The 54385-nt window shown below is 68.3% G+C and carries 48 protein-coding genes and 1 pseudogene (1 of these 49 cut by a window edge); 24 read left to right on the forward strand and 25 right to left on the reverse strand.

Annotated features, from left to right (window positions below):
• From Q1B08_RS12585 to glgC, 6 genes are all read right to left on the reverse strand, one after another.
• Positions 1–313, reverse strand: partial view of a response regulator transcription factor gene (locus Q1B08_RS12585; RefSeq protein ID WP_299819163.1) — the 5' portion only. 419 nt of this gene lie to the left of the window's left edge; the window shows 313 of its 732 coding nt (coding positions 1–313); it begins with the start codon at positions 311–313; the stop codon falls past the left edge of the window.
• Between the two features lie 110 nt (positions 314–423).
• On the reverse strand, positions 424–1068 hold the full coding sequence (gfa, locus tag Q1B08_RS12590) for an S-(hydroxymethyl)glutathione synthase (protein WP_299819166.1): 645 nt from the start codon (positions 1066–1068) through the stop codon (positions 424–426).
• A gap of 113 nt (positions 1069–1181) precedes the next feature.
• Positions 1182–3152 carry a tripartite tricarboxylate transporter permease gene (locus Q1B08_RS12595; RefSeq protein ID WP_299819169.1) on the reverse strand — a complete coding sequence of 657 codons (1971 nt, stop codon included), beginning with the start codon at positions 3150–3152 and terminating at the stop codon, positions 1182–1184.
• A 53-nt stretch (positions 3153–3205) separates the two neighbouring features.
• On the reverse strand, positions 3206–4156 hold the full coding sequence (locus Q1B08_RS12600) for a tripartite tricarboxylate transporter substrate binding protein (protein WP_299819172.1): 951 nt from the start codon (positions 4154–4156) through the stop codon (positions 3206–3208).
• A gap of 99 nt (positions 4157–4255) precedes the next feature.
• Positions 4256–5662: a glycogen synthase GlgA gene (gene glgA / locus Q1B08_RS12605; RefSeq protein ID WP_299819174.1), complete on the reverse strand. Its 1407-nt coding sequence runs from the start codon at positions 5660–5662 to the stop codon at positions 4256–4258.
• A complete protein-coding gene (gene glgC, locus Q1B08_RS12610; protein WP_299819177.1) occupies positions 5659–6915 on the reverse strand; it encodes a glucose-1-phosphate adenylyltransferase in 1257 nt (418 codons plus the stop codon). The genes glgA and glgC overlap by 4 nt, the downstream gene beginning before the upstream one ends.
• A 204-nt stretch (positions 6916–7119) precedes the next feature.
• Here glgC and Q1B08_RS12615 point away from each other — a divergent pair, with 204 nt between their 5' ends.
• Positions 7120–8118, forward strand: coding sequence for an LLM class flavin-dependent oxidoreductase (locus Q1B08_RS12615; RefSeq protein WP_299819180.1), 999 nt, complete (start codon positions 7120–7122; stop codon positions 8116–8118).
• A 57-nt stretch (positions 8119–8175) separates the two neighbouring features.
• On the opposite strand, the gene Q1B08_RS12620 is transcribed toward Q1B08_RS12615, so the two are convergent.
• From Q1B08_RS12620 to Q1B08_RS12640, 5 genes are read right to left on the reverse strand one after another with little or no spacing between them, the layout of a single operon-like run.
• Entirely contained in the window at positions 8176–9120 is a 945-nt protein-coding gene (locus tag Q1B08_RS12620; protein WP_299819314.1) for an oligopeptide/dipeptide ABC transporter ATP-binding protein, read from the reverse strand.
• 47 nt (positions 9121–9167) lie between these two features.
• Positions 9168–10154: an oligopeptide/dipeptide ABC transporter ATP-binding protein gene (locus tag Q1B08_RS12625; protein ID WP_299819185.1), complete on the reverse strand. Its 987-nt coding sequence runs from the start codon at positions 10152–10154 to the stop codon at positions 9168–9170.
• Positions 10154–11068: an ABC transporter permease subunit gene (locus tag Q1B08_RS12630; RefSeq protein WP_299819190.1), complete on the reverse strand. Its 915-nt coding sequence runs from the start codon at positions 11066–11068 to the stop codon at positions 10154–10156. The genes Q1B08_RS12625 and Q1B08_RS12630 overlap by 1 nt, the downstream gene beginning before the upstream one ends.
• Positions 11068–11991, reverse strand: coding sequence for an oligopeptide ABC transporter permease OppB (gene oppB, locus Q1B08_RS12635; RefSeq protein WP_299819195.1), 924 nt, complete (start codon positions 11989–11991; stop codon positions 11068–11070). The genes Q1B08_RS12630 and oppB overlap by 1 nt, the downstream gene beginning before the upstream one ends.
• Before the next feature lie 43 nt (positions 11992–12034).
• Positions 12035–13657 carry a peptide ABC transporter substrate-binding protein gene (locus tag Q1B08_RS12640; RefSeq protein WP_299819197.1) on the reverse strand — a complete coding sequence of 541 codons (1623 nt, stop codon included), beginning with the start codon at positions 13655–13657 and terminating at the stop codon, positions 12035–12037.
• Between the two features lie 328 nt (positions 13658–13985).
• On the opposite strand from Q1B08_RS12640, the gene Q1B08_RS12645 reads away from it, so the two are divergent.
• From Q1B08_RS12645 to Q1B08_RS12655, 3 genes are all read left to right on the forward strand, one after another.
• Positions 13986–14966 carry a TRAP transporter substrate-binding protein gene (locus Q1B08_RS12645; RefSeq protein WP_299819199.1) on the forward strand — a complete coding sequence of 327 codons (981 nt, stop codon included), beginning with the start codon at positions 13986–13988 and terminating at the stop codon, positions 14964–14966.
• Positions 14967–15030: 64 nt separating this feature from the next.
• Positions 15031–15540: a TRAP transporter small permease gene (locus Q1B08_RS12650; RefSeq protein ID WP_299819201.1), complete on the forward strand. Its 510-nt coding sequence runs from the start codon at positions 15031–15033 to the stop codon at positions 15538–15540.
• Complete coding sequence (locus Q1B08_RS12655) at positions 15537–16844, forward strand: TRAP transporter large permease subunit (RefSeq protein WP_366140014.1); 1308 nt, start codon at positions 15537–15539, stop codon at positions 16842–16844. The genes Q1B08_RS12650 and Q1B08_RS12655 overlap by 4 nt, the downstream gene beginning before the upstream one ends.
• 9 nt (positions 16845–16853) lie before the next feature.
• Here the strand turns inward: Q1B08_RS12655 and Q1B08_RS12660 are convergent, their stop codons facing one another.
• The 8 genes from Q1B08_RS12660 to puuE form a co-directional block, all read right to left on the reverse strand.
• Entirely contained in the window at positions 16854–17591 is a 738-nt protein-coding gene (locus Q1B08_RS12660) for a sulfite exporter TauE/SafE family protein (protein WP_299819203.1), read from the reverse strand.
• A gap of 34 nt (positions 17592–17625) precedes the next feature.
• Positions 17626–19032 carry a trehalose-6-phosphate synthase gene (locus Q1B08_RS12665; protein WP_299819206.1) on the reverse strand — a complete coding sequence of 469 codons (1407 nt, stop codon included), beginning with the start codon at positions 19030–19032 and terminating at the stop codon, positions 17626–17628.
• Positions 19025–19741, reverse strand: a complete 717-nt coding sequence (otsB, locus tag Q1B08_RS12670) for a trehalose-phosphatase (RefSeq protein ID WP_299819209.1) — start codon at positions 19739–19741, stop codon at positions 19025–19027. Before otsB ends, Q1B08_RS12665 begins: the two co-directional genes overlap by 8 nt.
• A gap of 95 nt (positions 19742–19836) precedes the next feature.
• Positions 19837–20694, reverse strand: coding sequence for a UTP--glucose-1-phosphate uridylyltransferase (locus tag Q1B08_RS12675; protein WP_299819212.1), 858 nt, complete (start codon positions 20692–20694; stop codon positions 19837–19839).
• A 123-nt stretch (positions 20695–20817) separates the two neighbouring features.
• Positions 20818–22266: a UdgX family uracil-DNA binding protein gene (locus Q1B08_RS12680; RefSeq protein ID WP_299819215.1), complete on the reverse strand. Its 1449-nt coding sequence runs from the start codon at positions 22264–22266 to the stop codon at positions 20818–20820.
• A 1-nt stretch (position 22267) separates the two neighbouring features.
• Complete coding sequence (locus tag Q1B08_RS12685; RefSeq protein ID WP_299819218.1) at positions 22268–23497, reverse strand: putative DNA modification/repair radical SAM protein; 1230 nt, start codon at positions 23495–23497, stop codon at positions 22268–22270.
• Positions 23498–23625: 128 nt separating this feature from the next.
• Entirely contained in the window at positions 23626–24111 is a 486-nt protein-coding gene (locus Q1B08_RS12690) for an ureidoglycolate lyase (RefSeq protein ID WP_299819221.1), read from the reverse strand.
• A complete protein-coding gene (gene puuE, locus Q1B08_RS12695; protein WP_299819224.1) occupies positions 24108–25505 on the reverse strand; it encodes an allantoinase PuuE in 1398 nt (465 codons plus the stop codon). The genes Q1B08_RS12690 and puuE overlap by 4 nt, the downstream gene beginning before the upstream one ends.
• Before the next feature lie 103 nt (positions 25506–25608).
• Between puuE and uraH the strand changes: the two genes are divergently transcribed.
• Both uraH and Q1B08_RS12705 read left to right on the forward strand, forming a co-directional pair.
• Positions 25609–25959 carry a hydroxyisourate hydrolase gene (gene uraH, locus Q1B08_RS12700; RefSeq protein ID WP_299819227.1) on the forward strand — a complete coding sequence of 117 codons (351 nt, stop codon included), beginning with the start codon at positions 25609–25611 and terminating at the stop codon, positions 25957–25959.
• A gap of 66 nt (positions 25960–26025) precedes the next feature.
• Complete coding sequence (locus Q1B08_RS12705) at positions 26026–27270, forward strand: urate hydroxylase PuuD (RefSeq protein ID WP_299819230.1); 1245 nt, start codon at positions 26026–26028, stop codon at positions 27268–27270.
• Positions 27271–27384: 114 nt separating this feature from the next.
• On the opposite strand, the gene Q1B08_RS12710 is transcribed toward Q1B08_RS12705, so the two are convergent.
• From Q1B08_RS12710 to Q1B08_RS12725, 4 genes are all read right to left on the reverse strand, one after another.
• Positions 27385–29484 (reverse strand): TRAP transporter permease, encoded by a 2100-nt coding sequence (locus Q1B08_RS12710; RefSeq protein ID WP_299819233.1) that lies wholly within the window; start codon positions 29482–29484, stop codon positions 27385–27387.
• A 90-nt stretch (positions 29485–29574) separates the two neighbouring features.
• The gene (locus Q1B08_RS12715) at positions 29575–30591 is read right to left on the reverse strand and encodes a TAXI family TRAP transporter solute-binding subunit (RefSeq protein WP_299819235.1); all 1017 of its coding nucleotides are present in this window, start codon (positions 30589–30591) and stop codon (positions 29575–29577) included.
• Between the two features lie 71 nt (positions 30592–30662).
• Positions 30663–31697: an L-glyceraldehyde 3-phosphate reductase gene (gene mgrA, locus Q1B08_RS12720; protein ID WP_299819238.1), complete on the reverse strand. Its 1035-nt coding sequence runs from the start codon at positions 31695–31697 to the stop codon at positions 30663–30665.
• Positions 31698–32597, reverse strand: coding sequence for a sugar kinase (locus tag Q1B08_RS12725; protein WP_299819241.1), 900 nt, complete (start codon positions 32595–32597; stop codon positions 31698–31700). It lies immediately after the preceding gene.
• Positions 32598–32810: 213 nt separating this feature from the next.
• Between Q1B08_RS12725 and uxaC the strand changes: the two genes are divergently transcribed.
• The 9 genes from uxaC (at position 32811) to Q1B08_RS12770 (ending at position 41102) form a co-directional block, all read left to right on the forward strand.
• On the forward strand, positions 32811–34208 hold the full coding sequence (uxaC, locus tag Q1B08_RS12730) for a glucuronate isomerase (protein WP_299819244.1): 1398 nt from the start codon (positions 32811–32813) through the stop codon (positions 34206–34208).
• A 26-nt stretch (positions 34209–34234) separates the two neighbouring features.
• Positions 34235–35218: a TRAP transporter substrate-binding protein gene (locus Q1B08_RS12735; protein WP_299819247.1), complete on the forward strand. Its 984-nt coding sequence runs from the start codon at positions 34235–34237 to the stop codon at positions 35216–35218.
• Positions 35219–35279: 61 nt separating this feature from the next.
• Complete coding sequence (locus Q1B08_RS12740) at positions 35280–35804, forward strand: TRAP transporter small permease (protein ID WP_299819250.1); 525 nt, start codon at positions 35280–35282, stop codon at positions 35802–35804.
• Positions 35804–37084 carry a TRAP transporter large permease gene (locus tag Q1B08_RS12745; RefSeq protein WP_299819253.1) on the forward strand — a complete coding sequence of 427 codons (1281 nt, stop codon included), beginning with the start codon at positions 35804–35806 and terminating at the stop codon, positions 37082–37084. Before Q1B08_RS12740 ends, Q1B08_RS12745 begins: the two co-directional genes overlap by 1 nt.
• Before the next feature lie 11 nt (positions 37085–37095).
• Positions 37096–37401, forward strand: coding sequence for a cupin domain-containing protein (locus Q1B08_RS12750; protein ID WP_299819256.1), 306 nt, complete (start codon positions 37096–37098; stop codon positions 37399–37401).
• 11 nt (positions 37402–37412) lie between these two features.
• A complete protein-coding gene (gene kduI, locus Q1B08_RS12755; RefSeq protein WP_299819259.1) occupies positions 37413–38237 on the forward strand; it encodes a 5-dehydro-4-deoxy-D-glucuronate isomerase in 825 nt (274 codons plus the stop codon).
• Positions 38234–38959, forward strand: coding sequence for a 2-dehydro-3-deoxy-D-gluconate 5-dehydrogenase KduD (kduD, locus tag Q1B08_RS12760; RefSeq protein ID WP_299819262.1), 726 nt, complete (start codon positions 38234–38236; stop codon positions 38957–38959). Before kduI ends, kduD begins: the two co-directional genes overlap by 4 nt.
• Entirely contained in the window at positions 38949–40346 is a 1398-nt protein-coding gene (locus Q1B08_RS12765) for a mannitol dehydrogenase family protein (RefSeq protein WP_299819265.1), read from the forward strand. The genes kduD and Q1B08_RS12765 overlap by 11 nt, the downstream gene beginning before the upstream one ends.
• Positions 40347–40397: 51 nt before the next feature.
• Positions 40398–41102, forward strand: coding sequence for a GntR family transcriptional regulator (locus Q1B08_RS12770; protein WP_299819268.1), 705 nt, complete (start codon positions 40398–40400; stop codon positions 41100–41102).
• Here the strand turns inward: Q1B08_RS12770 and Q1B08_RS12775 are convergent.
• Positions 41087–41887 carry a sulfotransferase gene (locus Q1B08_RS12775; protein ID WP_299819271.1) on the reverse strand — a complete coding sequence of 267 codons (801 nt, stop codon included), beginning with the start codon at positions 41885–41887 and terminating at the stop codon, positions 41087–41089. The genes Q1B08_RS12770 and Q1B08_RS12775 overlap by 16 nt on opposite strands.
• A gap of 153 nt (positions 41888–42040) precedes the next feature.
• Between Q1B08_RS12775 and Q1B08_RS12780 the strand changes: the two genes are divergently transcribed.
• From Q1B08_RS12780 to Q1B08_RS12820, 9 genes are all read left to right on the forward strand, one after another.
• Positions 42041–44101, forward strand: a complete 2061-nt coding sequence (locus Q1B08_RS12780) for an HAD-IIB family hydrolase (protein WP_299819274.1) — start codon at positions 42041–42043, stop codon at positions 44099–44101.
• A complete protein-coding gene (locus tag Q1B08_RS12785; protein ID WP_299819277.1) occupies positions 44098–46266 on the forward strand; it encodes a galactosyltransferase-related protein in 2169 nt (722 codons plus the stop codon). The genes Q1B08_RS12780 and Q1B08_RS12785 overlap by 4 nt, the downstream gene beginning before the upstream one ends.
• On the forward strand, positions 46263–47597 hold the full coding sequence (locus Q1B08_RS12790; RefSeq protein WP_299819280.1) for a glycosyltransferase family 4 protein: 1335 nt from the start codon (positions 46263–46265) through the stop codon (positions 47595–47597). The genes Q1B08_RS12785 and Q1B08_RS12790 overlap by 4 nt, the downstream gene beginning before the upstream one ends.
• Positions 47598–47623: 26 nt before the next feature.
• Entirely contained in the window at positions 47624–48244 is a 621-nt protein-coding gene (locus tag Q1B08_RS12795; protein ID WP_299819283.1) for a Crp/Fnr family transcriptional regulator, read from the forward strand.
• Between the two features lie 75 nt (positions 48245–48319).
• Positions 48320–49150 (forward strand): bifunctional allantoicase/(S)-ureidoglycine aminohydrolase, encoded by an 831-nt coding sequence (locus Q1B08_RS12800; protein ID WP_299819286.1) that lies wholly within the window; start codon positions 48320–48322, stop codon positions 49148–49150.
• A gap of 43 nt (positions 49151–49193) precedes the next feature.
• Entirely contained in the window at positions 49194–50990 is a 1797-nt protein-coding gene (locus tag Q1B08_RS12805; RefSeq protein ID WP_299819320.1) for an adenine deaminase, read from the forward strand.
• A complete protein-coding gene (locus Q1B08_RS12810) occupies positions 50987–52468 on the forward strand; it encodes an AMP nucleosidase (RefSeq protein ID WP_299819289.1) in 1482 nt (493 codons plus the stop codon). Before Q1B08_RS12805 ends, Q1B08_RS12810 begins: the two co-directional genes overlap by 4 nt.
• Before the next feature lie 110 nt (positions 52469–52578).
• On the forward strand, positions 52579–52869 hold the full coding sequence (locus tag Q1B08_RS12815) for an HU family DNA-binding protein (protein WP_299819291.1): 291 nt from the start codon (positions 52579–52581) through the stop codon (positions 52867–52869).
• Between the two features lie 75 nt (positions 52870–52944).
• On the forward strand, positions 52945–53871 hold the full coding sequence (locus Q1B08_RS12820) for a DMT family transporter (protein WP_299819293.1): 927 nt from the start codon (positions 52945–52947) through the stop codon (positions 53869–53871).
• On the opposite strand, the pseudogene Q1B08_RS12825 reads toward Q1B08_RS12820, so the two are convergent.
• A pseudogene (locus Q1B08_RS12825) lies at positions 53834–54385 on the reverse strand (hypothetical protein); the annotation flags it as partial. The gene Q1B08_RS12820 and the pseudogene Q1B08_RS12825 sit on opposite strands and share 38 nt — an antisense overlap.

Genomic DNA, 54385 nt, shown 5'->3' on the forward strand with positions numbered 1-54385 from the left:
AGGCGACGATCTCGGGCGAGGTCATCGCCGAGTTTATCAGGATCGGCACCGGGTCGGACGCCGCCTTGAGGCGCAGGAACCCGCTGATCCCCGTCACGTCGGGCAACTTGAGGTCCAGAACGATCAGACCCGGCGCGAAGCCGGATCTCAATACGTCGAGGCCGGCTTCGAGCGTGGTCGCCGTCCGGATGGTGCTGTCCGCGAAGACCCGCGTCAGAGCCGAGACGAGCGCGTCGCAGTAGAGCGGATGATCGTCGATCACCAACGCGGTTCCGACCCGGCCCGCGCGGCTCCCTGCCGACTGAACGTTCATCGCCGGTCCTCCCTTGCGGAAGGTTAGCAACGAAATCGACGGCAAGACAACACCCCGCGACGATGCGTCGTCGCGGCCGGCCATGCGACCCGATCGCGCCCCCGAGCGGTTCAGGCCGGCTCGGGCCTCTTCGACTTGGCCACATGCGTCGCGATCGCGTCCATCAACGGCGGCGACAGACAATCGTAGGGCTCCAGTCCGAGATACCCGAGACGGCCGCGCACCTTGTCCATCCGCTCCGGCGGCACGCCCCCCGTCTCGATGATCGACGACACGAAGGCGGCGAATTCCGGCGGCGCCCAGCCCGAGTCCGACGACAATTCCACATGCACGAAGTCGAGGCCGTGGAACGGATGGTCCTCGCTCTCAATCCGTCCGTACATGTGCACGCCGCATTCCCGGCAGGCATGGCGCTGGATGGCCGCCGTCGGATCGACGACGTGCAGCTTATCCCCATGCGCCGTCACCTCCACCTTGTCGCGGGAGACGACCGCGACCTGCGAGAAGTCCGCGCCCTCGGGCTTCCAGCACTTGGAGCAGCCGCAGACATGGTTGTGCGCGACCTGACCGCCGATCGTCACCTCCACCTTGTCGGTCGCGCAGTGACATTCGAGCGTTCCGCCCGCGAAGCCCGGCCGCGCGGTGCCGAGCCCGTTGTCCACATCCGGGTGGATGCGGACGTCGCTATAGGACGGTTTCGCCGGAGACGCGGCAGCATTGCTTCCTCCGCCGAACAAGGATGACAGCAAACTCATTACAACTCCCCCCTGACACAGAACGCCGGAGGCCGAGCCTTGCCCGACGTCGCCGCCAGCGTGCCCCGCCAAAGGCGCCGCGGCAATCCGTCCGTTGGTCTAGGGTCGAGCCCTCAGGGGAGCCGCACGTTCAGCCCGGCGTCGAACAGGAAGACCACGCCCAGGATCACCGCTAGGACGCTGCCCACCAGCAAGCCCCGGCCCCGCGGGGAGAACGTCTCATGCTGTGCCGGAACGATCAGGAGGAGCCCGAGGAGCGCCGCCGCGGCCGCGAAGCCCGCGAACGGAATGAGCGCCACCGAGAGCAGCATCGCCGCCGGCACGGCGGCGCTGCGCGGGAGCGAACCGCGCACCGGCTCCCCGGTGACGTGCCGCGTCAGCAGGAGCTTCACGACCGACGCGGCGATGACGAGCGCCATCGCCGTGGCGATCGTGCGCGGGAACACGGCCGCCTCCGGGTTCAGGCCCGCGCTCTGGACCAGCACGACCGCCGCGACGGCGCCGAAGGCCGCCAAGCCCACGAGATCCCAAGTCACCATCCGCCCCCCGGCACGCGGCCGGTCGAAGATGCCGGCAGGGGTGGCGTCGTCGCTGCGCCCCGCGATCCGCCGGATCTGCGGCCAGAACGGATACAGGAAGCTCAGCAATGTCAGCGCGATGATGACGAGCGAGATCGGTCGGCCGAAGAACTGACCCCAAAGGTCGCCGATGGCGCTGCCAATGGTCCAGCTCTGCACGAAGCCCTGCTCCGCGATGCTGCCGAGGATCAGCCCGAGCACGATGGGCGACGCGCCGAAGCCCCGCTTCGCGGCCAGCCATCCGACGACGCCCAGGACAATCATGATGTAGATGTCGGAGACGCTGTTGCGGATGGCGAAGGTCCCGATCACCGTCATGAAGGCCACGACCGGGACGAGGGCGGCCTTGGGCGCCTTCAGGATCGCGCCATAGGCGAAGCGGCCGATCAGCAGGCCGACGGGCAGCATCAGGACCGTCGCGAGCAGCAGGCCGAAGATGAAGGTGTAGACGATGTCGGCGCTGCCCTGGAACAGGGTCGGGCCGGTGCGCACGCCCTGCACCAGAAGCGCGCCGAGGATCACCGCGTCGGGCGGCGTGCCGGGAATGCCAAGCACCAGCGTCGGGATGAACCCGCCGCCCACGGTCGCGTTGTTGGCGGATTCGGTGGCGACGATCCCGCCGGGGTTGCCCTCCCCGTACTTCTCCGCACCGCGTCCGTTCCGCCGCGCCTCGGAATAGGCCACCAGACCGGCGATGGAGCCGCCCGCGCCGGGCAGCGCGCCGACCATCGTTCCGATGACCGAGGAGCGCAGGACGTTCACGCCGTTGCGCATCAGGATCCGCGCCGCCTCCGGAAGGCGGAAGCCGCGCATGCCGCCGCCCGCCTCGTCGAGATGGCGGTCGGGCGTGGCGACGAGGTCGATCAGGACGGGGATGCAGTAGAGCCCGATCAGCGCCGAGACGGTCTCCACCCCGCCGAGCAGCACCCGCGAGCCGAAGGTGAACCGCACCTCCGCGCTGGTTTCCGACACGCCGATCGTGGCGATCAGGAGCCCGAAGCAGGCGCCGATCACGCCCTTGAGGAAGTCCCCCGTCGAGAGCGCGGCGATCAGCGACAGGCCGAATACCGCGAGCCAGAAATATTCGACCGGCCCGAAGGCCAGCGCGGCCCGCGCCAGCGGCGGAGCAAGGAACAGGAGCGCCAGCGCGCCGATCAGCCCGCCGATTACCGAGCTCAGGCACGCGATCGTGACGGCGAGGTCACCGTCGCCACGCTTGGCCATCGGGTAGCCGTCGAAGGTCGTGGCGATGGCCGAGGGCGTGCCGGGCGTGTTGAGCAGGATCGCCGCGTAGGCGCCGCCGTAGATCGCCCCGGTATAGATCGCGCCCATCAGGATGAGCGCGCTGTCGGGCGACATGGTGAAGGTCAGCGGCACGAGAACGGCGACCGCCATGGTCGCCGTCAAGCCGGGGATGGAGCCGATGATCGTCCCCGCGGCCACGCCGAGAAGCGCCAGCATCAGGTTGAACGGCGAGATGGCGTTCGCCATGAAGTCCAGCAACACAATTCCTCGCGTCGAGAGGGCGGGGCGTGCCGCGGCCCGCCCCGGGGGTCAGGTCACTCGATGATGCCGGCCGTGCGGGCGGCGGGGAGATACTCCTCCGCCTTCTCGGCCATGAAGGCATCCATCTCCGCGCCGTAGGGCACGTCGGCCATCGCGAAGCCGCCGTCGATCATCTTCTGCTGGAACTCGGGATCGGCGTTGATCGCGGCGATCGCGTCCGAGACCTGCTGCTTGATCTCCTCCGGCGCATCCTTCGGCACGGCGATGCCGCGATAGGCGCCGGAAACGAGGTCGTAGCCCAACTCTTTGAAGGTCGGGACGTCCGGAAAGGCGGGGTGCCGTTCCTCCATCGCGACGGCGAGCATCCGCACCTCGTCGCCCTGCGCGCTGCCGACGGTCGTGTAGCCCCATTCCGCGGTCACCTGTCCGCCGAGCAGAGCGGTCACGGCCGAGCCGGTGCCGTCGAAGGCGACGTAGGTCGTCTCGATCCCGGCCATCTCGTCGAACTGCAACTGCGCGAGGTGGTTCGCCGAGCCCTTGCCGGAGCCCGAGAAGATCACCTGTTTCGGATTGGCCTTCGCCTGCTCGATCAACTGGTCGAGGGTCTCGATTTCGCTGTCGGCCCGCACGAGGATCGCGTCGGGCGTGTAGTGGAACCAGTAGACCGCGGCGAGATCCTCGGTCTCGAAGCCGACATTGCCCTGCTTCGGCTTGACGATGATGTGGGGCAGGTTGACGCCCATGATGACCGAGCCGTCCTCCGCCATCGAATTGAGCTGCGCCCAGCCGACCGCGCCGCCGCCGCCGGGCTGGTAAGAGACGACCAGCTGCTCGCCGAAGTGGTCCTGGAAGTAGGGTTGCTGGAGCCGCGCCGTGATATCGGATTCGCCGCCCGGCCCGAACGGGATGATGTAGTCGACACTGCCGGACGGGAAGTCCTGCGCGTGGGCCACGCCGACCGCGAGGATGGCGGCGGCCGCGTGCGTGAGGATGGTGCGTATCATGGTATCTCTCCCTTTCTCCCTGTCCGCCGCACGTCCGCGCGGACCGATCGCTCCGTCACCTTGGGAAAAACGCGCCCGGATGACCACGGGTTTCTTGGATCACGCTTCCGAAAGCTCCCGGTAGAGCGCGGCGTATTCCTCGGCCGAGCGGTCCCAGCCCACGGGCTGGCGCATGGCGTTGCGCTGCATCCGGCGCCAGACCTCCGGCTGGGCGTGGAGCGCGCAGAGCCGCGCGAGGGCGCGGCCGAGCGCGTCGGACGTGATCGGGAACACCTGCAGTCCCGTGGCCACGCCCGCTCGCAGACCGGCCGGCGTGGCCGGGATCACCGTATCGGCAAGCCCGCCGGTCAGCGTGACGACCGGGATCGTGCCGTGCAGCAACCCGTAAAGCTGTGTCAGGCCGCAGGGCTCGAACCGGGACGGCACGAGGATCGCGTCGCCCCCGGCGACCAGCATCCGCGACAGCGCCTCGTCGTAGCCCAGACGCACGGCGACGTTCGGATCCCCGGCCGCGCGCTCGAAGGCCAGCTCCAGATCGGCCGCGCCGCTGCCCAGAAGCGCGAGCTGGCCGCCGTTCTCGAGGAGCGCGGGGAGCGCCTCCAGAAGCAGGTCGAGCCCTTTCTGCTCCGTCATGCGGGAGACGACGACGCAGAGCGGCCCCGTCGCCTCCGGCAGGTCCATCTCGGCGCGGATGCGGGCCTTGTGCCTCGCCTTGCCGGAGGCGAGGCGGAAGGGGGGCGCCCAGTCCGCGAGGTCGACGCCGTTCAGGATGCCCGAAAGACGGTCCTGCCGGGCCCTGAGCACGCCGTCGAGGCCCATCCCGAACTCCGGCGTCAGGAGCTCCGCCGCGTAGGTCGGGCTGACCGTGGTGATCCGGTCGGCCCAGACCAGCCCGGCCTTGAGCGCGCCGATCTGCCCCCAGTACTCGAAGCCTTCGGGCGTCATCCCGGACCGGGGCAAGCCGAGCGCGTCGAGGCGATCGACGGGCACGAGGCCCTGGAACGCGACGTTGTGGATGGTCTGCACGATGCCCGCCGGGGCGTCGGGAAAGCGGTCGCGCAGATAGACGGGGGCGAGCCCGGCCTGCCAGTCGTGGCAATGCAGGATGTCGGGCCGCCAGCCATCGGCCCCCCGTGCCGCGATCTCCGCCGCCGCAAGGCACAGGGCGGCGAAGCGTTCCGGATTGTCGGGCCAGTCCCGCCCGTCCGGGCCGAGATAGATCTGTCCCGGCCGGTCGAAGAGATGCGGCGCATCGAGGACGAGAAGATCGAGCGCATCCGTCCGAGCTGCAAGCACGCAGGCCGGCCCGCCGAAGAGCGCGTCCGACCGCCAGACCGCCCGCGCCTTCCCGATCCCCGCCATCACCTGCGGATAGCCCGGCAGCAGGGTCCGCATCCGAAGGCCGAGCGGGCGGAGTGCCCCGGGCAGCGCGCCGGCCACGTCGGCGAGCCCGCCGGTCTTGACCAACGGGGCGCATTCGGAGGCGACGGACAGGATCTCCGTCATCCGGCGCGCCGGTCCAGCATGGACTGGGTGATCAGCGTCACGCCCGCCTCGGTGACGCGGAACCACCTGCGGTCCTCCTCCGGATCTTCTCCGACGACGAGGCCTTCGGGAATGACGACCCCCCGGTCGACCACGCAATCGGTCAGCCGCGCCGAACGCTGCACCACCACGTCGGGAAGCGCGACCACGCGGGTCAGGGCGGCGTAGGAATTGGTGTGGACGCGCGTAAAGAGCAGCGACTCGCGCACCTCCGTTCCCGAGATGATGCAGCCGCCCGACACCATCGAGGAAATGGCAAGGCCGCGGCGGCATTCCTCGTCGTGGATGAACTTCGCGGGCGGGACGGATTCCGAATAGGTCCAGATCGGCCAGTTCGTGTCCCACAGGTCGAGGTCGGGATTGAAGTCGGTCAGGTCGATATTCGCCTTCCAGTAGGCGTCCACCGTGCCGACGTCGCGCCAGTAGGCGGGGGCGTCGGGAGAATGTTTCACGCAGCTCTCGGAAAAGCGGTGCGCCATCGCCTTGCCGTTCTTCACGATGTACGGGATCAGGTCTCCGCCGAAATCATGCTTGCTGTCGGCGTCGTCGGCATCCTTCCGCAGCAGGTCGCGCAGGAAATCCCACCGGAACACGTAGATGCCCATCGAGGCGAGGGTGATGTCGGGATCGTCCGGCGTGCCCGGCGGATCGGCGGGCTTCTCGAGAAAGCTCGTGACCCGGTCGGTCTCGTCGATGGCCATGACCCCGAAGGCCGAGGCCTCGTGCCGCGGAACGGTAAGGCAGCCCACGGTCACGTCCGCGCCGCTCTCGACGTGCTGGCGCAGCATGACCTCGTAATCCATCTTGTAGATGTGGTCGCCGGCCAGCACCACAACGTAGTCCACGTCGTAGCTGTCGACGATGTCGATGTTCTGGAACACCGCGTCGGCCGTACCCCTGTACCAGTGCACCTCGTCCACGCGCTGCGAGGCGGGCAAGACGTCGAGATATTCGTTGCGCTCGGCCCGGAAGAAGTTCCAACCGCGCTGGCAGTGGCGGATCAGGCTGTGCGCCTTGTACTGCGTCGCGATGGCCATCTTGCGGATGCCGGAATTGAGCGCGTTGGACAGCGCGAAGTCCACGATCCGGGCCTTGCCCCCGAAAGGCACCGCGGGCTTGGCGCGGATGTCGGTCAGCTCCTTCAGGCGGCTCCCCCGTCCGCCGGCCAGAACGAACGCCATCGTGCGCGCCGTCAATCTTTGGGATGGTCCCATCTCGTCTCTCCCTCTTCGGGCCGCGGCCCGCTCCGGCTCCAGCTTGGCGCAGCGAAGCCCGCCGCGTCCACAATAGATGTCCCTCCGGGCGGTACGACCTTCGCATCGGACGCCTCGAGCCTGTGCCCTGCCGCACGGCGCGGCGGTTGAAACCGGCGGCCGGCGGGACGAGATCGGAAAGACGCGTCAGAAGGAGCTTCGGGCATGCGCCATTCCGTCCTCGACCTCGCGCCGGTGCCCGAAGGGGCCGATGCCGGCACCGCAATCGCCAACAGCGTCGACCTGGCACGACACGCCGAGCGATGGGGCTATGCCCGCTACTGGCTGGCCGAACACCACAACATGCCGGGCATCGCCTCGGCCGCGACCTCGGTCCTGATCGGCCACATCGCGGATGCCACGTCGCGCATCCGGGTCGGCGCGGGGGGCATCATGCTGCCGAACCACGCGCCGCTGGCCATCGCCGAGCAGTTCGGCACGCTCGCGACGATTCATCCGGACCGCATCGATCTCGGCCTCGGCCGCGCGCCCGGCGGCGACCTCGCCGTGGCCCGGGCGCTGCGGCGCGGGCTGGAGGCCGACCGCTTCCCGGAGGACGTGGTCGAGCTGATCGGCTATTTCGGCGACGCGCAGCCGGGCGCCCCCGTGCGAGCGCATCCCGGCGAGGGGACGCATGTGCCCATCTGGATCCTCGGCTCCAGCCTTTACGGCGCGCAGCTCGCGGCGCATTTGGGCCTGCCCTACGCTTTCGCCTCGCATTTCGCACCCGACGCGCTGGAGCAGGCGGTGGCGATCTACCGCGAGCGGTTCCAGCCCTCCGCGCAGCTCGACCGGCCGCGTTTCATGCTGGCCGCCAACGTCTTCGCCGCCGACACGGATGCCGAGGGGCGCCGTCTGCGGACCTCGATGCAACAGGCCTTCGCGCGCCTCCGCACCGGGCAGCCGGGCAAGCTGCCCGCGCCGGTGGACGACATCGAGGCCGCGATTGGGCAGGACATGACCCGCGCGGTCGATCACGCGCTGCGGATCTCGGCCGTGGGCTCGCCGGAAACGGTGCGGAGCCAGCTCGACGCGATGATCCGGCGCTACGCCCCCGACGAGCTGATCCTGACCGGACAAATCCACGACCACGCCGCCCGCCTGCGCTCCTTCGAGATCGCGGCGGAGGTGCTGGGCGATCTGGAGGCGGACGAAGCGGCCTGAGAGCGCCCGACCGGGACGGGCCGTGCGCAGAGGCGACCAAGGGCCGTCTGACAGCCTTCAGACAGGCCCGCCCCGGTCGTGGTACGGGCAGGCGACGCGATGGTCCGGCGCCTCCTCGACGAGCGGGGGGCGCGCCGTGGCGCAGTCGGGCCGCGCGATCGGGCAGCGTGTGCGGAAGACGCAGCCCGAGGGCGGGTTCAGGGGCGACGGCAGCTCGCCCTCCAGCACCGGGCGCGACCGCGCGCGTTCGCGCACCGGATCGGGGATCGGCACGGAGGCGATGAGTGCCCTGGTGTAGGGATGCCGCGGATCGGCGACGAGCGCGGCCGCCGGCGCCGTCTCCACGATGCGGCCGAGATACATGACCGCGATCCGGGTCGAGATGTGCCGAACCACGCTCAGATCGTGGGCGATGAAGAGCATCGACAGCCCCATGTCGCGCTGAAGCCCTGCCAGAAGGTTCACCACCTGCGCCTGCACGCTGACGTCGAGGGCACTGACCGGCTCGTCGCAGATCAGGAGTTCCGGCTTGGTGATGAGGGCGCGGGCGATGCCGATGCGCTGGCACTGGCCGCCGGAGAACTCGTGCGGATAACGGTTCACGAGGTTCGGCAGCAATCCGACCCGCTCCATCATCTCGCCGACGCGGGTCCGCCGTTCCTTCGCCGAAAGGTCGGTATGGGTGGCGAGCGGCTCGGCCACGATCTGGCCCACGTTCATTCGCGGGTTGAGCGCGGCGAGCGGATCCTGGAACACCATCTGCACCTCGCGGCCGAGCTTGCGTCGGCCGGCGGGGTCGAGCGCGGTGACGTCGCGCCCCTTCCACATCACGCGGCCCCCCGTCGCCGGAACCGTGCCGATCACCGCGCGGGCGAGCGTGGACTTGCCCGATCCGCTCTCCCCCACGAGGCCCAGCGTCTCGCCCCGCTGGAGCACGAGATCGGCCTTCGACACGGCCTGCAGCCCCGCGGGCTTCGTCCAGGGCCAGGCGCCGCGGGGCATGACCGGAAACGTCACGTCGAGCCCTTCGACGGACAAAAGCGGCGCGGTCACGACACTTCTTTCGGATCGGCCCAGCAGGCGCGGAGCCGGTCCTCTGCGTGCGGCACGAGCGGCGGCATCCGCACGCAGGTATCCCGCACGAGCGGACAGCGCGCCTGAAACGGGCAGCCCTCGGGCAGGTTCGACAGGTCCGGCGGGTCGCCCGGGATCGTCTCCAGCGCGTCCTGCGGCACGTCGAGGCGCGGTACCGCCGCCAGAAGCCCCGCCGTGTAGGGATGCGAGGGGTCCGCGAAGACCGCGTCGGTCGGGCCGGATTCCATCACCCGGCCGCCGTACATCACCATCGTGCGCTCGCAGGCCCCGGCCACGACGCCGAGATCGTGGGTAATGAGGATAATGGCCGTGTCGAACTCCCGGCGGATGTCGGCGAGCAGGTCCATGATCTGCGCTTGCACCGTCACGTCGAGCGCGGTCGTCGGCTCGTCCGCGATCAGGAGCGCGGGGCGGCACAGGAGCGCCATCGCGATCATGATCCGCTGCCGCATGCCGCCGGAGAATTCGTGCGGATACATCGCGAGCCGCCCCTCCGCGTCGGGAATGCGGACCGCCTCCAGCATCCGCGCGCTTTCCTGCAACGCCGCGCGCTTCGACAGGCCGCGATGCAGGGTCAGCACCTCGGCCATCTGCGTGCCCACGCGGAGATAGGGATTGAGGGAGGTCATCGGGTCCTGGAAGATCATCGCCATCCGCTCGGCCCGGAGCGTATTGAGCTTGCCTTCCGGCAGGCCGAGGATCTCCTGCCCTTCGAGCTTCGCGGACCCCGCCGCGCGCCCGTTCCGGGCCAGAAGCCCGAGGATCGCGAAGGCGAGTTGCGTCTTTCCGGATCCGCTTTCGCCCACGATGGCGAGCGTCTCGCCGCGCCGGAGGCCGAGCGAGATGCCGTTCACCGCATTCACGGTCCCGTCCGGCGTGTCGAAGGTCACGGTCAGGTCGGTCACGTCGAGCAACGCGGAGGTCGTGTCAGGCGCGGGCATCAGCGATCCTTCGGGTCGAGCGCGTCGCGCAGGCCGTCGCCGATGAAGAAGAAGGCGAAAAGCCCGGCCACGAAGAAGCCGAGCGGGAAGAGGAGTTGCCAAGAGGTGCCGTTGCGCATCTCCGCCGCGCCGTCGTTGATCAGCGCCCCCCAGGAGGTCAGGGGCTCCTGCACGCCGAGGCCGAGGAAGGAGATGAAACTCTCGTAGATGATCATCGAGGGCACGAGCAGCGTCGCGTAGACGATGATCACGCCAAGCAGGTTCGGCACGATGTGGCGCAGGATGATACGGAACGGATGCACGCCGGTGGCGATGGCGGCCTCCACGAACTCCTTGCCGCGGAGCGCCAGCGTCTGCCCCCGTGCGATCCGCGCCATGTCGAGCCAGGAGATGAGCCCGATGCCGACGAAGAGCATCAGGATCGAGCGGCCGAACACCACGAGGAGCAGGATCAGCACGAACATGTAGGGGATCGACATGAGCACGTCGACGACGCGCATCATCGCCCCGTCCACCCGACCGCCGAAATAGCCCGCCACCGAACCGTAGAGCGTGCCGACCACGACCGCGATGAGCGCGCCGACGATGCCGACCATGAGCGAGATCTGCGTGCCCTGCACCGTGCGCGCGAAAAGATCGCGTCCGAGCTGATCGGTGCCGAACCAGTGCCCCGTCTCGAGCGAGGGCCGGCCCATCGTCTCGACCGAGCCGAGCACGGCCCAGTCGATCTCCTCGTAATCCCAGGGCGCGATCCACGGGCCCAGGAGCGCGAAGGCCGCGATGAGGGCGAGCACGACGAGCCCCGCCACTGCGGCGCGGTTGCGGAAGAACCGGCGACGCGCATCGGCCCACAGGCTGCGCCCCTTCGGCGCGGTGGCGAGCGCGCTCGCATCGGAAAGGGTTGCGGTGCGCATCAGTACCGGATCTTCGGGTCGATCCACGCATAGGCGATGTCGACCAGGAGGTTGAACAGAATGGTGAGGGCGCCGAGCAGGACGGTGATGCCCATCATCACCCCGTAGTCGCGGTTGAGCGCGGAGGCCACGAAGAACTGCCCGATCCCGCCGGTGGAGAAGTAGATGTCGATCACCACGGAGCCGGTGATCATGCCGACGAAGGCCGGTCCGAGATAGGAGATCACCGGCAGGAGCGCGGGCTTCAGCGCGTGGCGCAGGATGATCCGCCGTCCGGGCAGGCCCTTGGCGCGCGCGGTGCGGATGAAGTTCGACGACAGCACCTCCAGCATCGAGGCGCGCGCGATTCGGGCGATGGAAGCCATGAAGCTGGTGCCGAGCGCCACGACCGGCATGATGACGAACTCCCACTGTCCGCCCTGCCAGCCGCCGCCGGGCAGCCAGCCGAGCCAGAGCGTGAAGATCAGCACGAGGATCGGCGCGAGCACGAAGTTCGGCAGGACCTGCGCGCCGATCGAGATGCCCACGGCGAGGTAGTCGAGCCAGGAATTCTGGCGGACCGCAGCGACGATCCCGAGCGTGCCGCCGACCAGGACGGCCAGCACGAAAGCCCAGAACCCGTAGGTCAGCGTCACCGGAAAGCCCTGTGCGATCAGGTCGTTCACGTCCTGGTCGCGGTAGACGAAGCTCGGCCCGAAATCGAAATCGCTGACGATGTTCCAGATATAGGTCCCGATCTGCGCCAGGAACGGCCGGTCGAGGCCGTATTCGCGCTCGAGATTGGCAAGGACCTGCGGCGGCACGCCCCGCTCGGTCGCGAAGGGCGAGCCGGGCGCGGCGTACATCAGCACGAAGGTCACGACCACGAGCAGGATCAGGACCGGGATCGCGACCAGAAGACGGCGGAGGATGAAGGCGAGCATGGCGGCCCGGGACGGGGCGATCCGGAGACCGCCCCTGCCCCGCTCACTCGCTGGCGGCCCGGTAGATGTCCTGGATGTACCAGTTGTTCTCGACGTTGTTCATCGGCCAGTTCCGGATGTCGGCGTCGAGCAGGAAGTTCTGCGTGTAGTGATAGATCGGGATGATCGCCATCTCGTCCGCGAGGATCTGCTCGACCTGGGTGTAGGCCTCGTTCGGGTCGTCCATCGTCCGGCTTTCGGTCATCAGCCGGTCCACCTCGGCGTTCGAGTACTTGCCGTCGTTCGAGCCGTGGGTCGTCGTCACGAGGTCGAGGAAAGTCGAGGCCTCGTTGTAGTCCCCGCACCAGCCCGACCGGGCGAGGTCGAAGTTCTGCTCGCCGCGGATGTCGATATAGGACTGCCACTCGTAATTGGACAGCGTGATGTTGACGCCCAGCGGCTTCCACATCTGCGCCGCCACCGTGGCGATCGCCTTGTGGCTGTCGGAGGTGTTGTAGATCAAGTCAAGATCAAGCGGATTGTCCGGCCCGTAGCCGGCCTCCGCCATCAGTTCCCGCGCCCGCTCCATGCGCTCGGACTGGCTCCAGGCGGCGTAGTCGATCTCCGGCATCTCGAACCCGGCCGTCGCTTCGTGCGCGAAGTTGTAGGCGGGGGACTGGCCGCCCTTCAGGACCTGATCGACGATCACCTCGCGGTTGAGCGCGTAGCTGAGGGCCTTGCGCACGTTGACGTCTTGCAACGCCGGGTTGCCGGACTCGCTGAAGTTGATCGCGTAGTAATAGCTGCAAAGCCGGGGCGTCGAGAACGTCTCGTCGGGATATTGCTCCAGCAGGTCGGGATAGGTGCCCGCCGGCAGGTCGTCCATCATGTCGAACTCGCCGGCTTCCCAGCGGGTGACGGACTGGTTGCGGTCGTTGATGATGTAGCCGGTGACCTCGGTGATGATCACCTCGTCGGCATTCCAGTATTCGGGGTTCTTCTCGAGCCGGAAATATTCGTTCACGGCAAGTTCGGCCAGGGTATAGGCGCCGTTGGAGACCATGTTCCCGGGGCTCGTCCAGTCGGAGCCGTGTTGCTCGATGGTCGTCTGCGGCGTCGGCATGAAGGTCGCGTAGGTCACGACCGCCGGAAAGAACGGCAATGGCTGCGTCAGGGTGACCTTCAGCGTGTGGTCGTCCACCGCCTCGACGCCCAGCGTCTCGGGCTCGGCCTCACCCGCGACGACCTCCGCCGCGCCTTCGATGGACGAAAGCTCCACGTACCAGGCATAGGGCGACGCCGTCTCCGGATCGGCCGCGCGGCGCCAGGCATACACGTAGTCGCTGGCCGTCACCGGCTCGCCGTTCGACCAGCGCGCGTCCTCGCGAAGCTTGAAGGTCCAGACGGTGTTGTTCTCGTTCGTCCATTCGGTCGCGCCCGCGGGGATGACGTTGCCGTCCGCGTCCTGCCGGGTAAGCCCCTCGAAGAGCTGCGCGATGATATGGCTACCCTGCACCTCCTCGTTGAGTTGCGGGTCGAGGGTCGGGAACTGATCGAGGAGCGAGTAGGAGAAGGTCTGGTCCTCGGCCAGCGTGTCGCCCTCGGCTATCTGCGCGGCGAAGGCCGTCGGGGCGAGCGGCGCGGTCAGAAGGAATGCGGTCGAAGCCAGAAGGGTGAAACGTTGCATCGTATGTCTTCCTGTTGGATCGCCGGGCCCGCTCTCGTTGTCGTCGGGACAAGCGGACGTGAGGGCGTCAGTCTTCGCTGCGGAGGGCCGATTGGCAAGGACGGATCTTCGGGCGTCGGGGGTCGCCCCGGGAAAGGGTCCGGCGCGGGGCGGCCCGCATCCCGGCGCCGCGAAACCGGGGTTCGCGAAGGCTGCCGCTGGGGATGGCGCTTGTCAGCGCCCCCTCGCGATGTCTTGATGATCCCACGACCGACGGTCGGGGCGCATAGCCGACGCGACAGAAACGGCATTCCTCGTCCGCGACAGCATCCGACAGGAGGATATCACCATGAACATGTTCGCCGGACTGGGCGGGGCCGCCCTCGTCCTTTGCCTCTCCGCCACGACCGTCGCCGCGCAAGAAACCTGGGTCATGGCCTCGGGCTATCCCGAGGACAGCTTTTTCACCAAGACGATCCGCCAGTTCATCGAGGAGGTGGAGACCGCCGCCGACGGCGAGCTCACGATCGACCTTCGCCCGAACGACGAACTCATCAAGCTCGACGCGATCCGCCGGGCCGTCCAGTCGGGTCAGGTGCAGCTGGGCGAGATCCGGTTCGGCGTCTACGGCAACGAAAGCCCGATGTACACGCTCGACAGCCTGCCCAACGTCGCCAGCGACTACGACGAGGCCGAAAAGCTGATGGAGGCGCAGAAGCCGTGGTTCGACGAGGCATTCGGAGACGACGGCATCCGGATCCTCACCTACATGCCGTGGCCGGGACAGGGCTTCTACACCAACTTCGAAGTGACCGACGGATCGCAGTTCGAGGACGTCAGACTGCGCATTTATTCGCCCGCCACGCAGCGCATGGGCGAGCTCCTGGGCTTCGAGGCGACGATCCTGCCCTTTGCGGAGGTTCCGCAGGCGTTCTCGACCGGCCTGATCGAGGCGCTCTTCACCTCCGGACAGACCGGGAACGACATCCAGGCCTGGGACTACGCCACGCATTTCACCTATACCGGGTCGATGCACAACAAGAACGCCATCATCGTGAACGAGCGCGCCCTGTCGCGCCTTTCGCCCGAATTGCAGGAGGCGATCGTGACGGCGGGCAAGAACGCGACCGAGACCGCGTGGGAGCTGAGCCGGCAGGCGGGCGAGGAGACGATAGCTGCGCTTGAGGAGAAGGGCATGTCCGTCTCCGAAGCCTCGCCGGAGCTGCAGACCAAGCTCGACGCGATCGGCGAACAGATGCTCGAGGAGTTCCGCGCCGAAGCCTCCGAGTCCGAGATCGCCGTCCTCGACGCGTATCTCGCCTCCAAGTGACGCGACCGCGGCGGCCGGTCCGGCCGCCGTCCTCGATCCCCGCACCTTACGAAAGGGCGCCGCAATGCTCCGCAAGGCTCTGCACGGCCTCTACCTCGCCTGCGGCTACGCGGCCGCCGTGTTTCTCGCGGGGATCGCCGTGGCGACGCTCTGCCAGATCGTCGCCCGGCAATTGGGCATGGCGGTCGAGACGACGGAGCTTTCGGGCTTCTTCCTCGCCGCCTCCACCTTCCTCGCCCTGGCCTATACGTTCGTGAACGGCGGCCATGTCCGCATCACGCTCATCGGACAGCTCTTCCCGGGGGGCCGCAACCGGTGGGTGGAGCTGTGGTGCTGCGCAATCGGCGCGGCTATCACCGGCTATGCGGCCTGGCAGATGACGCTTTTCACGCTGGAAAGCCGCAGCTTCGGCGATTTGAGTCCCGGAATGCTCGGCATGCCGCTCTGGATTCCCCAGAGCGCGGTGGCCTTCGGGCTCGCCGTGATGTGTCTGGGCATCCTCGAACAGGCGACGCTCGTCTGGCGGGGCGGACAGGCCGGCTACGAGACCAACATCGACAGCACGGCCGAATGATGGAGACGGTCACCCTCGCCAGCGTCGCGCTCCTCCTTTGCCTCCTCGTCCTGCTGGGCAGCGGAGTGTGGATCGCGCTCTCGCTCCTTTCTGCAGCGGTCGTCATCTTCGCGTGGTTCACGCCGATCGCGCCCGGCTCGATCCTGTCCTCGACCATGTGGGACGCGAGCTGGAACTGGGCGCTGACCGCGCTGCCGCTCTTCATCTGGATGGGCGAGATCCTGATGCGGTCGGGCCTGTCGACCAACCTCTTTCGCGGCCTGTCGCCGTGGGTCGGATGGCTTCCGGGTGGCCTCCTGCACGTCAACATCGTGGGCTGCGGGGTGATGGCGGCGGTGTCCGGATCCTCCGCGGTGACCTGCGCCACCGTGGGACGGATGACGATTCCGGAACTCCGCCGCGGCGGCTACGACCGATCGATGATGGTGGGCTCGCTCGCCGGGGCGGGCACGTTCGGCCTGCTGATCCCGCCCTCGATCATCATGATCGTCTACGGCGTGGTGGCGCAGCAATCGGTAGCCCGACTCTTCGTCGCGGGGATCGTGCCGGGGATGCTCCTGATCCTTCTCTTCTCGGGCTATATCGCCCTCTGGTCATGGCTGAACCCGGACCGCCAGGGGGATCCGGTGCCCCGGGCGACGTTCGGGGAGAAGATCCGCGCCTCGAAGGACCTTCTGCCTGTGGTCGGCCTCATCGTCGCGATCATCGGCTCGATCTATCAGGGGTTCGCCACGCCGACCGAGGCGGCCTCCATCGGCATCGTCGGCGCGATCCTCCTCGCGGCGCTGAACGGAACGCTGAGCCGGGCGATGTTCATGGACAGCCTGCTTTCGGCCACGCGCATCTCCTGCATGATCTCGTTCATCATCGCGACCGCGGCCTGCCTTTCCATCGCCGTGGGCTTCGCGGACATTCCCCGGGTCGCCGCCGCCTGGGTGGAGGAGATGGAGCTGTCGCCCGTGGCGCTGATCGCGGTGCTGACCGTCTTCTTCCTGATCCTCGGCTGCTTCCTCGAGGGCATCTCCATTCTCGTCCTGTCGAGCTCGGTCGTCCTGCCGATGGTGGAGGCGGCGGGGATCGACCTGATCTGGTTCGGCATCTTCGCCGTCATCGTCATCGAATGCGCGCAGATCACGCCGCCGGTCGGCTTCAACCTGATCGTGCTGAAATCGATGACCGGGCGCGGTATCGGCGAGATTGCGCGGGACACGCTGCCGTTTCTCGGGTTGCTGCTCTTGTCGATCGTGGTGTTCATCGCGTTTCCCGGCCTCGTCACGTTCCTGCCGGACCTGATGTATCGCTGACCGGTTCTTCTAGAGCAGGTCCAGCGTTCCCTTCGCGACGAGGACGACCGACAGAAGCAGCAGCAGCGCCTTGATCGCCGTCCGGTAGGCTTCCTCCGGCAGGACCTCGACGATACGACGGCCGAGGAACGTTCCCCCGATCCCGGCCGCGACCAGCTGGGCCGTGGCGCCCCAGTCGAACCGGTCCAGCGCATCGATCACCCAGTAACCGGGCAACTTGGCGAGGTTGCCGGCGGTGAACGCGATGGCGATCGTACCGGCGAAGACCAGCTTCGGCAGGCGCTGCGGCAGGAGATAGGCCTGCGAAGGGGGGCCGCCGGAATGGGTGATGAAGCTGGTGATGCCGGTGATCGTCCCCCAGAAAAGGCCGGGCAACAGGCGGGCTTCCGTCGGCACGGTCACGGCGCGGTTCATCCAGTCCCGCGCTAGGAACCAGAACCCGATGGCCCCCGTCGCCAGAAGCAGCGCGGCCTCCGGCAGGATCGGCGTCAGGATCGTGGCCAGACCGACGCCGAAGAGCATCGACGGAATCAGGATCGCGAGGTTCCGCTTCGAATGATCCCGCCGGTAGAGCCAGACGCTGACCCAATCCGTCACGAGGTAGACCGGCAGCAGGGTCGCCGCGGCCTCCACCGGGCTCATCACCAGTGCCAGCATCGGCACCGCGACGGCCGCGGCAGAGGCGAGGCCGCCCTTGGAGGCGCCCACGACGATCGCGGCGAGGATCAGGAGAACCGGATGGTCCAAGGCGCGAAGTTCCGCCGGCCGGTCGCGCCGGGTCTCAGATCAGTTGCCGGACCGCCCGGTCGAAGGACCGCGGGGCCCGCCGCAGCCAGTCGAGGAAGGCGTTGGTCCACCAGCGGATGTCCTCTTCGAACACCCCCTGACGCAAATCCTCGTAACGCGCCTTGCGCTCTTCCAGCGGCATCCGCATCGCCTTGTCGATCGCCTGCGCGAACGCCCGCTTGTCGAACGGATTCACCATCAATGCGCCGTTCGCCATCTGCTCGGCGGCACCGGCAAAATGCGACAGGATGAGCACGCCGGGATTCTCGGGATCCTGCGCGGCGATGTATTCCTTCGCGACGAGGTTCATCCCGTCAGCGAGCGGCGTCACCAGCGCGACGTTCGCACGACGATAAAGGCCGGCGATGATGTCGCGGTCGATATGATGGCGGATGTAGCGGATCGGCGTCCAGTCGAGCTCCGCATGCTCGCCGTTCGTGGAGCCGGCGGTCCGCTCCAGCTCCTCGCGGATGTCCTGATAGGCGGAGACGTCCTCCCGGCTGACGGGCGCGATCTGGATGTAGGTCGGCTTCGGATCGTCGATCGCACGAAGACCGAGGTATTCACCGAAAGCCTCGAACCGCTGAACCAGACCTTTCGAGTAGTCGAGCCGGTCCACGCCCAACAGCAAGGGCGCACCTTCGGGGACCTGGAGATCGACGATGGGTGCCTCGGCCGCCGTTTTGGCGAAACTCTCCGCGTCGATGCCGATGGGAAAGCTGCGGACGGAGAAAATGCGGCCGTCGCGGATCCAGGATCCGTTGTTGAGGATCTGCGCCTGCGGATCGCGCCGCAGCACGTCCTGCGCGGCGGAAACGTCGCGCGACGTCTGAAGCCCCACGAGGTCGTGCGCGGCGAGCCATCCGCCGATCATGTCGACCTGCGGCAACGCCATGACATCCGAAAGGTTCGGAAAGGGAATGTGCAGGAACAGCCCGATCCGGTTGTCGACGCCGAGCTTGCGGAGCTCCTGCGCGACCATCAGGAAATGGTAGTCCTGAATCCAGATAAGGTCGTCCGGTTCGACGATCCCGGCGATGGCACGGGCGACGCGCGTATTGACGGTCGCGTAATCCTCGAAGTCCCGGCCATCGAGCGAAAGCAGATCCGAACGGTGATGGAAGAGCGGCCACAGGACCGAGTTCGAATAACCGAAGTAGAATCCCTTGTGCTCGCTCTCGGTGAGCGAGAACGTCGCGCGGTCGTAATCGCCGCTCCCGATCTGGGTCAGGCCATCATCGGCCTCCTCCGTCGGATTGGCCGAACCGATCCACAACCCCCCGGCCTCGGTCAGCGCCTCGTGGATCGCGAAGACCAAGCCTCCGGCCGGAACATCGTCGCCCTTTGGAAGCCTGTTGGAGACGACAAGGAGGCGCCCCCCGTTCTCTGCATCCTCAGGCAAGCCAACCTCCCAGAAGGTCCGCGAGATCCTCGGGCCGTTCAAGCCTGTGATCCGCGACCGTCTCCGCATGGCCCAGCTTGATCGCCAAACCGCCCCGTTTCTGCACGAGTTCGAGCGCCGGCTCATCGGTCAGGTCGTCACCGGCATAGATCGGCGTCTTGCCGCGGAAGGCGTCGGTGTCGAGCAACCGCTTCAGCGCGATATCTTTGCCCACGCCCTCCGGCTTGATCTCGTAGGCCATCAAGGCCGGTTGCAGGCGGAAGCCGTCCGCCGCCATAGCGAGGCTTTCCATGAACCGCATGGCGAGCGCGGAATGCTGCTCTGCCTGCCGGAAATGCAGAACGACGCCGGACGGCTTGTGCTCCACGAGGAATTCCGGGCGGAGCGCCGCGAAATCGTCGGCAAGGCGGCAGAGGCGGGAAACCATGCCGTGATCGATCTCGACCACGTCGACATGTTCGCCGCCCATGGCGCGCATTTCCGCGCCATGCGTGCCGATCAGCGCGCCCTTGAAGTCCGGCAGGAACGCTTCCAGCGTCGCGACGGAGCGTCCGGAGACGAGCGCCACGCGCCCATCGAGACGGGTCATCGCCCGGTCGAGGAGGTCGACGACCCGCGGCGGGACGACGACGCCGTCCGGCCGATCCGCGATGTCGACGAGCGTGCCGTCGAAATCGAGGAACAGAGCCGAATTGGAAGGGTCAGGCATCCTTATGTCGGAGCAATCGTCGGCCGTATCCGTTTGCACGCCCATGAACCCCGTCATCTGGTAGAATTCCAAAAAAGCCTCCCCCTCTTTGTTGGCTATTCGGCGGCGATGGCCATTGGAGCCGTATCCTGCCGCCGCGCCGCCTGCACGGCCAGGGTAGCATCAACGATACCGTCCTTCGACCCACAGTCATAACGCGTACCCGAGAAGCGGAACGCGTGAATCGACCCTGTCGCCGCAATCGCGTCGGTGATCTGGATCTCGCCGCCGGCGCCGCGCTCCGTGCGCGTCAACGCGTCGAACACGACGGGGGAAATTACGTAGCGGCCGACCGCGGCAAGGTTGGAGGGCGCGTCGGCCGGGGCCGGCTTTTCGACGAATCCGCGCGCCGCCAGCGTGCGAGCCGTTCCGTCGGCATCGTCGCAATCGAAAATGCCGTAGCTCGACACACGATCGGCCGGCACCCGCTGCGCCGCAATGAGGCTCTGCATCCGCTCCGGGTCGAAAGCCTCCGCCATCTCGCGCATGCAGGGCGCACCGAGGATGAGATCGTCGGGCAGGATCACGCCGACCGGCCCGTCGAGGACATGCGGCGCGGCGCAGTGGATCGCGTGGCCAAGGCCGAGCTGCTCCTCCTGCATGGTGAACACGACATCCACGCCTTCGGGCACGGAGCAGGCACGCACGGCTTCCAAAAGCTCATCCTTGCCCTTGGCCTCCAACTCGCCCTCGAGCTTCGGATCGGGGCGCAAATAGGCCTCGATCGCCGACTTCGCAGGATGGGACACGAACACCAGACGCTTCGCTCCGGCCGCCAGAGCTTCCTCGATGGCGAATTGCAGAAGCGGCGTGTCGTAGACCGGAAGCAATTCCTTTGGCGTGACCTTGGTCGCAGGAAGCATCCGGGTACCAAGACCCGCAACAGGAAAGACGACGGTGGAAATGCTGCGCATCGAATAATCCTCGAGATGTATAAAAGGTAAACAGTCCGACAACGTGCAGGGTTCCTATGAACGACCGGTATCTGTCCAGAAATTTTAACAATTTGCGTTAATCCGGATGCGCGTCGCCGCGCGTCAGCCCGCTTGTGCCAGGGCGTCTCGCACCGTCTCCAGGTCGCGCCGGAACAGCTCGGTCTCGGCCGCACGGCTCTTCTCGTCGGGCAGGCGCAGAAGGAAGCTCGGATGCACGGTCACCATCAACGGCCGGCCGTCGCGCGTCTCCTCCATCCGGCCCCGTCGCTTCAGGATACCCTTGCCGTCGCCGGTGAGCGAATGCAGCGCCGTCGCGCCGAGCGCCACGACGATCTTTGGGTCGACCGTCGTCAGCTCCTGTTCGAGCCACCAGCGGCAGGCGGAGATCTCGCCTCCGCCGGGCTTCTGGTGGATGCGGCGCTTGCCCTTCTGGACGAACTTGAAGTGCTTCACCGCATTCGTGACGTAGGCCGCCTCGCGGTCGATTCCGGCTTGCTCGACGATCTGATCGAAGAGCTGCCCGGCGGGACCGACAAAGGGCCGGCCCGCGATGTCCTCACGGTCGCCCGGCTGCTCGCCGACGAACATCAACGGCGCGTCCTCCGGCCCCTCGCCGAACACGGTCTGCGTGGCGGGACCGTAGAGCGGGCAACGGGTGCAGCCCCTGGCGTCGCGGGCGATGTCCTCCAGATCGGTCGCGGCGAAAAGGTCGGGTCCGGGTTGGGTGGCCATGGCGTCATCCTTCCGTCTGAGCGATTGCGGGGCCGGAAGGCTGGGCCCGGCGGCCCGCATCTCGGCCACGCGGGCCCGCGCGCCGGCGATCAGGGAGGGAATCGCCTGCGCCTCGGGAAGGTTCCGCCAGTACTTCTTCGGCATCTCCGCCCGCATGGCGTCCGGCTTCAGGCGTGCGGGATTGAAGATGCTGCTGTAATAGGTCGTCCAGAGCTGCTCGAGCGGGTCCGTGGCATTCGGTCGCGTCGCGGCGACGGCCTCCTTCGACAGGCATCCGCTGGCATAGGTCAGCGTCACCTCCGGCGTGACGATCCGCCAATCCATGTCGCCGAACCGGTCGACGAAGAAACCCGCGACTGGCTCCTCGATCCGATGCTCCGGCTCGAACCAGGCGGCGAAGGCGCGGCGTTCGCCCGAGCGTTCCGTATCCACCTCCAGCTCCTGAAAACGCACGAAGGCGTGCATCTTGTGGATGTCGCGGTGGATCGCCTTGGCGATGTCGCGGGCGCGCGCGACCTGCGGGTCAGCGCGGTTCGCCAGCAGTTCCGGCCGCCCCTGCACCCGCGTCAGAAGGGAATAGGCCAAACGCATCCCCTGCCCTGTCCGCTCCGGAATCAGGTCGCGGCTGAGTTCGAGGAACGCCTTGGTGACGGTGAGTGGTCGCGTCGCGTCCGGCAGGACGTCGTCAAACATCGCGTCGCTGTCGCCTTCGAGCGCCCAGTCCACCGCCTCGGGCGGCACATCTGCCGAAGCAAGCCGCCGCGCCACGTCCCGCCAGGCATCGAAGGTGCCGATGCGGGGAAGGCGCGGTGCGTACATCTCAGAAGAGTTCCATCTGCTTCGGCTTCACGAACCTAGACTTCAGATTCTCGGCGTCGAGCTTGGCGCCGGGATGATGGTCGCGCGTGGTGATAAAGGCACGCGACTGCTTTATCCGCCCGCCCATGCGGCGGATATCCTCGAGCCCGAGCGAAGCGGATTTCCGCGCCGCGACGATCCGGTCCACGATCTTCGTTCCGAAGCCCGGCACGCGCAGCAGAAGCTCCCTGGGGGCGCGGTTCACGTCCACCGGGAAACGGTCGCGGTTCGCGAGCGCCCAGGCGAGCTTCGGGTCGATGTCGAGATCCAGCATCCCCGTCCCGTCACGGCGAACGATCTCGTCCAGACCGAAATCGTAGAACCGCAAAAGCCAGTCGGCCTGATAAAGCCGGTGCTCGCGCATCAGCGGTGGATCGACGAGCGGCAGGACGGCACTGCTGTCGGGGATGGGCGAAAAGGCGGAGTAATAGACCCGCTTGAGCCCGTAGGCGCCGTAGAGCCGGCTCGCTTGACCCAGGATCGTCGCGTCGTTCGCGGCATCGGCCCCGACGATCATCTGCGTCGACTGCCCCGCCGGGGCGAAGCGTCCACGCTTGCGGCCAGTATGCGACTTGTCGGCGTAGTCCTCGGTGGTCAGGCGCACCTTGCCCATCGCACCACGGATTTGCTCGGGGTCCTTTTCCGGCGCGAAAGCCTTTACGCTGGCATCGGTCGGCAGTTCCACGTTGATCGACAGGCGGTCGGCCACGAGGCCCGCGCGCAGGGTCAGCTCCGGCGCGGCGTCGGGGATCGTCTTGAGGTGGATATAGCCGCGGAACCCGCCGGCGCGCAGCTTCTCGGCGATGCGGACCATCTCCTCCATCGTGTAATCCGACGACTTCATGATGCCGGAGGACAGGAACAGCCCCTCGATGTAGTTCCGCCGGTAGAACTCGGTCGTCAGCCACACCACCTCGTCGACCGTGAAACGGGCGCGCTTCACGTTGCTGCTTACGCGATTCACGCAGTAGGCGCAGTCGTAGATGCAATGGTTGGTCATCAGGATCTTGAGGAGCGAGATGCATCGCCCGTCCGGCGCGTAGGCGTGACAGATACCCGAACCGGTGGTCGAGCCGAGTCCCGAACCGTCCTTCGAGTCGCGCTTCGTCGTACCCGACGAGGCGCAACTCGCATCGTATTTGGCGGCATCGGACAAAAGCGCGAGCTTGTCCCGGATCGACATCTTACCCATAGGTTCTGGATATGTTCCGAGCCGGGATTTTTCAAGGAATGCCGGGGGCGACAATTGACGCAGGGCGGCGGCGCGGCGCCGGGGGCCAATGCCGGGGCGCGTCGCGCGGGCGCGTTCCGTCGCCGGCGTCAGGAAATCACGGTGAACGGTGTCTCGAACCAGTGCTCCTCGAGATTGTCGCCATCGCCGATCCGGTCGATCACCGAAAAGAGGCCCGGCGCCGCGAGCGGGGTCAAGACGCCGTGCCACGTCCCGCGCCGGTAGTTCACCCCCTGTCCCGGATCCGCCACGAAAGCGCGCGGAGCACCTGGAATTCCGGCATCGTCGGGCGCGACGATCACCAGCCAGGGATTGCGGTGCATCGGCACGAAGGCCTGGCTGCCTGCGGGATGCCGCTCCACCATGTCGAGCCGGTAGGGCAGGTCGCGCGGCTGCGCGTCGAAGACGCTGATCCCCGCGCGGCCGTCGCCGAAGTCGAGGCGAGCGCGGTCGTGATGCCGGCCGCACATCCCCTGGTTGATGACCCTGTCGGGATCGCCCCGCGCTTCCAGCACCTCCCCGAAGGTCACGAAGGCCCCGGCGGTCAGCGGCTCGGTCCGGATCCGGCGGCTCACGACAGCATGTCCCGCAGGCGGTGCAGCGCGATGCGCTCGACCTGCCGGCAGGCCTCCGCGAACTCGCTCGCGCGGCTCTGGCCGATCCGCCGCTCGAACGCCGCGAGGATGCCCGCCTTGTCGTGGTCGCGCACCGCGATGATGAACGGAAAGCCGTGCCGCGCCACATACTCCGCGTTCAGCCGCTCGAAGGTCGTCCGCTCCGCGTCGGTCAACGCGTCGAGCCCGGCGCTCGACTGCTCGGAGGCGCTTTCCTCGGTCAGACGGCGGGCGGTGGCGAGCTTGCCGGCGAGGTCGGGATGGGCGGCGAGGACGGCCACCCGCTCTTCCTCCGTGGCGGCCCGGAACGCGCGGCAAAGCGCGTTGTGCAAGCCCACCGCCGTGTCGTGCGGCGGCCCGAGCTCGAGCCCGTGCGCCCGCTCCGCGATCCAGGGCGAATGTTCGAACACGCCGCCGAACCGCGCAACGAAGGCGTCGCGATCCATCTGCGACGGTCGCTCCCGCCGGACATGCGGATGGGTCGCGGCCCAGTGCGCGGCGATCTGTTCGCGCGTGGCGAACCAGACGTCGCCTTTGGCCTGCGCGTGCTCGACGAACCGCGCGAGCGCCTCCGCCCGGCCGGGCCGTCCGACGAGGCGGCAATGCAGGCCGACAGACATCATCCGTCCGCCCTCGGCGTGGAGCGTATCGAAGGTCGCGCGCAGGTAGTCGAAGAACTGTTCCGGCGCGTTGAACCCCTGCGGCGTGGCGAAGCGCATGTCGTTTGCGTCGAGCGTGTAGGGCACGATGAGCTGGTCCCGGTCGCCGACCTCGATCCAGTAGGGCAGGTCGTCGGCGTAGGTGTCGGCAAGGTAGGCGAACTGCCCGCTCTCGGCGGCGAGCCGGATCGTGTTGACCGAGGACCGTCCGCAATAGAAGCCGACGGGCGCCTCGCCCACCACCTCCGTATGCAGCCGGATGGCTTCGACGATGGCCGCGCGCTCCGCCGCTTCGGGCATGTCCCTGTGCTCGATCCAGCGCAGCCCGTGGCTCGCGATCTCCCAGTTCGCCTCCTTCATCGCCGCGACCTGCACCGGCGAGCGCGCCAGCGCCGTCGCGACGCCGTAGACCGTCACCGGCAGGTCGCGCAGCATCCGGTGCAGGCGCCAGAACCCGGCCCGCGCGCCGTATTCGTAGATCGACTCCATGTTGGCGTGCCGCTGCCCCGGCCAGGGCGCGGCTCCGACGATCTCCGACAGGAACGCCTCGGAGGCGGCGTCGCCGTGGAGGATGTTGTTCTCGCCCCCCTCCTCGTAATTCACCACGAGCTGCACCGCGATCCGCGCGCCCCCGGGCCAGTTCGCCTCGGGCGGGGTCGGGCCGTAGCCCTGCAGGTCACGGGGGTAACGGGTCATGGCGGGCTCCTCGGGGTCGCGTCGCCCCCTTTTCGCCATTTGCCGCCTTCCCCTGCAACCGGGGACGTCGCATCCTCCGGCCCGATCGCAAACGGAGGCGCGCATGGCCGGATACCTTACCACCCACGTTCTCGACACCGCGCAGGGTCATCCCGCCCATGGCATGTCCGTCGCGCTCTGGCGCGTGGCCGGCGAGGCGCGCGAGCTGCTTGCCGAGACGGTCACCAACGCGGATGGCCGCACCGACGCGCCGATCCTGCCGGAGCACGCGTTCCGCATCGGCAGCTACGAGCTCGTCTTTCAGGCAGGCGCGTACTTCCGCGCGCAGGGCTTCCGGGACGACCCGCTGTTCCTCGAGCGCATCCCGATCCGCTTCGGCATGAACGAGGCGGTCCATTATCACGTGCCGCTCCTGCTCTCCCCCTTCGGCTACTCGACCTATCGGGGCAGCTGACGCCTTGCCCGCCGCGGCACGGCACGCGACACTACGGCCGCCCCCCCCGATCCGAAGGAGCCGCGCATGTACGACCTTGCCATCATGTGGGACTGGCTCGCCTTCGCGGTCCGCTGGACGCATGTCATCGTCGCGATCGCCTGGATCGGGTCGTCCTTCTACTTCATCGCGCTCGACCTCGGCCTGAACCGCAACGTGCCCGGTCCCGCCGACGGGGAGGAATGGCAGGTTCATGGCGGCGGCTTCTACCACATCCAGAAATATCTCGTCGCGCCGGGCGCGATGCCCGACCACCTGACCTGGTTCAAATGGGAGAGCTACACGACCTGGCTCTCGGGCGCGGCCCTGCTGGCGGTGGTCTACTGGGCGGGGGCGGAGCTGTTCCTGATCGACCCGTCGAAGCTCGACCTCGCCGTGTGGCAAGCGGTGCTGCTCTCGGCAGCGTTCATCGCGGCGGGGTGGATCGGCTACGACCTTCTCTGCAAGTCGCCGCTGGCGTCGCGGCCGACGCTGGTGATGCTGATCCTTTTCGCAGGCATCGTCGCGGCAAGCTGGCTCCTGAATCAGGTCTTCACCGGCCGCGCCGCGCTCCTCCATCTGGGCGCGATGACGGCGACGATCATGACGGCCAACGTCTTCTTCATCATCATGCCGAACCAGCGGATCGTGGTGGACGACCTGAAGGCGGGCCGCATGCCCGACGCGAAATACGGCAAGATCGCCAAGCTGCGCTCCACCCACAACAACTACCTGACGCTGCCGGTCCTGTTCCTGATGTTGTCGAACCATTATCCGCTGGCCTTCGGCACGCAGCACGCCTGGATCATCGCGGCGTTGGTGTTCCTGCTCGGCGTGACGATCCGGCATTACTTCAACACCCTGCACGCGACCGGTTCGGGCCCGGTCTGGACCTGGGGCGCGACGGCGTTCCTGTTCGTGGTGATCGCCTGGCTCTCCACCGCATCGTCCTGGGACGGTGATTACGAAGCGCTGGAGGAGGCGGAGCTGTCGCCCTACCAGACGCGCTTCGTCGAGGCCGAAGGCTTCGATGAGGTGGCGGGCATCGTGCAGGGTCGCTGCTCCATGTGCCACGCACGGGAGCCGAACTGGGACGGCATCCGCTGGGCGCCGAAAGGCGTGCATCTGGAGACGCGGGCCGACATCGCCCACGAAGCGCGCTCGATCTACCTGCAGGCCGGCGTCAGCCACGCGATGCCGCCGGGCAACCTGACCGGGATCACGCCTGATGAGCGTGCCGCTATCGCGGCCTGGTATCGCGGCGCCGGGACGGAGGTCGCGCAGGCAGACTGAAGCGCTCCGACGACGTCCTCGCCCCGAGACGCATCGCCGAGAGAGCGGTCCCCTGATCGCGAGCGGGGCGGCCCCGGGGTCGCCGGCCTGACGGGGCACGTACGACGTGCCCCGTCAGGCCGCCGCCGGCGAGGACGACCCGCCGGCGAAGCTGCGGATCAGGACCGGCAGGCAGAGCGCCGCCGCAATCAGCGTCGTGACGAGATCCGGCGCCACGAAAAGAAGCGCCGCGACCGCCAGCAGCGCGCGTTCCCAGGCCCGGAGCGGCTGCGTCAGGTAGCCCGAGAACGCCGCCGAGAGCGCGGTGATCCCGAGCATCGCGCCCGACAGGGCAAGGACGAAGGACGGCCAGGTGAAGCCCTGCGTCACCAGAAGCAGCGAGGGCGAGAACACGAACACGAAAGGCACGAGCGCCTTGCCCATCGACAGGCGGAACGCGGTGTTGCCCGCCTTGAACGCGTTCGCCCCCGCGATCCCCGCCGCGGCATAGGCGGCAAGCGCGACGGGCGGCGTCACGTCGGCCAGCACGCCGTAGTAGAACACGAAGAAATGCGCCACGATCGGCTCCACCCCGAGCGCGCCGAGGATCGGCGCGGCGATGGCGATCATGATGAGATAGTTCGCGGTTGTCGGAATGCCGCAGCCCATCAGGATGCAGACCACCGCCGTCATCATCAGCGTGAAGAGCAGCGTCAGCGTGGCCACGTCCATCATGCCGAACGGAATGTAGGGCGCGACGGATTCGGCCCATCCCCCGGCGGTGGAGGTGACGAGGAACACGATCTTGAACCCGACCCCCGTCAGCGTCACCACGCCGATCACCACGCCCACCAGCGCGGCGGCCACCGTGACCGAGAGCGAGTACTTCGCGCCCATGACGAAGCCGTCGAAGATGTCCGTGGCGGTCGCGCGCGCGGCCTCGACCACGCCCCGCGCCATCAGGTTCTGAACCACCATCACGGCGATGCAGGCGGTGATGCCCCAGAACGCGGCGGAATAGGGCGTGCGTCCCGACAGCAGGACCCCGACCAATACCAGGAGCGGGATGATCGTGAGCCAGTTCGCTTTGAAGACCTTCCAGGCATCCGGCAGCTCCTCCTTCGTCAGACCGCGCAAGCCGAGGCGCTTGGCCTCCATGTGGACCTGCACCAGAACGCCGAAGAAGTGCATGAAGGCCGGCACCAGCGCCGCGGTCAGGATCGTCGTCAGCGGCACCTCAAGATATTCGATCATCAGGAACGCCACGGCCCCCATGACCGGCGGCGTGATCTGACCGCCGGTGGAGGACGCCGCCTCGACCGCGGCCGCGAAGTGCCGGCGGTAGCCGATCTTGATCATCGCCGGGATGGTGAGCGAGCCGGTCGTGACCGTGTTCGCGATGGAGGAGCCCGAGATCGAGCCCAGCATCGCCGAGGACAGGACCGAGACCTTGGCGGGTCCGCCCGCGTAGCGCCCGGCGAGCGCGGAGGCGAGGTCGATGAAGAGCTGGCCCAGCCCGATCCGCGTGGCGAGCACCCCGAACAGGACGAAGTGGAACACGTAGGTCGCGATCACGCCGAGCGCGGTGCCGTAGATGCCCTGGCTGGTGAGGTAGAGGTGGTTGACGAGGCTCGCCCAGGGTGCGCCCGGATGCTGCAGGATGCCGGGCATGGACTGGCCGAAATAGGCATAGGCCATGAACAGGATCGCGATGACCGGCAGCGGCCAGCCCATCGCCCGCCGCGTCGCCTCCAGCAGGCAGAGGATGAGGATCGTCCCCATCGCCACGTCCACGGCATTGGGGTTGCCCACCCGCATCGCCAGCGTGTCGAAGATCCAGGGCACGTACATCGCCGACACGACGCCGCCGACGAGAAAGGCCCAGTCGAGAAGCGGCAGGCCGAGCGGCTTCAGGACGCCGTGCTCGGCGGAATCGGGGGAGACGCGGCCCGAAAAGGCGAAGACCGCGAAGACGAGACCGAGCGTGAAGGCGAGGTGCAGGCCGTTATGCGTCGTCTGCTGCAGGATGCCGAAGCCGGCGGTGTAGTAGTGGAAGCAGGACAGGACGAAGAGCGCGACCGCGGAGGCGACGAGCACCGGACGCGTCAGGGGGCGGAAGCGGACCTCGCTGTCGAACTTCTCCTCAAGCGCTTTCTGCTCCGCCTCGGTCAGCGCGGCGGCGCCTTCGCTCGCGGCGACGCCGCCTGCCGGGCCGGCCTTCGGATCGTTCGTCATGTCCGTCACACTCCCCTTGGGTGGCGGGGCGATCCATCGCCGCCCCGTCCGATCGGTCAGCGACCCCGGACGGGGCCGCAGGTCAGGCCGTCACTCGAGCAGGCCGGCTTCGCGATAGAAGCGCTCCGCCCCGGGATGCAGGGGGATGCCGACGCCTTCGAGCGCGGTTTCCGCCGTGATCGAGGCGCCCTTGGCGTGGCCGCCGTCGAGCAGCGCGCGGGTGTTGTCGTTCCACAGCGCCTTGGTGATCTCGTAGATCAGCTCCTCGGGCTGGTCGGCGGAGGTGACCCATTGCGCGCCGACGCTGATCGTCGTGACGTCCTCTTCCTGCCCCTCGTAGGTGCCCGCGGGGATCAGGTCCTCCGCGAAGAACTCGTAGTTGCTCAGAATGCCCGAAGCCGCGTCGCCGTCGATGGGAATGACGCGGATGTCTTCCTGCGAGGCCAGCTCCGCGATGGCGCCGGCGGGGAAGCCGCCCACGAAGAAGAACGCGTCCATCGCGCCGTCGCGCATCCGGTCGGCGGCCTGGTCGGGCTTGAGGTACTCGGCCTCGACATCGTCTTCGCCGAGCCCGACGGATTCGAGGATGATGCGCGCGTCGACCAGCGTGCCGGAGCCCGGCTCGTCGAGCGAGACGCGCTTGCCGGCGAGGTCCGCCACGCTCTCGATCCCGCTGTCGGCCGAGGCGACGAGATGGATGGATTCCGGGTAAAGGTTCGCGATCGCACGCAACGACTCGACCGCCTCCTGCCCTTCCCAGATGCCGGTCCCGGTATAGGCCCAGCTCGCGACGTCGGACTGCGCGAAGCCGCTTTCGATCGTGCCGCCGGCGATGCCGTTCACGTTGGCGACCGAGCCGTTCGCAGACATCGCGGTGGCGATCAGGCCGGGCGCGCCGCAGGCGCCGCCCTCCTCGCAGGGACGGCTGCCCGGCGGGGCGGAGATGGCGTTCGCGATCAGACCGCCGATCGGGAAGTAGGTGCCCGACGTGCCGCCGGTGGCGATGCGGAAGAAGGAGGGCGCCTGCGCCGTGGCCGACCCTGCGATCAGGACCGCCGCCGCGAAGGTGCCCGCCGCCTTCAGGAAGGTGCGTTTCGTCTGTGTCATTCGGTATTTCTCCCGTTTGTGCGACCCAGCGTTGTTGAACCGGGCCGGGGATGCAAGAAGAGAACGCTGAATCAGGTCTCGGCGTGCGAGGACCGGGCCCAGAGGTTGATGTCGGCGTCGAGCGCGTGGTGGTCGATCTCGGCCAGCTCCTCCGGCGTGAATTCGAGATTTCCGACCGCGCCGACGCAATCGGTGATCTGCTCCGGCCGGCTCGCCCCGATCAGTGCCGTGGTGATCCCCTCGTCGCGGAGCACCCAAGCGATGGCCATCTGCGCCAGCGTCTGCCCGCGCCGCTCCGCCACGCCGTTCAGCGCCTGGATGCGCGCGACCGTCTCCTCGGTGATCTTCCCGGAATCGAGCGACTTGCCCTGCGCCGCGCGGCTGCCCTCGGGAATGCCCTTCAGGTACTTCGTCGTCAGCATCCCCTGCGCCAGCGGCGTGAATGCGATGGAGCCGACGCCAAGTTCCTGTAGCGTGTCCTTGACGCCATCCGTCTCGATCCAGCGGTTGAACATGTTGTAGGCGGGCTGATGGATCAGGCAGGGCGTGCCCATCTCCTCGAGGATGCGGACTGCCTCGCGGGTCGGGGCGTCGTTGTAGCTGCTGATCCCCACATAGAGCGCCCGGCCGGAGCGCACGATGTGGTCGAGCGCGCCCATCGTCTCCTCCAGCGGCGTATGCGGGTCGAAGCGGTGCGAGTAGAAAATGTCGACGTAGTCGAGCCCCATCCGCTTCAGCGACGCGTCGCAGGAGGAGATCAGGTACTTGCGCGACCCCATCTCGCCGTAGGGGCCGGACCACATCAGGTAACCGGCCTTCGACGAGATCACCATCTCGTCGCGGTGGCCGGCTAAGTCCGATTTCAGGATGCGCCCGAACGCGGCTTCCGCGCTGCCGCCCGGCGGGCCGTAATTGTTGGCGAGATCGAAATGCGTGATGCCGTGGTCGAAGGCCGTGCGCAGCATCGCGCGCTTGAGCGCGTCCGGCGTGTCGTCGCCGAAATTGTGCCACAGCCCCAGCGAGATCGCCGGCAGGAGCAGGCCCGACCGACCGCAGCGGCGATAGGGCATCGTGTCGTAGCGGGTCTCCGCGGGAGCATAGGTCATCTACAGATCCTTCAGGTCAACGAGCGCGCCGCGCTCCGATATCACGCGCGCCGCCAGCGCGCAGCCGGCGGCGATGGCCGCGGCCTCGTCCTGCCCGCCGAGGCGGGCCGACAGGTAGGCCGCGTTGAAGCTGTCGCCGGCGGCGGTCGAGTCCACCACCCGGGGAAGCGCCTCAGGCGTGACGCGCCCTGTCTTGCCGCCGTCGGCATGGAGGACCGGCCCGCCGCCGTTCTTGACCACGACCGTTCCCGCGCCCTGACCCAGATAGCGGTCGCGCGTGGCCTCCGGATCGGAATCGCCGAAATACCTCGCCTCGTCGTCATGGCTGGGCAGCGCGATGTCGCAGAGCGCGGCGGCCTCCGTGACCGCCTCGCACATCGCGTCCGTGCCGGGCCAGAGCCCCGGCCGGAGGTTCGGATCGAAGACGACCGTCGTTCCGGCCCCACGGACCCGGCGAAGCGCCTCCATCAGATGCGCCCGCCCCTCGCCCTCGAGGATCGCCAGCGTGATCCCGGAAAGGTAGACGAGATCGGCCCGCGCGAACGCCGCGTCGAGCCGCGACGGATCCTCCGCGAGCCGGCGCGCTGCCGATTGCCCGCGCCAGTAGGAGAAGCTGCGCTCCCCGTCCTTCAGGGAGATGAGATAGAGCCCGACCGTGCGCTCCGGGTCGCGGACGACGTGTTCCGCCCCGATCCTCGAGTCCCGAAGGAATGTCAGCAGTTTGTCCGACATCGCATCCGCGCCCAACGCGGTGACGTAATCGACCTGCCATTCGGGCCGCAGCCGCGCGAGGTACCAGGCGGTGTTGAACGTGTCGCCAGCATAGCCCAGCCGGTAGGTCCCCGGAGCGTCGAGCGGGGCCAGTTCGGCCATGCATTCCCCGACGGAAACGATCCTCATCCGCGTTCCCCCATATCGTGCGCTTTTCGGACTGTCATTCGCGACCGTGCCTCCCATACCCGCGCCCGTATCGCCAGAGGCGGGCCGAAGCCGCCGGAAACAGGGTGTCGTCACGTCGCTGCGACGTCATGATTTGACATCTGGTATTCTACCATATTACCGAGATGCAACACGGAGGCCGTTATTCGGTCGACGCGGCGAGGGGGGATACCGGTGGCACGACTCGATCCCGATCGTCTGTTCCCGACGGACGATCGTACGCGCGGCCTTGCGCGGGACTTCTACACCCGGATCAAGGAGCGGCCGATCGTCAGCCCGCACGGTCATTGCGACCCCGCCTGGTTCGCCGAGAACGCGCCCTTTCCCGATCCCGCACGTCTGTTCGTGACCCCGGACCATTACGTGTTTCGTATGCTGTTCTCGCAGGGTGTGCCGCTCGAAAGCCTCGGCATCGCCCGCCGCGACGGGGCGGAGGTCGAGACCGACGGCCGCGCGATCTGGCGGGTCTTCGCGTCGCACTGGCACCTGTTCCGCGCCACGCCCTCGCAAATGTGGGTGGAGCACGCGCTCGAGGACGTGTTCGGCTGGGAGGAGACGCTTTCGGCGGAGACGGCGGACGCGGCCTACGACCACATCGTCGCGAAGCTGGCCGATCCCGCCTTCCGGCCCCGCGCGCTCTACGACCGGTTCGGGATCGAGGTTCTGGCCACGACCGATTCCGCGCTCGACCCGCTTTCGCATCACAAGACGATCCGCGCCGCCGACTGGAACGGACGCATCGTTCCGACCTACCGCCCCGACGCGACCGTCGATCCCGAGGCGCAGGGCTTCGCCGCCAACGTCGCCCAGTTGGGCGAGATCACCGGCGAGGACACGACCACCTGGACCGGCTACCTCGCCGCGCACCGGAAGCGCCGGGCCGACTTCATCGCCCTCGGCGCCACCGCGACGGATCACGGCCACCCGACGGCGCGGACCGCCGATCTCCACGACCCGGCCGCGCTCTTTGCGCGCGTCCTGGGCGGCGCATCGGCGGAGGACGGCGAGGCGTTCCGCGCGCAGATGCTGACCGAGATGGCGCGGATGTCGCTCGAGGACGGGTTGGTCATGCAGATCCATGCCGGCGCGTCGCGCAACCATTCGCGGGCGATGCATGCATTGTTCGGCCCCGACAAGGGCTTCGACATTCCCGCACGCACCGATTACGTCGGCGCGCTGAAGCCGCTTCTGGACGCGCACGGCACCGATCCGCGGCTCCGCGTCATCCTCTTCACGCTGGACGAGACGGTCTACACGCGGGAGCTCGCGCCGATGGCGGGGGTCTATCCCTCACTGCTGCTCGGGCCTGCCTGGTGGTTCTTCGACAGCCCCGAGGGGATGCGTCGCTACCGCGAGGCGGTGACCGAGACCGCCGGCTTCTACAACACGGCCGGGTTCAACGACGACACCCGTGCCTTCTGCTCGATCCCCGCGCGCCACGACGTCGCACGCCGGGTCGACTGCGCCCATCTCGCCACCCTCGTCGCGACCGGACGACTGACCCGGCCGGACGCGGAGGAGGTGGCCGAAGACCTCGCCTACGGGCTCGCCAAGAAGGCCTACCGGCTCTGACACGACACCAAAGGGAGAACCAACACATGAAACCGACGAGAACCCTGATTACGGCCCTGCTGGCCAGCGCGGCGCTGACCGGCGCGGCGTTCGCGCAATGCGAGACGACCCTGCGCTCCTCCGACACCCACCCCGAGGGCTATCCCACGGTCGTGGCGGTCGAGCGGATGGGCGAGATGGTCGAGGAGCGCACCGACGGGCGCATCTGCATCGAGGTGTTCCACTCCGCACAGCTCGGAGAGGAGAAGGACACGATCGAGCAGACTCAGTTCGGCGTGATCGACCTCAACCGTGTCTCGCTGGGGCCGTTCAACAACATCGTCGAGGAGACGCAGGTCGTCTCGCTGCCCTACATCTTCCGCTCGGTCGAGCACATGCACAACGTCATGGACGGCCCGATCGGCGACGAGATCCTGGCCGCGTTCGAGGCGCACGATCTCGTCGGCCTGGCTTTCTACGACGGCGGCTCGCGCAGCTTCTACAATTCCGAGAAGCCGATCGAGTCGATGGAAGATCTGCAGGGCATGAAGTTCCGCGTCATGCAGTCCGACATTTTCGTCGACATGGTCTCCGCCCTCGGCGCGAACGCGACGCCGATGCCCTACGGCGAAGTCTATTCCTCGATCCAGACCGGCGTGATCGACGGCGCGGAGAACAACTGGCCCTCCTACGACAGCTCGGGCCATTTCGAGGTCGCGAAGTACTACACGCTGGACGAGCACCTCATCGTGCCCGAGGTTCTGGTGATGGCGAAGTCGAGCTGGGACCAGCTCTCGCCGGAAGATCAGGAGATCGTGCGCCAGGCCGCCAAGGACAGCGTTCCGGTCATGCGCGAGCTCTGGGCGGAACGTGAGGCCGAGTCCGAGCAGAAGGTCCGCGACGCCGGCGTCGAGATCGTGAGCGACATCGACAAGACGCCCTTCATCGAGGCGATGGTTCCGGTCTACGAGAAGCACGTGACGTCCGACAAGCTGAAGGATCTCGTCGAGCGCATCCAGGCGACCGAGTAATCCGACCGCATCCCCCGGCCGCGGCGCCGGGGGATGGCCCCACGCCGCGAAAGCATCCACCTTGTCCCCATCCGCTCTTCAAGGCGTCGCCCGCGCGACCGGCCTCCTGGCCCGCCTCGCGCTCTGGGTCGCGGCCATCGGGCTCGTCGCCATGACGGCGATGATCGCCTGTCAGGTGTTCTGGCGCTACGTCCTCAACGACAGCATCATCTGGACCGAGCCGGCCTCCGTCATGGTGATGGGCTGGTTCATCTTTCTGGGCGCTGCCGTGGGCATCCGCGAGGGCTACCATCTCAGCTTCGACGTGCTGCTCTACTTCCTTCCCGACAGCGTGGTGCCGTGGCTCCATTCGCTCTCCGACATCGCGGTGGGGACGTTCGGGCTCGGCATGATCTGGTACGGCACCGAACTCGCCGTGAAGACCGGCGGCAACACCATCCCGTCGCTCGGCATCTCGGGCGCGTTCGACTTTCTGCCCATCGTCGCGGGCGGCGTGCTCGTCGTCCTGTTCTCCGTCGAGCGGATCGCGCGCCGCGCGGCGGGGCTTGAAACGGCGCGCTTCGGCGAGGAGGCGGAGATCGACTGATGGAACTCTGGGTCCTGTTCGGAACGTTCACGTTCCTGCTCCTCATCGGCACGCCCGTCGCCTTCTGCCTCGGGGTGTCGAGCTTCGCGACGGTCGCCTATCTGGGCCTGCCGCCCGTGGTCGTGTTCCAGCGGCTCAATTCCGGCGTCAGCGTATTCGCGCTGATGGCGATCCCGTTCTTCATCTACGCGGGCGACTTGATGGTGCGCGGCGACATCGCCCGCCGTCTTGTGGCCCTCGCGGGGGCCTTCGTGGGGCATTTCCGCGGCGGCCTCGGTCAGGTGAACGTCCTGTCCTCGGTCATGTTCGGCGGCGTGTCGGGCTCGGCGGCGGCCGACGCCTCCGCGGTCGGCGGCCTGATGGTGCCGCAGATGAAGGCGCGCGGCTACGACGTGGACTACGCGGTCAACATCACCGTCGTCTCCTCGATCATCGCGCTGCTGCTGCCGCCGTCGCACAACATGATCATCTACTCCATCGCCGCGGGCGGGCGGATCTCCATCGCCGACCTGTTCACGGCGGGCATCCTGCCGGGCTTCCTGCTGGCGCTCGCGCTGATGATCGCCTCCTGGTACGTGGCCAAGCGGAAGGGCTACCCCGTGCAGGCGTTCCAGGGCTTCCGAATGATCGGCACGCTCTTCGTCGCCGCGGCGCCCGGCCTGATCCTCGTGGCGATCATCTTCGGCGGCGTCCGTTCGGGCGTCTTCACTGCCTCGGAATCGTCGAACATCGCCGTGATCTACGCGCTGTTCGTCACCTTCTTCGTCTACCGCACACTCAGCTTCGAAGACTTCAGGGCGGCCACCTTCGCGGCCGTGCGCACGACGGCGATGGTGCTGCTCGTCATCGGCTCGGCCGCGGCCTTCGGCTGGCTTCTGGCCTATACGCGGGTGCCGGCCTCCATGGTGGCGCTCCTGCAGGGGGTGTCGGACAACCCGATCGTCATCCTGCTCCTGCTGAACGTCGTTCTGCTGATCCTCGGCACGTTCATGGACATGTCGCCCCTGATCGTCATCACCACGCCGATCTTCCTCCCGGTCGCCACGGCGTTCGGCGTCGATCCGGTGCATTTCGGGGTGATCCTGATCCTGAACCTCGGCATCGGCCTGTGCACGCCGCCGGTGGGCGCGGTGCTGTTCGTGGGCTGCGCGGTGGGCCGCATCCCGATCTGGGACGCGGTCCGCACGATCTGGCCGTTCTACGGGGCCGCGGTCGCCGTGCTGCTGGCCGTCACCTACATCCCGGGGCTGTCGCTCTGGCTGCCGCAACTCTTCCGGTAACGAGGCCTCGCATGCCCCTCCCCGAAGTCGACGCCGATCCCGGCGTCCGCCGTCAGATCCTCGCCGACGCGCCCGAACTGATGGTCGTCGCGTTCCGCTTTCAGGACGGCGCCGAGGGCAAGCCTCACCATCACCCCCACGTGCAATCCACCTTCGTGCAGTCCGGCCGCTTCCGCTTCACCGTCGCGGGCGAGACGCGGGAGCTCGGCCCCGGCGACAGCCTCGTCGTGCCGCCCGACGCCGTGCATGGCTGCACCTGCCTCGAGGCGGGCACGCTCATCGACAACTTCACGCCCCGCCGCGACGACTTCCTCTGAAAGGCCATCCGATGCTCAGGACCGAAACCCGCTACGCGATCGACCCCGCCACCGCGAAGACGCTCGATACCGACGGGCTGCGCGCACATTTCCACGTGGGCGACCTCTTCGCGGAGGGCGAGGTCCGACTGGTCTACAGCCATTACGACCGCCTGATCCTCGGCAGCGCGGTGCCCACGGGCGGCACGCTCACCCTCGACAAGGTGGCCGAGACCGGCACCGACAGCATCCTCGACCGGCGCGAGATGGGCGTCCTGAACATCGACGAGACTGGGACGGTGTCGGTCGGCGGCGAGACGCACAGGGTCGGACGCGGCGAGATCCTTTATATCGGCATGGGGTCCGGCGCGATCGAGTTTTCCGGCGCCGGCCGCTTCTACATCCTGTCCGCGCCGGCGCACCGCGCCTGCCCGACCCGCCTCGTCACGGTGGAGCAGGCCCGGCGCGTCGAGCTCGGCTCCCGCGAGACGGCGAACGAGCGGGTCATCATCCAGTTCCTCCACCCGGAGGTGATCGACACCTGCCAGCTCGTCATGGGCTATACCCAGTTCCAGCCGGGCAGCGTGTGGAACACGATGCCCGCCCACCTGCACGACCGGCGGATGGAGGCGTATCTTTACTTCGACCTCGGTGCGGACCAGCGAGTCTTCCACTTCATGGGTGAGCCGGGGGAGACGCGCCACATCGTCGTGGCGAACGAGGAGGCGGTGATCTCGCCGCCCTGGTCGATCCATTGCGGCGCGGGCACGGGGGCCTACACGTTCTGCTGGGCGATGGCGGGCGACAACGTCGACTTCACCGACATGGACATGGTGGACATGGGAGCGTTGCGTTGAGCCCCTTCTCGCTCGACGGCCGGACGGCGCTGGTGACCGGCGCCAATACCGGGATCGGCCAGGCGATCGCCGTGGCGATGGGGAAGGCCGGCGCCGGCGTGATCTGCGCCGGGCGCTCCTCCTGCGCGGAAACGGCCGGCATGATCGAGGGCGCCGAGGAGATGGCGCTCGACTTCGCCGACCCGCTGGCGGCACGGGACATCTTCGCCGACCGTCGGATCGATATCCTCGTCAACAACGCGGGCATCATCCGTCGCGAGGACAGCGCCGAGTTCACCGAGGCCGACTGGGACGACGTGATGGACGTCAACCTGAAGGCCGTTTTCTTCACCTGCCAGGCCTTCGCCCGGGCCGCCCTGCCCCGCGGCACCGGCCGGATCGTCAACATCGCGTCGCTCCTGTCCTTCCAGGGCGGCATCCGCGTGCCGTCCTACACGGCGTCGAAGCACGGCGTCGCGGGCCTGACGAAGATCCTCGCCAACGAATGGGCGCCGAGGGGGATCGGCGTGAACGCCATCGCACCGGGCTACATCGCGACGAACAACACGCAGGCGTTGCGGGACGACCCCGAGCGCAGCCGGGCGATCCTCGACCGCATCCCCGCGGGCCGCTGGGGCGAGCCCGAGGACATCGCGCAGACCGCCGTGTTCCTTGCCTCTCCCGCCGCGCGCTATATCCACGGTGCGGTACTCAACGTCGACGGAGGCTGGCTTGCCCGATAACCTGACCCCTTCAGGCAACCCGCGGCCAGAGACAGGCATCGTCCATCTGGGCCTCGGCGCCTTCGCCCGCGCCTTCATGATGCCGTGGCTCGCGGAGGCCGGCGGCGACTGGGGCGTGATCGGCGTCAGCCTGCGCAGCCCCGGCGTCCGCGACGCCCTCGTGCCGCAGGGCTGCGTCTACCACGCCGTGGAGATGGCGCCCGACGGACCCGCGCCGCGCCTGATCGAGCACGTCCGCAACGTGCTGGTCGCGCCCGAGGATCCAGAGGCAGTGCTGGCCGCGATGGCGGAACCGGCCGTGCGCATCGTCTCGATCACCGTGACGGAGAAGGGCTATTGCCACGACCCGGCGACGGGCAAGCTGAACCCCGGCCACCCGGACATCGCGCACGACATCGTCAACGCCCTGCCCCGCAGCGCGCCGGGCTACCTCGTCCGCGCACTCGAACGGCGGCGGGCGGCGGGGACGCCCCCCTTCACGGTGCTGTCCTGCGACAACCTCCCCCATAACGGCGCGCTGACCCGGTCCGTCCTGATCGACCTCGCCCGCCGGATCGACCCCGCCTTGGCGGCGTGGATCGAGGCGGAGGTCGCCTGTCCCGCCACGATGGTGGACCGGATCGTCCCCGCCACGACCGAGGACGACATCGCCGAGGTCGCCCGCCTGACCGGGACCCGCGACGCCGCACCGGTCATGCACGAGCCGTTCCGGCAATGGGTGATCGAGGACGACTTCCGCGCCGGACGACCCGCGCTCGACCGTGTCGGCGTTCAGATGGTCAACGACGTGGCGCCCTTCGAGGCGATGAAGCTCCGGATGCTGAACGGCAGCCATTCCTCCATCGCCTATCTGGGCTACCTCGCCGGGCACGAACACGTTTCCGGAGCGGTGGCGGATCCGGCCATCGCGGGCTTCGTGCGGCGCTTCTGGTCGCAGGTGATCCCGACGCTGGAGACGCCGGAGGGCGTGGATCTCGCCGCCTATGCCGACGCCCTGATGGAGCGGTTCGCCAACCCCGCGATCCGGCACCGGACCTGGCAGATCGCAATGGACGGCAGCCAGAAGCTGCCGCAACGCCTCCTCGGCACGCTGCGCGACGCGCTCGACGCGGGCGGGGAGACCGACGCGCTCCTTCTGCCCGTGGCCGCGTGGATCCGCTACGTCTCCGGAACCGACGAGAACGGCGCGCCGATCGACGTACGCGACCCGCTGGCCGACCGCCTGCGCGAGGCGGCGAACGCGGATGATCCGGTCGGCGAAGTCCTCGCCATCCGGAACGTGTTCGACGCGGAGCTGGCGGCGCGCCTCGCGGACCCGCTGCGCGAGATCCACGCCGAACTGCGCCGCGACGGTGCGCGGGCCGGTGCGGCGGCGAGAGCCGGGTAGTCGGAGGGGGCATGTTGGCACGCGAAAGCGATTCGAGCCGCGCATCGACGGATGTTTGAGGACGGCGCCTACACGGCCCGGCCCGAGGAACTCGGCACACGCCGGACGAGCGCGGACGTCGTGTTCGACCACCTTTATCGGGAGATCGTCTCGCTCGACCTCCTGCCCGGCGCGAAGATGTCCGAGGTCGAGATCGCGCGCCGGTTTGGCGTGTCGCGTCAGCCGGTGCGCGACGCGTTCAGCCGGCTGGGCAATCTCGGCTACCTGACGGTCCGGCCGCAAAAGGCGACGGAGGTGCGCAGGTTCTCCACCCGCGCCATCGCCGCCGCCCGCTTCGTTCGCCTCGCGCTGGAACTGGAAGTCGTCCGCCGCTGTCACGCCCGCTGGTCCCGGGCGCAGGCGGCCCGCTTCGACGCGACGATGCGGGCGCAGGCGGATGCGGTCGCGCGCGACGACCGGGCGGCGTTCCTGATCCACGACCTTGAGTTCCACCTTCTCCTCTGCGAGCTGGGCGATGCCGCGCATGCCGCCGCTGCGATCACCGAAAACAAGGCGCAGGTTGATCGGCTTCGTCGGCTGAGCCACGAAGGGAAGGCGGAGATGTCGGAGCTTCTGGACGATCACCGCGCCCTTCTCGGCGCGCTCGGGGAGGAGCGGCCGGACGCGGCGGTTCAGGCGATGCGCCACCATCTCGGCCGCCTCGACCGGACGGTCGAACAGGCCCGTGCGCGCTACGACGCCTATTTCGAGGATTGACCGCCCAGCGCCGCCGTCGTCGCGTCGCGGACCGATCGAAGCGGGTGGCGCAGGATCGGCGGCCATGCCGCGACGCCGCGGCCGGGCGCGTAGCCCCACGCGCTCGCCCGCAAAGCCTGTCCGTCGGTCATGACGGGTGCGTCCGGGTAGTCGCGGTTGCCGTCGCGGGTCGCCTCGGCCCGCGGCGGCACGGCCGTGCCGCGATCGAGGAACGCGCCCAGCGCCGCACGGATCGCGTCCGGCCGGGCCACGACGTCCTCGTAGCGAAGCACGAGAATGGCGTGGAGGCGATCGATATCCGCCGCGACGATGTCGTGGGCGTCGAGCCAATGGTCGATCAGCGCGGGCGCCGGATCGTCCACCCATTTCGCCACCGCCGCCGCCACCGCCTCGGGATGCCGGATCACGACCACGAATTGCGACAGCGGAAAGAGCTGCTGCAGCAGACGCATCCGTGTGAGGTTCACCGGCGATTTCTCGACCCGCCACGCCGCGCCCTCGGGGAACCACGGATCCCAGTCGGCCGCGAGCCGCACGCGCGTTTCCAGCCGGTTCAGCGGATGCGCCTCCGTCAGGTGCTGCGCGGGATCGGTCGCGAAGCGCATCGGGGCCCCGGCGAGCGCGTCGTGCGCGATGGCGCCCTGCAGATAGACCCCCTCGTTCTCGGGCACCGGCGCGCCTTCGATTCCGGTGGCGCCCGGCACCCGCGCGGCCATGCGCGCGACGAGGCTTGTGCCCGACCGGTGCAACCCGCCGATAAAGAGATATCGTGTGGGACGCGCCATCATGCCTCGCTAACAACTATTAACCGTGCGCTTCGGGGTCTTTGCCCTACGGTGCGAATCAAACCCGCCCCACCCGGAGGACCAAGTCGGCGATCCGTCGCAGGAACTCGCTTTGCGACGGGGGGTTGTTCCTTCGGCTTTTGGGAAGTGTCCATGTATATTCTGCATATCGCATTGGGGGGATGCCTCACGTTTCCGACCGTCCGATACGGGATAACGGAGGATACGGGTGGGCATATCGCTTATCTCCTTGGCGCCGTCGCCGGGCAGGCGAAGCGCACGGATGTCGACCGTGTGGATATCGTCACGCGGGCCTTCGACGACCCCGAGCTTGGCACGGACCACGCCCATCCGGTGCAGACGATCGGCCCCAAATCCCGCATCCTCCGCCTCGTCACCGAAAATCGTCAGTACCTCGCTAAGGCGGCGCTGGCGGCGGAACGTCCGGCGCTGGAGCGGGCCTTCGCGGACCTGATCCGCCGGATGGGCCGCAAGCCCGACGTGATCCACGCGCATTTCTCCGACGCGGCGATGACGGTCCGCCCGACGGCCGCGCGGTACGGCATCCCGCTCGTTTACACGCCGCATTCCCTCGGCATCGACAAGCTCACTTGTCTGGCGGACGCCGACAGGGGGGAACTCGCCCATCGCATCGCCGAGGAGCGCGAAGCCCTCGGCGCGGCGGGCGCCGTGATCGTCTCCTCCCGCGACGAGGCGGAGCGGCAGGTGGAGGCCTATGACGTCGATGTCGCCGCCGGCGTGCATCGCGTCGCGCCCGGCATCCGTCTGCCGGACGCGCCCGCCGGGACAGCGGCGGCCTCCGCGCTCGTCGATCCGTACCTGACGGATCGAACGCGTCCGATGATCCTCGCGGTGGCTCGGCCCGTCGTCCGCAAGAACCTCATCGGCCTCCTGCGCGCCTATGCCGACCATCCGACGCTTCGGCACCGCGCGAACCTCGTGATCCTCGCTGGCCAGCGCGGCGACGGCATCACCCAGAACGCGGAAAGCCGGGCCGTGATCGACGCGCTCCTGCGGGAGGCCGGGCGGCCGGAGCTTGCCGGACGCGTGGCGCTTCCGCCCCGGCATGTGTGGAAGGTCGTTCCGCAACTCTACCGTCTGGCGGCGTCGCGCGGCGGTGTGTTCGTGAATCCTGCCCTGCACGAGCCCTTCGGCCTGACACTTCTCGAAGCGGCGCGGTGCGGCCTTCCGGTCGTGGCGACCCGCGAGGGCGGACCGTCCGACATCCTGGATACGATCGGTCACGGCACCCTCGTCGATCCGACCGACACGGCGGCCATCGGCGCGGCGATCGACGCGCTGATCTCCGACCGGACCGCGTGGCAGCGGGCCGCTTCCGCCGCGCGCCGCAACAGGCAGGCCTTCGACTGGAACCGCTGGGCGGACCGGGTGCAGCGCATCTATACCGAGTTCCACCGGCCGCGTCGCAGCTTCGCCCGACCCCGCCACCTCCTCGCCTGCGACATCGACGGCACCCTGACCGGCGACATGGACGGCGCGCACCGCTTCGGCGCTTGGGTCGCGCGGAACCGCCAGATCCCCTTCGCCGTCGCTACCGGCCGCTCCGTCGTCGAGGCGCGCAACGTGCTCCACGACTGGTCCCTGCCGGAGCCGGACATCTTCATCACCGCCGTCGGGACCGAACTACACCTGCGCAGGACGGACGGACGCTTCCGTCTGTGCCACGACTACGCCGCGCATCTGCACGACGGTTGGGACCGCGACGCCGCATGGCGGATCCTCTCCTCCTCCCATCTCGAGATGCAGCCGCCGGTCGAACAACGCCGCTGGAAACTCGCCTGCTATGGCTCACCGCGCGACGCCGAGCTTCTGCGGGAGCGTTTCCGTAGAAGCGGGGTCGCCGTCCGCATTGTGGCCTCGCACGGGAACCTGATCGACATCCTCGCGCCGAACGGGGGCAAGGCCGCGGCTGTCGCCGCGGCTGCGCAGCAGTTCGGTCTGGGCCTCGGCGATTGCATCACGGCGGGCGACAGCGGCAACGATTCCGACATGCTCGTCGCCGCAGGGCTCGGCATCCTCGTGGCGAACGCCCGGCCTGAGATGGCCACGCTCGATGGCGGCTCCATCTACCGGGCCGATGCGCCGCACGCGGCGGGCATCCTCGAGGGTTTGGCCTATCTCGGCCTCGTTCGGGAAGAGCCGAAGACCCGGCATGCAGGTGTGCCCGCGTGACGGCCCGTTTCGATCTTCGCTCCGACCGATCCGCCCCGATCGGCTATTTCGTCCACCATCAGGGCCGGGGCCATGCCGAGCGTTGCGCTGCACTGGTCGGAGCTCTGCCCCCGACCCGACCGGTGACGATCTTCTGCGCCCGCGACGACATCTTTCCCCCGCTGCCCCCCAATACGCGCATCGAACGCATCCCCTCGCTCTTCGAACCGACGGGGGAGGAGCGCCACGCCGACTGGATCGCGACACCCGAGACGCTGCATTGCGCGCCGATCGGCTGGCCGGGCATTCGAAATGCGATGGGCCGGATCGCCGGGTGGTTCGCCGAAACCGATCCCGCTCTGATGATCTGCGATGTGTCCGCCGAGGTGGCGCAGCTCGCCCGGATCTGCTCGGTGCCGCATGTGAAGATCGTCCAGCACGGTCTGCGCGACGATCCCGGCCACCGCGCGGCCTATGACGGGGCCGCAGGGCTCCTCGTGCCTTGCGACGAACGTCTCGCACAGGCGGACTGGACCCCGGCAATGCACGCGAAGGCCTGTTTCGCCGGGGGGCTCGGCGTGGCGACGTCCCGGCCCGACCGCGAGGCCGCCCGTGCGCGGCTCGGCGTGTTGCGAACGGCACGAGTGATCGTCGTGCTGTCCGGCGGCGGCGGCAGCGGCTTCGCCTCTGCGCCCATCGCGGTCGGCGCGCGCGCGATGCCGGACGCGCAGTGGATCACGGTCGGCACCGTCGCGCGGGACTGGCACGCCACGGAGCCGGCGAACCTGCGGCACGACGGCTGGGTCGAGAACGTGCCGGACTACCTGGCCGCGGCCGATCTCGTCGTCGCTTCGACCGGAAATACGACCTGCCACCGGATCCTCGCGGCCGGCTTGCCCTGGCTCGCCGTGCCGGAATGGCGCTACTTCGACGAACAGGTCGAAAAGGCGCGCGCCCTCGACGCGGCGGGCGTCGCCACCTGGGCGCCGCACATGCCCTCCTCGGCGCAGGCGTGGCGCCGGGCGCTTGCGCGAACCGCTGCCGGGCACGATCCGGCGCTGCAAGCCTCGATGCTTCGCCCGGACGCGGCCCGTCATGCCGCAAACTGGATCGAGGGCCTCTGCGCCCGTCTGCGCGCAAGCGCCCCCGAACCGTCGCGATACCCGGAGACCGAGATGACTGACCTATCCGTACTGACCCTTGCCCGCGGCCGCGCCGACCACCTGCGCAACATGATCCTTGGCCTGACCCGGCAGACGGTCGCGCCCCTCGAACTGGTCATCGCGGTGATGCAGGACGACCTTTACGACGACCTGCCCGAAACCCCGTTCCCGATCCGTCAGATCCGCATCACCGGAGACGAGCTCCCCCTTGCCCGCGCGCGCAACGCCGTCGCGGCGGCGGCCTCGGGCGAGGTGCTGGTCTTTCTCGACGTCGACTGCATCCCCGCGCCGACCCTTCTGGCCGACTACGCGGCGCAGACCCGTTCGGGCGACGGCCTCGCCATGGGCGAGGTTCTCTACCTGCCGGCGGGCGCCGCCGCTCCCGGCTGGACCACGGACACGTTCGAGGCGATCGCGGTCCGGCACTGTGACCGACAGGGACCGCCCGCCGACGCACGCAAGCGGTGCGACGACTACCGCTGCTTCTGGTCACTGACCTTCGCGATGCACCGCGACGACTGGGCGCGGTCCGGCGGGTTCGACGAGCGGTTCTCGGGCTACGGGGGCGAGGATACGGATTTCGGACGCACGCTGGCCGAGAAGGACATCCCGATCTGGTGGATCCGCGGCGCGCGCGCCTATCACCAGTACCACCCGCATTGCATGCCGCCGATCCACCACATTCCGTCGATCCTCCGCAACGCGGAGCTGTTCGCGGAGAAATGGGGGCACCGGACGATGGAGCACTGGCTCCACGCCTTCCGCATGCTGGGCCTGATCGCCGACACGCCCGAGGGTCTGCGCGTGCTGCGCGAGCCGTCCGAGGCGGATTTCGAACTCTGCCAGCAGACCGCCGACATGCCCTACGCCGCGACCGGGCGTGTCGTGCGACTACTGGAGGACCGGGCCCGGCTCGCCGCGGGACTGCCGCCCGAACATGCGCCCATGCAGGAGCGGCACGCCCGGATGACGCGCGACCAAGAGGGTCTGCTTACGCCGCCGTCGCGCGTCGCCGCCGAATGATGCGGATCGCGCTCGTCGCGCATGTCCGTCACCGGATCGCGCCGCCCTTCATGGGCGGGATGGAAGCCCATTCCTGGCACCTCGCCGATGCGCTCGCCCGGCGCGGCCACGACGTCACGCTATTCGCGAGCGGCGACAGTGCCGCGTGCGCGCCGCCGGGCGTCGCCGTCCATCCCGTCCTCGCGGAGCATTACGACCGGGATTTCCCGTGGCACGATTTCCACGGGACCGACATCCTGAACGATCACGTCGATACCGGCTTCGCCCGCGCGGCGGCCGCCCTGCGCGACGGCGCGTTCGACGTGATCCACAACAACTCGCTCCACCGCTTTCCGCCGCGCCTGGCCCGAGCCGAGCGTCTGCCGATGGTCACGTCGCTGCACATTCCGCCCTTTTCCGTGCTGCGCCGGGCGGTGCACGAGAGCGCCGCGCCCTGGTCGCGCTTCACCGTGACGTCCGAGATACAGCGCGCCCGCTGGTGGCCGGACGGCGCACCGGATGAGGCGGGCGTTCTGCACAACGGCATCGACCTCGCCCAGTGGCCCTTCGTGCCCGAGGGCGATGGCTCGGCGGTCTGGGTCGGGCGGATCACGCCGAACAAGGGCACCCATCTGGCGGTACAGGCCGCGCGCCTCGCCGGGGTGCCGCTGACGATCCATGGCACGATCGAGCATCGCGACTACTTCCGGAACGAGGTGCAGCCGTGGCTCGGCCCCGACATCCGCTACGGCGGGCATCTGTCAGGCCGAGAGCTGGCCGCCGCGCTGGGCACGGCCTCCGCGCTCCTCTTCACGCCGCTCTGGGACGAGCCGTTCGGGCTGGCCGCGATCGAGGCGATGGCCTGCGGCCTGCCGGTCGCCGCGGTCGAGATGGGCGCGGTGCGCGAGGTCATCGGACCAGCCGGCGCCTACGCGCCGCGCGACGACGCCGCGACGCTCGCCCGTGCGCTCGTCCGCGCCCTGACGATCCCCCGCAGGACGGGGCGCGACCGCGTCGAGCGGATGTTCTCGCTGGAGCGCATGATCGACAGCTGCGAGCGCGCCTACGGGGCCGCGCGATCCGGGCTTGCCGAGACGCGCCCGGAACGGCGCTTCACGCCGAGGGAATTGTCGATCGGCACCTACACCCCGCCGGAGATACGCGACAATCCGTCGCAGACGGCCCCGGAGCCGGGCATGACAGGTTCGCCCATATGGCATCACGACCCGACCCCATCCTTTCCCCAACATTCCATACGCCACCGATCCCGGATTCCGGAATCCTTTCAGGGGAGCGGCCCGAACGGATCGGGATGTGTCGTCACGTCACCCCGGACCAATGGGAGCGGTTGATCGCACATAGCAGCGGCTTTCGGGACGTGCCCGGAAAGACCGTTATCGCACACCGCAACGAGCCGTTGTCCGAGAGCCTCCTGCTTGCCGAGGGAATGATCGGGCGCCATGTCGCTTCCGCCGGCGAGGGGGCGACGCAACTCGTCGCCTTGCAGGTGCCCGGGGACTTCGTCGACCTGCACGGCTTTCCGATCGGCACCCTGGATCATGAGGTCCGCGCCGTGAGCGACGTCCGGATGGCCGTCTTTCCGCATGCGGCACTGGCCGAGCTGGTCCGGACCGACCCCGGCCTCACGATCGCGCTCTGGGGCATGACGATCATCGACGCGGCCATCCACCGCTATTGGTCGTTCCGCATCGGCGCCTTGCGCGGCATGGCCCGGGTCGCGAACTTCCTGGCCGAAATGGACATCCGCCTGCGGCAGGCGAACGCGGTCATCCGGTCGTCCTTCGACCTGCCGCTCACGCAGGCGCAGATCGGCGCGGCCTGCGGTATGACCTCCGTCCACGTCAATCGCGTGCTGCGCGACCTGCGCGAGACCGGCTGCTGCGTGATGCGGAACCGGCGGGTGTCGATACATGATCGTGACGCGCTGCAGCGCATCGGACAGTTCGACCCGACTTTCCTGCAACTCCACCGCCCCTGAGATGACGCCGCGCGACCGGCTTGGCACAGCCGCGCCGGCGCCGCATCCTCGGACCGTGCCCCAAACGGAATCCCCATGACCGATAGTCCCTACTTCATCCAGCGCGGTGGCCATCCGCCGCAGACGGACCTGCTCACCGACCGCGCGGTCTTCACCGAGGCCTATGCGGTGATCCCGCGCGGCACGATGCGCGACATCACGACGAGCGCGTTGCCGTTCTGGGACGACACCCGGCTTTGGGTGATCGCGCGACCGCTTTCGGGCTTCGCGGAAACGTTCAGCCACTACGTGATGGAGGTGGCCCCGGGCGGCGGCAGCGAGCGGCCCGAGCCGGACCGGGGGGCGGAGGGCGCGATCTTCGTCGTGGGCGGGACGGTCCGGCTTGCGATCGGCGGCGCGACGCATGCGCTCGGGGCTGGCGGCTACGCCTTTCTGCCCCCCGGTTGCGACTGGACGCTGCGCGCCACGGGCGACGAACCGGCAAGGTTCCACTGGATCCGCAAAGCCTACGAGGCGGTCGACGGCTTGCCCCACCCCGATCCGGTGGTGACAAGCGACGCCGCGGTCGCGCCCACGCCGATGCCCGACACCGACGGACGCTGGGCCACGACGCGCTTCGTCGACCCGGCCGACCTGCGCCACGACATGCACGTCACCATCGTCACCCTCCAGCCCGGTGCGGTGATCCCCTTCCCCGAAACGCACGTGATGGAGCACGGACTCTATGTGCTCGAGGGCAAGGCCGTGTACCGGCTCAACACGGACTGGGTGGAGGTGGAGGCCGGCGACTACATGTGGCTCCGCGCCTTTTGCCCGCAGGCCTGCTACGCGGGGGGGCCGGGACCGTTCCGCTACCTGCTCTACAAGGATGTCAACCGGCACATGACGCTTCCACGACGCGCCTGACGGGCCCGGTTGCGCGCGGCGCCCGCTCGTGACACGTTTCGCCATGTCGCCCGAGACGCTCCCCTCCTGGCCCGATGCGGCCCCCGATCTCATCGCCGTCGCCGCCGGTCGCGCGCCGGCCGAGACCGTGATCCGCGGCGGTCGCGTCGTGCTGGTCCAGACCCGCGAGGTTCTGGAGTGGGAGATCGCGATCGCGCGGGGCCGTTTCGCCTATGTCGGCCCGGATGCGAGCCATTGCGTCGGACCCGAGACGAAGGTGATCGACGCGGCCGGGCGTTACGTGGTCCCGGGACTTTGCGACGCGCACATGCACGTGGAAAGCGGGATGCTGACGCCCGCCGAGTTCTGCGCCGCCGTCCTGCCGCATGGCACGACCGCGATGTTCACCGATCCGCACGAGATCGCCAACGTGTTGGGCCTCGACGGCGTGCGGATGATGCACGACGAGGCGCGGATGCAGCCCTGTTCGATGTTCGTGCAGATGCCCTCCTGCGCGCCCTCCGCCCCCGGCCTCGAGACGACGGGCCACGAGATCACGCCGGACGACGTGGCCGAAGCGATGACCTGGCCGGGTATCGTCGGGCTGGGCGAAATGATGAACTTCCCCGGCGTCGTCGCGGGCGACGCGAAGATGCTGGCCGAGATGGCCGCGACCGCGCGGGCCGGGCGCACGATCGGCGGTCATTACGCCTCCCCCGATCTCGGCCCCGCCTTCCACGCCTATGCCGCGGGAGGGCCGGCCGACGACCACGAAGGCACCTGCGAGACCGACGCCGTCGCCCGGGTCCGGCAGGGGATGCGATCGATGATGCGGCTGGGCAGCGCCTGGTACGACGTCGCGACCCAGATCACCGCGGTGACGGAGCGCGGCCTCGACCCGCGCGGCTTCATCCTCTGTACCGACGATTGCATGGCCGGCACGCTGGTCCATGACGGCCACATGGACCGCGTCTACCGGCATGCGGTCGAATGCGGCTGCGATCCGCTGGTGGCGTTGCAGATGTGCACGATCAACACCGCCGCGCATTTCGGACTGGAGCGGGAGCTGGGCTCGATCGCGCCGGGCCGGCGGGCCGACCTGATCCTGACCGCGGATCTTCGCACGCTGCCCGTCGAGCGCGTGGTCGCGCTTGGACGGACGGTCGCGCGGGACGGCGAGATGGTCGCGGACTGCCCGCATTTCGACTGGCCGGACGCGGCACGGAACACGGTGCATCCGGGCAAGACGCTGACCGGATCCGATTTCGCCATCCCGGCGCCGGAAGGCGCAACCGAGGTGAGCGCCCGGGTCATCGGCGTGGTCGAGAACCAGGCGCCGACCAAGGCGCTCACGCGGAGGCTGCCGGTCCGCGAGGGGCTGGTCGAGGGCGCGGGCGCGACCTGTCAAATCGCGCTGGTGGAGCGGCATCGCGGCACCGGCGGCGTGACCAACGCCTTCGTGGAGGGATTCGGCTATTCGGGGCGGATGGCGATGGCTTCGACCGTCGCCCATGACAGCCACCACATGATCGTCGTCGGTACCTGCCGCGCGCAGATGGCGCTGGCCGCCAACCGCTTGGCGGAGATCGGCGGCGGCGTGACGCTCTGGTCCGAGGGTGAGGAGCGCGCCGCTATCCGCCTGCCCATCGCCGGCCTCATGTCCGACAGCCCGGCGGGGGATGTTGCGGACGCCGCGCGGGCGCTCGGCGCGGCGATGCGCGACGCGGGCTGCACGTTGAACAACGCCTTCATGCAGCATTCCCTGCTGGCCCTCGTCGTGATCCCGGAACTGAGGATCAGCGATCTGGGTCTGGTTGACGTCACCCGCTTTGCCCTGACTGACCTTATCGAGACCGCATGACCCGCAAGACCGCGATCCGCACGCCCGACCTTTCGGAACCCCGACGCTTCACCGACGGCGTCGCCGCCGTGGCCGAACTCTGTCGTCTCTACCGGGAGGCGACGGACTTTCTGCGCCACGCCTTCCACGCGGCGGTAACCGAAGGGATGCCGGATTGCCGCTATCGCGCCTTCTATCCGGAGGTCCGCATCGCCACGACGAGCTTCGCGCGCACCGACAGCCGCCTGTCCTTCGGCCATGTCGCCGAACCGGGGCAGTACGCCGCGACCATCACCCGGCCCGACCTGTTCGCGAACTACCTGACGCAGCAGCTCGACCTGCTGATGCGCTCGCACGACGTGCCCGTCACGGTCGGGCCGTCGCAGACGGCGATCCCCGTGCATTTCGCGGTTCTGAACGACGCGGACGTGACCGTGCCGCAGGACGGCGTGCTGCCGTTCCTGATGCGCGACGTGTTCGACGTGCCCGACCTCAACACCACGAACGACGCCATCGTGAACGGCGTGGGCTTCACCTACGAAGACGGCGCGCGACCGCTCGCGCCCTTCACCGCGCAACGGGTGGACTATTCGTTGGCCCGGCTCGCCCATTACACCGCGACCGACCCGTCCGATTTCCAGAACCACGTCCTGTTCACGAACTACCAGTTCTACGTGGAGGAATTCGTGGCCTATGCCCGCGCCGCGCTGCGCGACCCGGACTCGGGCTACCGCGAGCTGATCGGCCCCCTTGGTCAGCGGGTGACGCCCGACGACCCGGACGCGCCGATGGTCGACCCGCCGAAGATGCCGCAGATGCCGACCTACCACCTGACGCGCGACGACAGCCAGGGGATCACGCTCGTCAATATCGGCGTCGGTCCCTCCAACGCCAAGACGGCGACCGACCACATCGCCGTCCTGCGTCCGCATGTCTGGCTCATGGTGGGCCATTGCGCGGGGCTCCGGAACTCTCAGTCGCTGGGCGACTTCGTCCTCGCGCACGCCTATCTGCGGGAGGATCACGTCCTCGACGACGACCTTCCGGTCTGGGTACCGATCCCGGCTCTGGCGGAGGTGCAGGTCGCGCTGGAGGAAGCGGTGGAATCCGTCACCGCGCTGGAGGGTTACGAGCTCAAGCGCATCATGCGGACGGGCACGGTCGCCACGATCGACAACCGCAACTGGGAGCTGCGCGAGCAGGCCGGCCCGGTGCAACGCCTGTCGCAGTCGCGCGCCGTCGCCCTCGACATGGAAAGCGCGACCATCGCGGCCAACGGGTTCCGCTTCCGGGTGCCCTACGGCACCCTTCTCTGCGTCAGCGACAAGCCGCTCCACGGCGAGTTGAAGCTGCCGGGCATGGCCTCGTCCTTCTACCGGACCCAGGTCAGCCGGCACCTTCTGATCGGAATCAAGGCGATGGAATCGCTCCGCGAAATGCCGTTGGAGCGCTTGCACAGCCGGAAGTTGCGAAGTTTCGAGGAAACAGCCTTCCTTTAGGGCAATTTCTCATCGAATCGGCCGATTTGTCGTCGCTAATTCTTGTGAGCACACGATTTTCGGGTCTAGAGTCCCGCAACCAGTCACCAGCCCCCGGGGAGAAGAACCAGATGGCCAACAAACCGATGACGAAGACGCAACTCGTCGCCGCGCTTGCCGACAAGATGGAATCCGACAAGAAGACCGCGTCCTCGGCGCTGGACGCCCTGACCGACATCATCACCGAGGAGGTCTCCGGCGGCGGTGCCGTCACGCTCCCCGGCGTCGGCAAGATCATGTGCCGCGAGCGGCCCGAGCGCATGGTGCGCAACCCCGCCACGGGCGAGCAGTTCAAGAAGGATGCCGACAAGGTCGTGAAGATGACCATCGCGAAGGCGCTCAAGGAATCCGTGAACGGCTGAGCGATCCGCTTCCAGGCGATCTACCGGGGGCTGCCGATCGGGCGGCCCTTTTTTTGCCCGTGCTCCGAGCCTCGAATGGATTTCCGCGCCCTCCTCTACGGATTACTCTTCGCGCTGATGTGGTCCTCGGCCTTCAGCTTCGCGCGGATCATCGTGTCGGAAGCCCCGCCGATCCTCGCTCTCGTCCTGCGCTTCGGGATCGCAGGCGTCATCGGCGTGGGCGCCGCGTTGCTGATGGGGCAACGGATCCGGCTCTCCCGGGCGCAATGGCGAGCCGTCGTCGTCTTCGGCCTGTGTCAGAACGCGCTCTATCTCGGGCTGAACTTCGTCGCGATGCAGTGGATCGAGGCCTCGCTGGCCGCGATCATCGCCTCCTGCCTGCCGCTCACCGTCGCGCTGGCAAGCTGGATCCTGTTCGCGGAGCGCACGCGCTTGCTTGGTGTCGCGGGTCTCGTCGCGGGTGCGGTCGGCGTGATCCTCATCATGGGCACGCGTCTGCAAGGCGGGACAGACCTTCTGGGGGTCGTCTTCTGCCTCGTCGGACTGGTCGCGCTGACGGCGGCGACGCTGGCCGTGCGGGGCGCCTCGGCGGGGGGCAGCAACCTGCTGATGATCGTCGGCCTGCAGATGCTCGTGGGCTCCGCGGCGCTCCTCCCGGTCGGTCTGGCGCTCGAGACCTGGAACGTGACCTGGACCCCGCGTCTGGCGCTCGCCTTCACCTACACCACGCTGGTGCCGGGCCTGACCGCCACCTTCGTGTGGTTCCTTCTGGTCGGGCGGATCGGCGCGACCCCGGCCGCGACGTTCCATTTCCTCAATCCGTTCTTCGGGGTGCTGATCGCCTGGCTGCTGCTTGGCGAACGCCTGGGTCCGTCGGACGTGGTCGGCGTGATCATCATCACGCTCGGCATCCTCGCGGTTCAGATCTCTCGCCTGAACCGCGCCCGAACGCCGGGTCGGCCCGTCAGACCAGAAGGTCGTCCGCGATCCCGTCGAGAGTGACGTCGCGGATCACCGCGAACGTCCGGTCGTCGTGCACGAGGAAGACGTCGCCGCGCTGCTGGTAGGATTCCTCGATCAGGTCCGACAGGGTGCCGTCGAACCGCCGCAGCAGGAGCTCGTCCCGTCCGACCCCGAAATCGAGGACCGTATCCATGCCCTGACCCTGGCCCGGGTGAAAGACGAACGTATCCGCGCCGCGCCCGCCACGAAGCATGTCGCCGCCGCCATTTCCGATGATCATGTCGTGGCCATTGCCACCGAAAAGCGAGTCGGCGCCCGCGCCCCCGGAAAGCCGATCCGACTTGCTCCCGCCCTGCAGCACGTCGTCGCCGCTGCGACCGCGCAGGACGTCCTCGCCGGATCGCCCCTGGATCCGGTCATCCCCCTTGGTGCCGCGCAGGTTGTCGTCTGTCTTTCCGCCCTTGACCAGATTGAAGTCGGGTTCGGGTTCGGGTTCGGGTTCGGGTTCGGGTTCGGGTTCGGGTTCGGGTTCGGGTTCGGGTTCGGGTTCGGG

Origin of the sequence: uncultured Jannaschia sp. (assembly GCF_947494025.1) — a bacterium.
In the GTDB taxonomy this organism is placed as follows: domain Bacteria; phylum Pseudomonadota; class Alphaproteobacteria; order Rhodobacterales; family Rhodobacteraceae; genus Jannaschia.

What these genes read in the sequence shown, in the direction of transcription:
- Q1B08_RS12770 (WP_299819268.1), top strand. Translation starts at nt 40,398, where the DNA reads ATGTTTGAGGACGGCGCCTACACGGCCCGGCCCGAGGAACTCGGCACA.
- Q1B08_RS12645 (WP_299819199.1), top strand. Translation starts at nt 13,986, where the DNA reads ATGAACATGTTCGCCGGACTGGGCGGGGCCGCCCTCGTCCTTTGCCTC.
- Q1B08_RS12705 (WP_299819230.1), top strand. Translation starts at nt 26,026, where the DNA reads ATGTACGACCTTGCCATCATGTGGGACTGGCTCGCCTTCGCGGTCCGC.
- Q1B08_RS12655 (WP_366140014.1), top strand. Translation starts at nt 15,537, where the DNA reads ATGATGGAGACGGTCACCCTCGCCAGCGTCGCGCTCCTCCTTTGCCTC.
- Q1B08_RS12790 (WP_299819280.1), top strand. Translation starts at nt 46,263, where the DNA reads ATGATGCGGATCGCGCTCGTCGCGCATGTCCGTCACCGGATCGCGCCG.
- otsB (WP_299819209.1), bottom strand. Translation starts at nt 19,741, where the DNA reads ATGCCTGACCCTTCCAATTCGGCTCTGTTCCTCGATTTCGACGGCACG.
- gfa (WP_299819166.1), bottom strand. Translation starts at nt 1,068, where the DNA reads ATGAGTTTGCTGTCATCCTTGTTCGGCGGAGGAAGCAATGCTGCCGCG.
- Q1B08_RS12820 (WP_299819293.1), top strand. Translation starts at nt 52,945, where the DNA reads ATGGATTTCCGCGCCCTCCTCTACGGATTACTCTTCGCGCTGATGTGG.
- mgrA (WP_299819238.1), bottom strand. Translation starts at nt 31,697, where the DNA reads ATGACCTATGCTCCCGCGGAGACCCGCTACGACACGATGCCCTATCGC.
- Q1B08_RS12775 (WP_299819271.1), bottom strand. Translation starts at nt 41,887, where the DNA reads ATGGCGCGTCCCACACGATATCTCTTTATCGGCGGGTTGCACCGGTCG.
- Q1B08_RS12800 (WP_299819286.1), top strand. Translation starts at nt 48,320, where the DNA reads ATGACCGATAGTCCCTACTTCATCCAGCGCGGTGGCCATCCGCCGCAG.
- Q1B08_RS12650 (WP_299819201.1), top strand. Translation starts at nt 15,031, where the DNA reads ATGCTCCGCAAGGCTCTGCACGGCCTCTACCTCGCCTGCGGCTACGCG.
- Q1B08_RS12745 (WP_299819253.1), top strand. Translation starts at nt 35,804, where the DNA reads ATGGAACTCTGGGTCCTGTTCGGAACGTTCACGTTCCTGCTCCTCATC.
- Q1B08_RS12805 (WP_299819320.1), top strand. Translation starts at nt 49,194, where the DNA reads ATGTCGCCCGAGACGCTCCCCTCCTGGCCCGATGCGGCCCCCGATCTC.
- Q1B08_RS12680 (WP_299819215.1), bottom strand. Translation starts at nt 22,266, where the DNA reads ATGTACGCACCGCGCCTTCCCCGCATCGGCACCTTCGATGCCTGGCGG.
- Q1B08_RS12630 (WP_299819190.1), bottom strand. Translation starts at nt 11,068, where the DNA reads ATGCGCACCGCAACCCTTTCCGATGCGAGCGCGCTCGCCACCGCGCCG.
- puuE (WP_299819224.1), bottom strand. Translation starts at nt 25,505, where the DNA reads ATGACCCGTTACCCCCGTGACCTGCAGGGCTACGGCCCGACCCCGCCC.
- Q1B08_RS12620 (WP_299819314.1), bottom strand. Translation starts at nt 9,120, where the DNA reads ATGCCCCGCGGCGCCTGGCCCTGGACGAAGCCCGCGGGGCTGCAGGCC.
- Q1B08_RS12640 (WP_299819197.1), bottom strand. Translation starts at nt 13,657, where the DNA reads ATGCAACGTTTCACCCTTCTGGCTTCGACCGCATTCCTTCTGACCGCG.
- Q1B08_RS12685 (WP_299819218.1), bottom strand. Translation starts at nt 23,497, where the DNA reads ATGGGTAAGATGTCGATCCGGGACAAGCTCGCGCTTTTGTCCGATGCC.
- Q1B08_RS12615 (WP_299819180.1), top strand. Translation starts at nt 7,120, where the DNA reads ATGCGCCATTCCGTCCTCGACCTCGCGCCGGTGCCCGAAGGGGCCGAT.
- uraH (WP_299819227.1), top strand. Translation starts at nt 25,609, where the DNA reads ATGGCCGGATACCTTACCACCCACGTTCTCGACACCGCGCAGGGTCAT.
- Q1B08_RS12675 (WP_299819212.1), bottom strand. Translation starts at nt 20,694, where the DNA reads ATGCGCAGCATTTCCACCGTCGTCTTTCCTGTTGCGGGTCTTGGTACC.
- Q1B08_RS12600 (WP_299819172.1), bottom strand. Translation starts at nt 4,156, where the DNA reads ATGATACGCACCATCCTCACGCACGCGGCCGCCGCCATCCTCGCGGTC.
- Q1B08_RS12735 (WP_299819247.1), top strand. Translation starts at nt 34,235, where the DNA reads ATGAAACCGACGAGAACCCTGATTACGGCCCTGCTGGCCAGCGCGGCG.
- kduI (WP_299819259.1), top strand. Translation starts at nt 37,413, where the DNA reads ATGCTCAGGACCGAAACCCGCTACGCGATCGACCCCGCCACCGCGAAG.
- glgC (WP_299819177.1), bottom strand. Translation starts at nt 6,915, where the DNA reads ATGGGACCATCCCAAAGATTGACGGCGCGCACGATGGCGTTCGTTCTG.
- Q1B08_RS12815 (WP_299819291.1), top strand. Translation starts at nt 52,579, where the DNA reads ATGGCCAACAAACCGATGACGAAGACGCAACTCGTCGCCGCGCTTGCC.
- Q1B08_RS12710 (WP_299819233.1), bottom strand. Translation starts at nt 29,484, where the DNA reads ATGACGAACGATCCGAAGGCCGGCCCGGCAGGCGGCGTCGCCGCGAGC.
- Q1B08_RS12625 (WP_299819185.1), bottom strand. Translation starts at nt 10,154, where the DNA reads ATGCCCGCGCCTGACACGACCTCCGCGTTGCTCGACGTGACCGACCTG.
- Q1B08_RS12725 (WP_299819241.1), bottom strand. Translation starts at nt 32,597, where the DNA reads ATGAGGATCGTTTCCGTCGGGGAATGCATGGCCGAACTGGCCCCGCTC.
- glgA (WP_299819174.1), bottom strand. Translation starts at nt 5,662, where the DNA reads ATGACGGAGATCCTGTCCGTCGCCTCCGAATGCGCCCCGTTGGTCAAG.
- Q1B08_RS12780 (WP_299819274.1), top strand. Translation starts at nt 42,041, where the DNA reads ATGTATATTCTGCATATCGCATTGGGGGGATGCCTCACGTTTCCGACC.
- Q1B08_RS12715 (WP_299819235.1), bottom strand. Translation starts at nt 30,591, where the DNA reads ATGACACAGACGAAACGCACCTTCCTGAAGGCGGCGGGCACCTTCGCG.
- Q1B08_RS12810 (WP_299819289.1), top strand. Translation starts at nt 50,987, where the DNA reads ATGACCCGCAAGACCGCGATCCGCACGCCCGACCTTTCGGAACCCCGA.
- oppB (WP_299819195.1), bottom strand. Translation starts at nt 11,991, where the DNA reads ATGCTCGCCTTCATCCTCCGCCGTCTTCTGGTCGCGATCCCGGTCCTG.
- Q1B08_RS12750 (WP_299819256.1), top strand. Translation starts at nt 37,096, where the DNA reads ATGCCCCTCCCCGAAGTCGACGCCGATCCCGGCGTCCGCCGTCAGATC.